This window comes from Exiguobacterium sp. s95 (assembly GCF_018618655.1).
Lineage (GTDB): Bacteria > Bacillota > Bacilli > Exiguobacteriales > Exiguobacteriaceae > Exiguobacterium_A > Exiguobacterium_A oxidotolerans.
The window spans coordinates 1-54422 of sequence record NZ_JACSMM010000013.1 but is presented as its reverse complement, the minus strand read 5'-3'; the positions used below and the strand labels follow the sequence as shown (position 1 = coordinate 54422).

The window sequence follows — 54422 nt, the reverse complement described above, 5'->3', positions numbered from 1 at the left end:
ACGCCGAAAGTAGTTGGGGGCTTCCCCCTGTGAGGATAGGACGTTGCCAGGCAATTGAAAAAGACCGATCTGCATCTTGCAGGTCGGTCTTTTTGTGTATGTTCATTTAGAGTTAAATTATTTGCAATTCACTTTTAAGATGATTACTATTAAATCAAACAATAGTCAAAGATGGTCAGAGAGGTGGTGCCCATGCAAAACATCACAGATATCATCGAAGCCTATTTAAAACAAATCTTAAATGATGAAACAAAAGTTGAAATCAAACGTCAAGAAATTGCCCAGCGTTTTGATTGTGTTCCTTCCCAAATCAATTATGTCATCAACACACGTTTTACAGTCGAAAAAGGCTATTTTGTCGAAAGTAAGCGTGGTGGTGGAGGGTATATCCGGATTCAGAAAATCGTTTTGCTAGATAGTCACGATCTCTTAGACGAGATGAGTGCCTGGGTCGGTGATCAATTAACCGAACAGGCTGCTGAAGATTATTTGATTCGATTAATGAATGAACAATTATTAACGCGACGTGAAGCGATTATCATCCAAGCGTTGTTACGAAAAGAAAGTCTACCGATGGATGTAGAAGATCAACACCGGATGCGAGCGCATCTGATGCAATCACTTCTCCAAACCATCAAGCGATTGTAGCATTGGAGGAATGCCATATGCGATGTCAACGTTGTTTAGAGCGCGAGGCAATCGTACGTGTCAAACTTCCACAAGAAACGGAAGGAGCAGAGCGTGTTTTATGTTCTGTATGTGTCCGAGAGCTTGCGCGCGAGTATCAAGGTACAACGTGTCCTTCTTGTGGTATGACACGACAACAGTTGTTGCATTTGAGAAAAGTTGGTTGTGCGACGTGTTACACCGTATTTAAGGATGAAGTCGATGGAATGGTCCGTCAATTCCAGCATGGCCACTCCAAACATTATGGATCACGCCCTGATGAAGAATCAGTCGAAAAGCGTTTGAAGCAACAGTTAAGCCGGTTAAAAGAACAACTCAATCGGAAGGTCTTGTCAGAAGATTACGAAGAAGCTGAACTGATTAAACAACAGATTGTTAGCGTCGAGGAGGATTTGCGCCATGTTTAAAGAATTATTGACGCATCCTTTAAGTGAAAAAATGAATCAACAAGCCCCTTATGATGACATCGTCGTCTCGACACGGATTCGTTTAGCTCGAAATGCGATGCAATATCCGTTCTCGACGATGCTGTCGGAAAAAGAGGCGAATGAACTGATTGATGAAACGGAACGCCAGTTGAGTGGACTAAAAGGATTCCGATTTGGACGGGTCGACCAGGCGGATGCGCTGACACGGACTGCTTTAGTGGAAAAACATTTAATCAGTCCCGCACTTGCATCCCATCCACGGACGGGATTGTTCATTAGTGAAGATGAACAGATTAGCGTCATGGTGAATGAAGAAGATCATTTCCGGATTCAAACATTGTTTCCGGGTCTACAACTCGAAGAAGCTTTTCGGATCGCGAAACAAGTCGATCAATTGATTAGTGAACGTTTTAAGATTGCCTTTGATGATACACTCGGTTATTTGACAACCTGTCCGAGCAATGTCGGGACGGGACTTCGCGCTTCTGTCATGCTGCATCTACCTGGACTTGTCTTGACGAATCAAATTCAAGGATACGTCAAGCACTTGAGACAGCTTGGTTTTGCGATTCGTGGCCGGTATGGTGAAGGCAGCGACGCCTCTGGGCGGATGTTTCAACTGTCGAATCAACGGACTCTTGGAGCGAGTGAAGATATGCTGATTACGGATTATCTTTTTGCTGTTGAAGCATTAATTGAGGCAGAACAGGCCGCAAGAAAAGGATTAATGGAGATGTATCAAGAAGAACTAGAAGACCGGTTATACCGGTCGTATGGCATTTTAACATCCGCCCGTTTAATTACGGCACGAGAAGCAACGGAACGTCTATCCGATGTTCGCTTAGCAGATGGGCTAGGATTAGCTGTCAATCTCGCACCGAATGTGTTTCATCATTTACTTGTATCCTTACAAACAGGTTTTCTACAAAAGCATTTCGGGAATCAATTAACAACAAGAGAACGGGACATCGAGCGAGCGAATGTGATTCGTCAGATGTTAACCGAACAGAAACACAGGGATCACACACAAGGAGGTTTTGCGTAATGATGTTTGGACGATTCACAGAACGTGCCCAACGCGTACTCGCACTTGCACAGGAAGAAGCAGTACGACTCGGACACCATAATATCGGGACAGAACATATTTTACTCGGGCTTGTACGTGAAGGAGACGGGATTGCTGCGAAAGCTTTAACAGCACTCGGACTCAGTTCAGATAAAATTCAAATGGAAGTCGAAGCATTGATCGGTCGTGGACAAGATGGTGCGACGACGATTCACTATACGCCGCGCGCAAAAAAAGTCATCGAACTTTCAATGGATGAAGCACGTAAGCTCGGTCATTCGTATGTCGGCACGGAGCACCTCTTACTCGGCTTGATTCGTGAAGGTGAAGGTGTTGCGGCACGCGTCTTAAACAACCTTGGAATCAGTCTTTCTAAAGCACGTCAGCAAGTATTGCAACTGCTTGGGAACAGCGAAACGACAGCTAACGCATCACAAGCAGGCTCAGGCGTCGCGACGCCAACGCTAGATGGCTTGGCACGCGACTTGACGCAACAAGCACGTGAGACACGTCTCGACCCAGTCATCGGACGCGCAAAAGAAATTCAACGTGTCATCGAAGTCTTGAGTCGTCGGACGAAAAACAACCCGGTTTTGATTGGGGAGCCAGGTGTTGGTAAAACAGCTGTCGTCGAAGGACTCGCCCAACAAATCATCAACAATGAAGTGCCGGAAACGTTACGGAATAAACGCGTCATGGTTCTCGACATGGGGACGCTCGTCGCCGGGACGAAATACCGTGGTGAGTTCGAAGACCGTTTGAAAAAGGTCATGGATGAAATCCGTCAAGCTGGAAACATCATTCTCTTCATCGACGAATTGCACACATTGATTGGTGCAGGTGGAGCAGAAGGCGCAATCGATGCGTCAAACATTTTAAAACCATCACTCGCGCGCGGTGAACTCCAATGTATCGGTGCGACGACACTTGACGAATACCGCAAATATATCGAAAAAGATGCAGCGCTTGAGCGTCGTTTCCAACCAATTCAAGTCGCTGAACCAACAGCGAACGAAGCAACACAAATCTTGTTTGGTCTTCGTGACCGTTATGAAGCCCACCACCGTGTCACGATCACGGATGAAGCGATTCAAGAAGCGGTGACGCTTTCTGACCGTTACATCTCAGACCGTTTCCTACCGGATAAAGCAATCGACTTGATTGACGAAGCGGCTTCAAAAGTTCGTCTTCGTTCATATACAGCACCACCGAACTTAAAAGAAGTCGAAGCAAAACTTGAAGGCATCCGAAAAGATAAAGACGAAGCCGTCCAAAGCCAAGAATTCGAAAAAGCAGCAAGCTTACGCGACACAGAGCAAAAACTTCGCGATGAGCTCGAGCGCTTAAAAGAAGAATGGCAGAACAAACAAGGCAATGAGAAGCTTGAAGTCACAAAAGATGATATCGCGCAGGTCGTCGCGAGCTGGACGGGCGTACCCGTAACGAAAATCGCTGAAGAAGAAACCGATCGTTTGCTCCGTCTCGAAGAAATTCTTCATAGTCGGGTCATCGGTCAAAATGAAGCGGTCAAATCAATCTCAAAAGCAATCCGTCGCGCACGTGCCGGACTCAAAGATCCTAAACGTCCAATCGGTTCATTCATCTTCCTCGGTCCAACGGGTGTCGGTAAAACAGAGCTTGCCCGTGCCGTCGCAGAATCGATGTTTGGTGACGAGGATGCCATCATCCGAATCGACATGTCAGAATACATGGAGAAACATGCAACAAGCCGACTCGTCGGTTCACCTCCTGGATATGTCGGATATGAAGAAGGCGGTCAATTGACTGAAAAAGTACGCCGTAAACCGTACTCCGTCATCTTGCTTGATGAAATTGAAAAAGCTCACCCTGAAGTCTTCAACATCTTGCTTCAAGTGCTCGATGATGGACGTCTTACGGATTCAAAAGGCCGGACAGTCGATTTCCGTAATACGATCATCGTCATGACGTCGAACGTCGGTGCAAGTGCCCTCAAACGGAATAAATACGTCGGGTTCACAGTGTCGGACGATACGGACCGCGAATACAAAGACATGAAGGGGAAAGTGATGGACGAACTGAAGAAAGCCTTCCGTCCTGAGTTCTTGAACCGGATTGACGAAACGATCGTCTTCCACTCACTTGAGAAAAAACACATCGAAGAGATCGTCAAACTCATGGCGAAGACTCTCGAAAAACGCCTTGCGGAACAACAGGTTCACTTTGAATTGACACCTGCCGCGCTTTCGAAGATTGCCGACATCGGATACGACCCAGAATACGGAGCTCGCCCAATCCGTCGTGCACTTCAACGAGAAGCTGAGGATCGTTTGTCGGAAGCATTGCTTGCGGGAGACATTCAAAAAGGAGAACGTGTTGCACTTGATGTAGAAAACGATGAATTCATCGTCCGCCGCCACCAAGTGGAACCGGCAACGACAGAATAAGTGATCAACAGGGTCCAGCTTTCGCAAGTACGAAGCGAAAGCTGGGCTTTTTCTTGGATAGAGAAAGGATGAACAGAGTGGCTAAAATGAAGACGAAATTTGTTTGCCAAAGCTGTGGGACGGAGTCACCGAAATGGATGGGACGCTGCTCCGGCTGTGGGGAATGGAATACGATGGTCGAAGAAGTCGTCGAGGAGAAGAAAGCACGACGCGGTTCCGCTTTTGTCCATACGACGACGAAACAATTGAAACCGGAACGTCTCGCAAATATCGTCTCACAAGAAGAAAGTCGTGTCTTCACGGGGAGTAGTGAATTTGACCGTGTGCTCGGCGGCGGGATTGTGCCCGGATCGATGGTCCTCGTCGGAGGTGACCCGGGGATTGGGAAATCGACGATTCTGTTACAGACAAGTGCTCGCCTTGCACAACGCGGCGAAAAAGTCCTCTATATCTCAGGTGAGGAATCGCTCAAACAGACAAAACTCCGCGCTGAACGGCTCGGTTTACCGACTCAAGACTTATTCGTGCTCAGTGAAACGGACATGAATATGATTGAGCGGGTCGTCGACGAAGAAAAACCAGGCTTTTTAATCATCGACTCGATTCAAACGGTCTATATCGATGAAATTCAGTCTGCCCCTGGTAGCGTCACGCAAGTACGTGAATGTACGGCGATGCTGATGAAAATCGCGAAGAGTCGCGGCATTGCCATCTTTATCGTCGGTCACGTCACGAAACAAGGTTCGATTGCCGGACCCCGTTTGCTCGAACACATGGTCGATGCCGTCCTGTACTTCGAAGGGGAACGTCACCATACGTTCCGGATTCTCCGTGCCGTCAAAAACCGGTTTGGTTCGACGAACGAGATTGGAATCTTTGAAATGCGGGAGTCTGGTTTAGAAGAAGTCTTGAATCCATCGGAGATCTTCCTCGAGGAGCGGACGTCCGGTGTATCGGGTTCGACAATCGTTGCTTCGATGGAGGGGACACGGACTGTTCTCGTTGAGTTACAAGCCCTGATTTCACCGACATCATTCGGTAATCCACGCCGTATGGCAACAGGGATTGACCAAAATAAAGTGGCCTTGCTGATGGCAGTGCTTGAGAAACGATCTGGTTTACTGCTCCAGACACAAGATGCCTATTTGAAAGCAGCTGGTGGCGTCAAGCTCGATGAACCGGCGATTGACCTCGCCGTCTGTGTCGCGATTGCCTCGAGTTTTCGCGACAAGCCGACACGTCCGACAGATGTCGTCATTGGTGAAGTAGGTTTGACGGGAGAAGTCCGGCGCGTCTCACGGATTGAGCAACGCGTCGCAGAAGCTGCGAAGCTCGGATTCACACGAGCCATCATTCCGAAAAACAATCTCGGGGGATGGACCTATCCGGACGGCATCACGGTCATCGGTGTCGAAAGTGTTGACGAAGCGTTACGCGAAACCATCCCGTTTTAAACGCCTGAAATGTAGGAAAAGATGGGGAGGCTGTAATGGATATGTAAACAGTTTCCCCACCTTAAGGCGTAGGTGATTCAAATAAATACATGTTACAATGAACTTAAAATAATAGAAGGAGGTGGGAAGATTGAAAATCATCATTCGAATCTTTTTCGCGTTACTCGGTCTTGCGCTTGGTGTCTTGTTATTGCCCCAGTTATTTCAATTAATTGAAGCGGCGACAGGGATGACTTTCCCGGAATGGTTGATGACGACATACGTAACCGGAACGATTGGTGCACTCATATTTTTATTAATTGGATTATTCATTACGGATGCGGTTATTCGACTTCTCCGATTTTTAGAAGAAAAACTAGTAAAGGCGCCCGCTGCAGATTTATTCTTTGGAACATTTGGTCTCTTGCTAGGTCTCGTGATGGCATTTCTCGTCAGCATGTTGATTGAACTTGTCGGGATTCCGCTGCTTAGTAATGTCTTAACCATTTTCGCGACTGCCTTATTCGGATACCTCGGCTTTACGGTCGGATATCGCAAACGGCATGAGTTGACGAAAATCTTTTTACGGTCAAACAGTAGTAACTCGGATAAAAAGTCGACACCGGAACCCGTTGTTGTCGCAAAATCAAACAGTAAAGTACTCGATACGAGTGTTATCATCGATGGACGGATCACAGATATCGCGAAGACCGGATTTGTTGAAGGGAAACTGATCGTTCCGCAGTTCGTGATTGGGGAACTTCAATACATTGCCGATTCATCGGATACATTAAAACGAAATCGTGGACGCCGGGGGCTTGACGTCTTAAAAGAACTCCAATCAATCCCTGGAATGGAAGTCGAAATTTATGATGGTGACTTCGAGGATGTACCAGAAGTCGACATCAAACTGATTAAGCTGGCAGAGTTGATGAAAGGAATTGTCGTTACGAACGATTACAACTTGAATAAAGTGTGTGAAGTCCGGAACGTACCCGTCTTGAACATCAATGATTTAGCAAATGCCGTCAAGCAAGTTGTGATTCCGGGTGAAGAGATGATGGTGCTTGTCATCAAAGAAGGAAAAGAGCAAAAGCAAGGGATTGCCTACCTCGAAGATGGCACGATGGTCGTCGTCGAAGGTGGTAAACACTTGATTTCGAAAACGATTGGTGTTGTCGTGACGAGTGTCCTTCAGACGTCTGCTGGACGGATGATTTTTGCGAAGCCACAAGAAAAATAAGGGACTGCCACAACTGTGGCAGTCTTTACTTATGAGAAAAGAGGGAATGCAGTGATAGAACAGACATACCGCGTCGTCATTCCGGCAGCTGGTGCCGGAAAAAGAATGGGCGCAGATCGTAATAAACTGATGCTGCTGTTACGGGACCGTTCAATCATTGAGTGGACACTCGATGTGTTTGAAGCCGATCCCTTATGTGAAGAAATCATTCTTGCCATCAATCCGGCGGAACAAGTCTGGTTTGAGCAAGTGACGGACCGATACGCAACGCCTGTACGCCTTGTTGCCGGAGGACGGGAACGGCAACAAAGTGTCTTACGCGGACTGGAAGTCATCGAAGCACCCGGTATCGTGTTGATTCATGACGGCGCCCGGCCATTCATCGAACAGACAGCGATTCATGCCGTCGTCGCGGCGGCAGTCGAGCACAAAGCAGCGATTCTCGCCGTCCCGGTCAAAGATACGGTCAAACGGATCATCGGAGAGACGATCGTCGAAACGGTTCCGCGTGACGAACTGATGGCAGCTCAAACACCGCAAGCCTTCGATCTCGACACGATCCGAACCGTCCATCAAAAAGCAGCAGAACACTATTTAGGTACAGATGATGCAAGTTTGATAGAATGGGACGGAGGAAAGGTGACGCTCGTCACCGGTCAGTATGAAAATATTAAAGTGACGACACCGGATGATTTATGGTTTGGTGAAGCGATCTTAATGAAACGAGGGAAATAACGATGATTCGAATTGGACAAGGTTTTGATGTACATGCATTCGCAGAAGATCGGAAACTCATTTTAGGTGGGATTGAAATCCCACATACGAAAGGATTACTCGGTCACTCGGATGCAGACGTCTTGCTCCATACGATTGCGGATGCAGCACTCGGAGCGATTGCAGAAGGGGATATCGGCAAACATTTTCCGGACACCGATCCTGAGTTCAAAGATGCGGACTCTGCTAAACTGCTCGAACATGTCTATGCACTCGTCAAGCGTAAAGGATATGAATTGAGTAACTTAGACGCGACCGTCATCGCGCAAGCGCCTAAATTACGCCCGTACATCGATACGATGCGTGCGCGGATTGCGGAACTGCTTGAAGCGGACATCGAGCAGATCAATGTCAAAGCGACGACAACGGAATGGCTCGGGTTTACAGGGCGTGAAGAAGGAATTGCGTGCCAAGCTGTGATTCTGCTGAAACGAATCGAAGAATAAGGTATACTAATTAAGCGAATTTGAGACTAAAGGAGTGATCGGCAATGGCAGAAGTACGTGTACGTTATGCACCAAGTCCGACCGGGCACCTTCATATTGGGAATGCACGGACGGCTTTATTCAACTATTTGTTCGCACGTCATGCGGGCGGGAAAATGATTTTACGGATTGAGGATACGGACCAAAAACGAAACATTGATGGTGGCGTTGAAAGTCAGATGAAGTACCTCGAATGGCTCGGAATCGATTGGGATGAAGGTCCAGGCCGCGGTGGCGATTACGGCCCTTACTTCCAAATGGAACGGCTTGATCTTTATCAAAAATACACAGACGAGTTACTTGAAAAAGGACTCGCTTACCGTTGCTACATGACCTCGGAAGAACTTGAGGCGGAACGTGAAGCACAAATCGCACGTGGTGAAGCACCGCGTTATTCAGGTGCACACCGAGATTTATCGCAAGAACAAGAAGACGCATTTGTCGCAGAAGGACGGACACCATCGATTCGGATTCGTGTACCGGAAAGCGTGACATATACGTGGAACGATATCGTCAAAGAAGACGTATCGTTTGAATCAAAAGACTTCGGGGACTGGGTCATCGTCAAAAAAGACGGGATTCCGACGTATAACTTCGCCGTTGTCGTCGACGATCACTTGATGGCAATCAGCCATGTCTTACGTGGAGACGACCACATCTCGAACACGCCGAAACAGATGATGATTTATGATGCGTTCGGTTGGGAGTATCCAACATTTGGTCACATGACGCTCATCGTCAACGAAGAGCATAAAAAACTGTCGAAACGTGATCAATCAATCATTCAGTACATCGAGCAGTATAAAGACCTCGGGTATCTCCCGGAAGCGTTACTTAACTTCGTGACGTTGCTTGGTTGGTCGCCGGTCGGAGAACAAGAAATCTTTACGAAAGAAGAATTCATCGAAATCTTTGATGCGTCCCGCCTGTCGAAGAGTCCAGCTGTTTTCGATCAACAAAAACTCGCTTGGATCAATGGGCAGTACATGAAACATCAATCGTTCGAAGAAGTATTCGAAGCGAGTCTTCCATTCCTTCAAGCAGCAGGACGCGTCTCAAACGAGCCGTCAGCAGAAGAACTCGACTGGGCGAAGAACCTCGTCGGACTTTACCGTGAGCAGATGACACACGGAGCGGAAGTCGTTGAGCTTTCAGAGATGTTTTTTGAAGATGAAGTGGTGTATGATGAAGAAGCAAACACTGTCTTGAGTGGCGAAACGGTTCCGACCGTCTTAGCTGAATTCGCGAACCAATTGCGGACACTTGAAGAGTGGACGCCGGAAGCGATCAAAGCATCGATTAAGGCAACACAAAAAGCAACCGGTCAAAAAGGAAAAAATCTGTTCATGCCAATCCGCGTCGCAACGACGGGGCAAACACATGGTCCAGAACTTCCGAATACGATTCAACTATTAGGAAAAGACCGCGTACTTGCGCGACTAGACGTATAAATAAAGCGTAGATGAGGAAAGTAGTGTCAATGTTTCTTCTCCAGAGACAAGCTTGTGTGGTGCGAGAGCTTGAAGAAAATTGCCATGAAATGCCCCTCTGAGTGCTACCCGAAATCAGTGAGAGTAGGCGTAGACGTATCTCCGGCGTTAACGGACACGGAGAGGGACGATTGATTCGTCCAAACAGAGTGGGACCGCGCTAATTAGCGTCTCTGTGCAGCGATGCACGGAGGCGCTTTTTCTTATGGAGAGGAGATTGAACATGACACGTATACGAGAAGACATTCGCAATGTATTCAACCAAGACCCGTCTGCACGCAGTAGCATTGAAGTCATCTTGACGTACCCCGGCTTACATGCGATTTGGATGCACCGTGTAGCCCATCGGTTATGGAAGTTGAACTTAAAGTTACTGGGGCGAAGCATTTCACAGTTCAGCCGCTTCTTGACAGGGATCGAAATTCATCCGGGTGCGACGATTGGTCGTCGCTTCTTCATCGACCATGGGATGGGTGTCGTCATCGGAGAAACAGCCATCATCGGCGACGATGTGACGATTTTTCAAGGCGTGACGCTCGGCGGGACGGGCAAAGAGACGGGCAAACGTCATCCGACGCTCGGTAATGGCGTGCTCGTTTCAGCCGGAGCACGTGTACTCGGTGATATTTCGGTCGGGGATGCATCAAAAATCGGGGCAAGCTCAGTCGTCCTAAAAGACGTCCCTGCTAACGCAACCGTCGTCGGGATTCCGGGACGTGTCGTCATCCAGGACGGAATGAAAGTCGAGGCCCCTCTCGATCACCGTCTACCGGATCCCGTTAGTGAGTGCCAGGAACGGATTGAAATTGAAATCGATGAACTAAAACGGGAAATTGAACGAATCAAAGGAGGACTTCGGAATGATACAACTCTACAACAGCATGACCGGAAAAAAGGAACCATTTAAACCGTTAGAAGAAGGTAAGGTCAAGATGTACGTCTGTGGACCGACCGTCTATAACTATATCCACATTGGTAATGCCCGCCCGGCAATTGTCTTCGATACAGTCCGCCGCTACTTTACGTACCGCGGTTATGAGGTTCAGTACGTCTCGAACTTTACGGATGTCGATGATAAAATCATTCGGACGGCAAATGAACTCGGTGAAGATTATCATGACTTAACGAAACGTTTCATTGCCGCGTATCATGCAGATACTGGAGCTTTGAACGTGCAACAAGCGGACGTCCATCCGCTCGTTACGGAGACGATGGATGATATCATCGACTTCATCAAAGTTCTCGTTGAAAAAGGGAATGCCTATGCTTCAGGTGGAGATGTCTACTTCCGGACACGGAGTTTTGAGACGTATGGTCAGTTGAGTCAGCAATCGATTGATGAATTACAATCGGGCGCGCGGATTGAAGTCGGCGAGAAAAAAGAAGATCCACTCGATTTCGTTCTTTGGAAAGCCGTTAAGCCGGACGAACCGTCTTGGACAAGTCCATGGGGTGAAGGACGTCCGGGCTGGCACATCGAGTGCTCGGCGATGGCAAAGAAATACCTTGGCGATACGATTGATATCCATGCCGGTGGACAAGACTTGAAATTCCCGCACCATGAAAATGAAATTGCCCAGTCGGAAGCATGCAATTCTCAAAAATTCGCGAACTACTGGATGCACAATGGATTCGTCAACATCGAAAACGAGAAGATGTCGAAATCACTCGGAAACTTTTTGACGGTCCATGAAGCGATTCAAGTCGTCGATCCAATGGTCTTACGCTTCTTCATGCTGTCTGTTCAGTATCGCCATCCGATCAACTACAGCCGTGAGCTGATTGATCAAGCGGTCAACGGTCTCGCGCGAATTCGGGAGTCGGTCGCAAACGTCGAGCATCGTCTCGCGATGACGGCAGATCTCGGAACGGCAAACGAAAAATGGTTGAAGCGGATTGAAGACATCAAGCAACATTTCATCACGTCGATGGATGATGACTTCAATACAGCGAATGCTGTAACGGATTTGTTCGATTTATCGAAAGAAGCAAATCTTTATCTTGCAGAAGCACAAGTGTCAAAAGAAGTTCTTGAGCGCTTCCTGACCGTTTTCAATGAATTGTCGGGCGTATTAGGTGTAACGTTGACGGTCGACCGCGGACTGCTCGACGAAGAAGTCGAACAGTTGATCACAGAACGAAACGAAGCACGGAAAAATCGTGATTTCGGACGGGCAGATGAAATCCGCGATCAGTTACGCGACCAGGGCATCTTGCTTGAAGATACAGCACAAGGGATGCGGTGGAAGCGCGGATGAAGAACTATAAACAATTGAACGCGCTCGCGCTCGCCTATATGGGAGACGTCGTCTATGAGATGCATGTAAGAGAGCGACTACTTGACCGTGGTTTCGTCAAACCAGGCGAGTTGCATCAAGCAGCGGTCCAGTATGTCCGGGCGCAAGCACAGGCGACCGTCGTTACACATTGGCTCAATCAGGGAACACTGACAGAAGAGGAACAAGCCGTCGTCCGGCGTGGGAAAAATGCGAAGTCCGGTTCTGTACCAAAAAGTACGGATGTCCATACGTACCGCTACGCGACGGCGTTCGAAGCATTGTTAGGCTACATTTATCTTTCAGAAGGAGGGGATCGTCTTGAAGAACTCATCGGGCAAGCGTTCGAATTACTCGAAGCCGAAACGACAGACGGAAAATAACCCAGTCGATCAAGGACAGCGCCCTAAGACTGGCGAAAAACGAAAACGTGTTGAAAAGAAACAAGAGGACCCGGTCGTCATCGAACCACTCGCGGAAGGGCAGGATTTCCTTTACGGACGAAATCCTGTTCTCGAAGCGTTACGAAGTGGACGCGAAATGAATAAACTCTTTATCCAGGAAGGTCAACAAAAAGGTCCACTCGCCGTCATCCACGCGATGGCGCAAGAAGCGAATGTCCAAATTCAAATCGTCCCCCGTTCAAAACTGCATGGTCTGACAGGGAGCGACAACCACCAAGGTGTCGTTGCGGCAGTTGCCGCCTATGAATACGCGGAACTCGACGATATCTTTGCCCTAGCAGAGAAGAAGGATGAGACACCACTCATCGTCTTACTCGACGAGCTGGAAGACCCGCATAACCTCGGTTCGATTCTTCGGACGGCAGACGCTGTCGGTGCGCACGGGGTCATCATTCCGAAACGCCGCTCGGTCGGATTGACACAAGTCGTCGCAAAAGCATCGACGGGTGCAATCGAGCATATTCCGGTCGTTCGCGTGACGAACTTAACGCGGACGATGGAAGACCTTAAGAAAAAAGGACTTTGGTTCGTCGGGACGGATGCGCGTGAAAGTGATGATTACCGGACGCTTGACGGAACGATGCCGCTTGGAATCGTCATTGGTAGTGAAGGAAAAGGGATGAGTCGCCTCGTCCGAGAGAAATGTGATTTCCTTGTCCACCTTCCGATGGCGGGCCATGTCACGTCACTCAATGCTTCCGTTGCCGCGTCACTCTTATTGTATGAAGTGTACCGGACGAGAAAGCCGTACGCGCGATGAAATATGACCGTCTGATCGTTGATGGCTACAATATCATTGGCGCATGGCCGGAATTCCGGACATTGCGGGAGCAAGATTTTGAATTAGCACGGGAACGATTGGTCGATGCAATGGCGGAATATCAGGCAGTGACAGGAATTAGTGTCACCATCGTCTTTGATGCCTATCTTCAGCCGGGGCGCGAGTCACGCTTAAAAAAGAGTGGACTCGAGGTCATTTATACACGCGAGAATGAAACTGCTGACGAATGGATAGAAAAAACGGCAGCCGAGTGGTTACAAGACATCCGTGTCAAGCTGACGGTCGCGACGAACGACTTCACGGAACAATGGGTGATCTTTACGCTCGGCGCACTCCGCATCTCGGCACAAGAGTTGAGACGGGACTGGAAAGCAGCGGTCGCCGTCATTCAGGGACAGACGACGATGTCGAAGACGAGCAAGAAACCGCGGTCGACAATCGATTTGCCGGCAGATGTCATCGAACGGCTTGAACAAATCCGAAGAAGAAAAAATTCAGATCAGTAAGGGGGTCTCCCCTTAAAAATAAACCGTTTTCTTGACGTACCTGTCGAGAAGGCGGTTTTTTTAAGGGCGAAACACAGATAAAAAGAGGTCATGCCAATTTTCACTGTCGCAGGATAGGAAATTATTGTATAATTGTAGGCAATTGATTAGTTCGTCATAGAAGCTTGGAGGGATGAAGGATGAGTTTGGTTTCGTTCGACCAGTTTGAGTGCATGTCTGATGAGGCGCTTGTGGAACAAGCGAAGGTATTCGATAATAGCGATGCCCTTGAATTTTTGATCGAGCGCTATCGTAACTTCGTACGTGCGAAGGCCCGGTCATATTTTTTGATTGGTGCGGACCGCGAAGATATCATTCAAGAAGGTATGATTGGCCTATACAAAGCAGTACGTGACTACCGGACTGATAAGTTGGCTTCTTTTAAAGGATTTGCCGAACTCTGCATCACACGGCAAATGATCACGGCAATCAAGACGGCGACCCGTCAAAAACATATTCCTCTCAATTCGTACATCTCGCTCGATAAACCAATTTATGATGATGAATCTTCTGAACGGACGTTGCTTGATATCATCACTTCGACGGCACCATCGGATCCGCAAATCTTGATTGTCAACCGAGAAGAGTATGCAGACATCGAAACGAAGATGGATGAAATTCTTAGTGACTTAGAACGAAAAGTGTTGGCACTTTATCTCGACGGAAGAACGTACCAAGAGATTTCGGATGATCTCGATCGCCACGTCAAATCAATTGATAACGCGTTACAGCGTGTCAAACGGAAACTGGAGCGATACCTCGAGGCACGTGAGTTGATTGTCTAACCGCGAGGTGGATTGACCAATCCGACTACCGTATGCTACTGTATAAATAGCGCCTTACTAGCGAGACGCCGCTCATAGGCGTTTTTTTTTACGCTCTTTTTTGGAGGAATCTCCTCCGTTCGAGAGAGAGAGCGGCAAAGAAGGAGGTCTTTTGAGATGGCGAAGAAAGTAGGCCTTGCTTGTGATATTTGCGGTGCCCGCGATTATACGACGATGAAAAAAGAGGATGTCACAGTCCGCTTGGAATTGAAAAAATTCTGTCGGCGTTGTAACGCGCATACGATTCATAAAGAAGCGAAATAAGGCTTCATCTATCCCGATTTAATACATCCTGGAGGGAAAGTACGATGAAATTTTTGCGTGACGTATGGAATGAACTGAAAAAGACGAGCTGGCCAAAACGAAAAGAATTGACGAAGTACACATTGACGGTAATCGGTATGGTTATCTTCATGGGCGTCTTCATCTTTGGTATCGATTCTGGTCTCAGCGCACTCATGAGTTGGTTGATTAAGTAAAAGAAGAGGTGGCGTACCATGGATAAACAGTGGTTTGTCGTCCAAACGTACTCTGGATTCGAAAACAACGTCAAGGCTAACCTTGAACGTCGGATCGAGTCTATGAACATGGACGAGAAAATCTTCCGTGTACTCGTTCCGATTGAAACGGTACAGGAAGAAGTAACGAATAAAAAAGGCGAAACAAAAATCAAAGAGCGTGAAGTTAAGATTTTCCCGGGGTATGTCCTCGTTGAAATGGTCATGACGGATGATTCTTGGTATGTTGTTCGTAACACACCGAACGTAACCGGATTCCTCGGTTCAGTGGGTGGTGGATCGAAACCGACGCCGCTTCTTCCTGAAGAAGCTGAAAACATCCTTGGTTCAATGGGACTTGTCGACATGAAGAGTCGTTATGACTACTCACTCGGTCAAATCGTCCGAATCAAAGAGGGTGCCTTCGAGAACCTTGAAGGAACGGTTGAAGAGCTTGATACAGAAACAGAAAAAATGAAAGTTTCTGTAGATATGTTCGGTCGCGAAACGAAAGTAGAACTCGATTTTTCACAAGTTGAAAAAATCGATTAAGTTTCCTATTGCGAATGTTTTGTTTTAATGGTACAATTTTTCCTGTTTGATGTTGTGCTTATTTCGATAAATAACTCGTCGAATAGAATGAGTGGGAGGACGCGCAACGTCCAATTAAACCACATTAAAGAATTAAGGAGGTGTGTCTCGTGGCGAAGAAGGTTATGAAACTAGTTAAACTTCAAATTCCTGCGGGCAAAGCAAACCCAGCTCCACCAGTTGGACCGGCACTCGGTCAAGCAGGTGTGAACATCATGGGCTTCTGTAAAGAGTTCAACGCTCGTACACAAGACCAAGCCGGCTTGATTATCCCTGTAGTCATCACGGTTTTTGAAGATCGTTCATTTACGTTTATTACTAAAACTCCACCAGCAGCAGTTCTCTTGAAGAAAGCAGCTGGAATCGAGAGCGGTTCAGGCGAGCCTAACCGTAAGAAAGTAGCGACTGTCAAACGTGACAAAGTTCGCGAAATCGCTGAAACGAAAATGCCAGACCTCAACGCAGCATCTGTTGAAACAGCGATGTTGATGGTTGAAGGTACTGCACGTTCTATGGGTATCGTAATCGAAGACTAAGTCTTTCGAATTACAATGAACAACGATGAGGGTCGCAGGCGGATAGTTAATTGAAGCCTTGCTACCCTTTCATTATGTGGGAGGATTTTCCGCACAACCACAAAGGAGGAACCTAAAATGGGTAAGAAGTACAAAGAAGCTGCTAAACTTATCGATCGTACGGTTTCATACGAACTCGCTGAAGCTGTAGACTTAACTAAAAAGTCTGCAACAGCGAAATTCGATGAAACGATCGAACTTGCTGTTCGTCTCGGAGTCGATCCGAAGAAAGCAGATCAACAAATCCGTGGAGCAGTCGTATTGCCACACGGTACTGGTAAAACACAACGCGTTCTCGTCTTCGCGAAAGGTGAGAAATTGAAAGAAGCGGAAGCTGCTGGAGCAGATTACGCTGGTGATTCTGAGTATATCGCTAAAATCCAAAAAGGATGGTTCGACTTCGATGTTATCGTTGCGACACCTGACATGATGGGTGAAGTTGGTAAACTCGGTCGTGTTCTCGGACCTAAAGGCCTCATGCCTAACCCGAAAACAGGAACTGTTACATTTGACGTCACAAAAGCAATCAACGATATCAAAGCTGGTAAAGTTGAGTACCGTGTCGACAAATCAGGTAACATCCACGTTCCTGTCGGTAAAAAATCATTCGATAACGAGAAGTTGGTTGAAAACATCACTACCGTTATGGAAACTCTCGTAAAAGTTAAGCCTGCTACTGCTAAAGGTGTTTACCTTAAAAACATCGCGATCGCTTCTACAATGGGTCCTGGTGTTAAAGTATCTTCAGCTGACTTCGCGAAATAATTTCGTCTAAAACGAACTTGACAACGTTCTAAGAACGCTGTTACAGTATAAAACGTTGATATATTCGACATACCGTAGACAGAAGGTGCTCATCGATTGAGCTTAAACCCTTCCGAGGTGTTCTTGCTCAGAGAGCCTGTTTGTTCAGGTATCCTTTTTGACGATTACGCCTCCTCTGCCCTGCAGAAGGAGGCTTTTTATTTGAAATCGAGCAGCCCCTCGCGCCGGTACAATTTATTTACCAGGAGGTGCAACAGAAATGGCAAACGAAAAAGTTATCGCTGTCAAAGCGGATCTCGTATCTGAGATCGCTGAGAAAATGCAAGCGAGCGCTGGAACAATCGTCGTCGACTACCGTGGTCTCACAGTAGACGAAGTCACTGAACTTCGTAAACAACTCCGCGAAGCGGGTGTTGAATTCAAAGTTTACAAAAACGGTCTCCTTCGCCGCGCAGCAGTTCAAAGCAACCTTGAAGGTCTTGACGAAGTATTCACTGGTCCTAGTGCGATCGCATTCAGCAATGAAGACGTTATCGCGCCAGCTAAGATCTTGAACAACTTCTCTAAAGAACACAAGGCTCTCGAACTTAAAGGTGGTATCATCGAAGGCAAAGTCACTTCAGTAGAAGATGTCAAAGCCCTTGCAGAACTTCCATCACGCGAAGGTCTCCTTTCAATGCTCCTCAGCGTGCTTCAAGCGCCAATCCGCGGTCTCGCGGTGGCAACGAACGCAATCGCAGAGCAAAAAGAAGAACAATCTGCTTAATGTCCGCTTAGCGGGATAGGCAAACACACAATTTTTCAAACCCCAACGTGGGCTAAATCAAAGGAGGAAAACCATAATGGCTTTCAACAAAGAGCAATTTATCGAAGACCTCAAGGGCATGACTGTTCTTGAACTTAACGAACTCGTAAAAACAATCGAAGAAGAATTCGGCGTATCAGCAGCAGCTCCAGTAGCAGCAGCAGGTGCAGGCGCAGCAGCAGCTGAAGAGCAAACTGAATTCGACGTAATCCTTACTAACGCAGGTTCTGGTAAAATCAACGTCATCAAAGCAGTTCGCGAATTGACAGGCCTCGGTCTTAAAGAAGCGAAAGCACTCGTTGACGGAACTCCGGCTCCAGTTAAAGAAGGCGTTTCGAAAGAAGACGCTGACGCAATCAAAGCTAAGCTTGAAGAAGCTGGCGCAAGCGTAGAAGTTAAGTAATTTTCTTCTTCCGCAGACAAAAGAAGCTCGCTTTGCGGGCTTCTTTTGTTTTCATCTTTAATCAAGAGAGGGGAAGGAAACATGGCAGACCATTATTACACGAATGATCCCTCCTCAAAACGAGATCCGAAATCATGGGAGTTCGTCTTACGCGGCGAAACATTCCGCTTCACATCGGACCACGGTGTGTTCTCAAAAGGTGGCGTCGACTTTGGTTCGCGTCTATTGATTGAGGCATTCGTTGAGCCGGATGTACCGGGTGCGATTCTAGATGTCGGTTGCGGATATGGACCGATGGGGATTTCACTGGCAAAAGCGACCGGGCGTGACGCGAAACTCGTTGATGTTAACGAACGGGCACTTGAACTAGCGGCTGAAAATGCACGTGCGAATGGTGTTTCCGTGACGACCGGTGTAAGTGACGGGTATGTTGGCGTAGGTGATGAGACATTTGCAGCGATCGTGACGAATCCACCGATTCGGGCAGGAAAAGCAGTTGTTCATCGGATTTTACGTGAAGCTTATGATCACCTCGTAGTAGGGGGCGCCCTCTGGGTCGTCATTCAGAAAAAACAAGGGGGACCATCAGCGAAGAAACTGATGGAAGAAGTCTTCGGTTCTTGCGAGACAGTAACCCGCGATAAAGGGTATTCAATATTTAAATCAATTCGGTCTTGACAAATCGGGTGATTTGTCGTTGACCTTGTGTTGTGTCTATGATAGTATTATAAAATGCCATTGGAGTGATTTTTGGATAAGCAGGTTGAAAGTAGCTGGCGTTCTCGACTACAGATGATTGAGTAGACAAGACGTCGCTTTTTTGCGCTTATCGGTCAAAAAATGGCTTCAATGTTCGATATTACACCCGTCCTTCTCTAGAAGAAGAAGTGGGTCTGAGAGGTGAATCAGTTGACTGGTCAACTTGTTCAGTACGGTCGTCACCGTCAGAGAAGAAGCTATGCACGTATCAGCGAAGTATTAGAACTTCCAAATCTAATTGAGATTCAAACGAATTCATACGAATGGTTCCTACGGGAAGGTCTTCGTGAGATGTTTCATGACATTTCGCCGATTTCCGACTTCACAGGAAATCTCGTATTAGAATTCATCGATTACTCGCTCGGTGAGCCGAAGTATTCGATTGATGAATCGAAAGAACGCGACGTGACCTATTCGGCACCACTGCGCGTTAAAGTCCGTCTTCAAAACAAAGAGACGGGTGAATTGAAGGAACAAGAAGTCTTCATGGGTGACTTCCCGCTTATGACGGAGTCGGGAACATTCATTATTAATGGTGCGGAACGAGTTATCGTTTCTCAGCTTGTTCGTTCGCCAAGTGTGTATTACAACAATAAGTTAGATAAGAACGGTAAACGTGGATTCTCGGCAACGGTCATCCCGAACCGTGGAGCATGGCTCGAACTTGAGACAGATGCGAAAGATATCGTATATGTCCGAATCGACCGCACGCGTAAGATTCCTGTAACGGTTCTTTTACGTGCTCTTGGTTTCGGTACGGATCAGGAAATCATCGATCTCCTTGGAGATGATGAGTACCTCCGGAATTCGCTTGAAAAAGATAATACAGAATCAACGGAAAAAGCCCTCATCGAAATCTATGAGCGTCTACGCCCGGGTGAGCCACCGACAGTTGAAAATGCGAAAGCACTTCTCGTGTCACGGTTCTTCGACCCGAAACGTTACGACTTGGCAAACGTTGGTCGCTATAAAATCAATAAGAAGCTTCATCTGAAGAATCGTCTGTTCGGACAAAAGCTTGCGGAAACGCTCGTTGACCCTGAAACAGGTGAAGTAATCGCAGAAGCTGGAACGGTTCTTGACCGTCGTATGCTCGACAAAGTCTTGCCATTCCTTGAAGGATCTGTCGGTTACATCGAAGCGACGCCAACTGGCGGCGTAACACAAGGCGAAGCCTTCAACTTACAGTCGATCAAGGTGTTCGCACCGGACGATGCTGAAGGTGAACGCATCATCAATATCATCGGTAACGGTAACATCGATCGTGACATCAAGCACATTACGCCTGCTGACATGATTGCTGCAATCAACTACTTCTTCAACTTGTTGCATGAAGTAGGAACAACAGACGATATCGACCACCTCGGTAACCGTCGTCTCCGTTCTGTCGGTGAATTGCTCCAAAACCAGTTCCGTATTGGTCTTTCACGTATGGAACGTGTCGTTAAGGAACGTATGTCGATTCAAGATCAGAATGCGATCACGCCACAGGCATTGATCAACATTCGTCCTGTTATCGCGTCAATTAAAGAGTTCTTCGGTAGCTCACAGTTATCACAGTTCATGGACCAAACAAACCCGCTCGCTGAGTTGACGCACAAACGTCGTCTATCTGCTCTCGGACCCGGTGGTTTGACACGTGAGCGTGCTGGCTTTGAAGTTCGAGATGTTCACTACTCGCATTATTCCCGTATGTGTCCAATCGAAACGCCAGAGGGACCAAACATCGGTTTGATCAACTCACTGTCTTCGTTCGCGAAAGTCAATGAGTATGGTTTCATCGAAGCACCATACCGCCGTGTCAATCCGGAAACGGGTGTTGTCACGGATGAAATTCACTACATGACGGCAGACGAAGAAGATCTCTACGTCGTTGCGCAGGCAAACATGTTGTTGACGGAAGAGAAGACGTTCCAAGATACACACGTCCTCTCACGTTTCCGTGGACAAAACTTGTCTGTTGAGCCATCACGTGTCGATTACATGGATGTTTCTCCGAAACAGGTTGTTTCGGCAGCGACAGCATGTATTCCGTTCCTTGAGAACGATGACTCGAACCGTGCCCTCATGGGAGCAAACATGCAACGTCAGGCCGTACCACTTCTCGATCCAGAATCTCCGATTGTTGGAACTGGGATGGAGTACGTGTCTGCGAAAGACTCAGGAGCTGCCGTTGTTGCAAAACACTCTGGTATCGCTGAGCGCGTAACGGCTCGTGAAATCCTTGTCCGTCGTACGACGGAAGTCGATGGCAACATCGTTCAAGGTGAACTTGATCGTTATAAAATCCAAAAATTCATTCGTTCTAACCAAGGAACGTGCTATAACCAAAAACCAATCATCAAAGCAGGCGATCCTGTCGATAAAGGCGAGATTCTTGCAGATGGTCCATCAATGGACGGTGGGGAACTTGCGCTCGGTCGTAACGTACTCGTCGGTTTCATGACATGGGATGGTTACAACTACGAGGATGCCGTCATCATGAGCGAACGTCTTGTGAAAGATGATGTCTACACGTCGATCCACATTGAGGAATACGAATGTGAATCACGCGATACAAAACTCGGACCGGAAGAAATCACTCGTGATATTCCGAACGTCGGTGACGACGCCCTGAAAAACCTCGACGACCGCGGAATCATTCGTGTCGGTGCTGAAGTAAAAGATGGGGATATCTTAGTCGGTAAAGTTACACCTAAGGGCGTAACGGAATTGACAGCTGAAGAACGTCTGTTACATGCGATCTTCGGTGAAAAAGCACGTGAAGTGCGTGATACATCACTCCGTGTACCACACGGCGGCGACGGTATCATCCTTGACGTCAAAATCTTCGATCGTGATAACGGCGACGAACTATCTCCTGGTGTCAACCAGTTGATCCGTGCGTACATCGTTCAAAAACGTAAGATTCACGAAGGAGATAAAATGGCAGGTCGTCACGGTAACAAAGGTGTTATCTCACGTATCTTGCCAGAAGAAGACATGCCGTACATGCCAGACGGCACACCAATCGACATCATGTTGAACCCACTTGGTGTACCATCACGGATGAACATCGGGCAGTTGCTCGAGCTTCACCTTGGTATGGCTGCACGCCAACTCGGAATCAAAGTCGCATCACCGGTATTTGATGGTGCACGTGAGGAAGATGTTTGGGCAACGATTGAAGAAGCCGGTATGGATCGCGACGCGAAGACTGTTCTTTATGACGGTCGTTCGGGTGAAGCGTTTGATAACCGCATCTCGGTCGGTGTCATGTATATGATTAAACTCGCCCACATGGTCGATGATAAGCTTCACGCACGTTCGACGGGTCCTTACTCACTCGTTACGCAACAGCCGCTCGGTGGTAAAGCCCAGTTCGGTGGACAGCGTTTCGGAGAGATGGAAGTTTGGGCACTTGAAGCATATGGTGCCGCGTATACACTCCAAGAGATCTTAACGATCAAATCGGATGATACGATCGGTCGTGTTAAAGCGTATGAAGCGATCGTTAAAGGCGAAAATGTACCGCAACCGGGCGTACCGGAATCGTTCCGAGTTCTCATTAAAGAACTTCAATCACTTGGTATGGACGTTAAGATGATGTCTGCTGAGGACGAAGAGATCGAAATGAAGGACGACGACGAGGACAACATCCCGAACGCGACTCCAGCACTCGAAGAAGTTCAAGCGCCTGTCGCACCAGTTGTTACTGAAGAGGAATAAGCGAAAGGGAGGTCCACCCCTTGGTAGATGTTAATAGATTTGAATATATGAAAATCGGCCTCGCTTCCCCCGAAAAGATCCGTTCGTGGTCTTTCGGGGAAGTGAAAAAGCCGGAGACGATCAACTATCGTACGCTCAAGCCAGAGAAAGACGGCTTGTTCTGTGAACGGATTTTTGGTCCAACGAAAGACTGGGAATGTTACTGTGGGAAATACAAACGAATCCGTTATAAAGGAATCATTTGTGACCGCTGTGGCGTTGAAGTCACGAAGTCGAAAGTCCGTCGTGAGCGCATGGGTCACATCGAGCTCGCAGCACCGGTTTCGCACATTTGGTACTTCAAAGGAATCCCAAGTCGTATGGGTCTTGTCTTAGATATGTCACCACGTGCGCTCGAAGAGATCATTTACTTCGCATCGTACGTCGTTACAGATCCGGGCGAATCGACACTCGAGAAAAAACAACTCCTTTCAGAAAAAGAATACCGTGCATACCGTGAGAAATTCGGTAGCTCATTCACAGCTGAAATGGGTGCGGAAGCAGTTCGTAAATTGCTCCGCGACGTTGAACTCGAAAAAGAAGTAGCTGGTTTACGTGAAGACCTTCGAATGATTCAAGGACAACGTCGTACACGTGCGATCAAACGTCTTGAAGTCTTAGATGCTTTCCGCAACTCAGGCAACAACCCGGAATGGATGGTTCTCGAAGTATTGCCAGTCATCCCGCCGGAACTTCGTCCGATGGTCCAGCTTGATGGTGGACGTTTCGCGACATCAGATTTAAACGATTTATATCGTCGTGTTATCAACCGTAACAACCGTCTCAAGCGTCTTCTTGACCTTGGCGCTCCGAACATCATCGTTCAGAATGAAAAACGGATGTTACAAGAAGCGGTTGATGCCTTGATCGATAATGGTCGTCGTGGCCGTCCGGTCACTGGACCAGGTAACCGTCCATTAAAATCTCTTTCACATATGTTGAAAGGGAAACAAGGACGTTTCCGTCAAAACTTACTCGGTAAACGTGTCGACTACTCTGGTCGTTCGGTTATCGTCGTTGGTCCAAACTTGAAGATGTATCAATGTGGTCTTCCAAAAGAAATGGCCCTTGAGCTCTTCAAACCGTTTGTCATGAAAGAACTCGTCTCACGTGGTATCGCACCAAACATTAAGAGTGCGAAACGTAAAATCGAACGAGTTCAACCTGAAATCTGGGATGTACTTGAAGAAGTCATCCGCGAGCATCCGGTTCTCTTGAACCGTGCACCGACACTTCACCGTCTCGGTATTCAGGCGTTCGAACCAACACTTGTCGAGGGTCGCGCGATTCGTCTTCACCCGCTCGTATGTACGGCTTACAACGCCGATTTTGATGGTGACCAAATGGCGGTCCACGTACCACTTTCTGCAGAAGCACAAGCAGAAGCACGTCTTCTCATGCTCGCTGCACAAAACATCTTGAACCCGAAAGACGGTAAGCCTGTTGTTACACCATCGCAGGATATGGTCCTCGGTAACTACTACCTCACACTCGAACGCGAAAACGCGATCGGTGAAGGTAAAATCTTCTCGACTGTGAATGAAGCACTCATCGCCTACCAAAACGGGTATGTTCACTTCCATTCACGTGTTGCGATTCCTGCCGGCGTTCTTAAGAACCCGACGTTTACAGAGTCACAAAACGAGAAATTATTGGTTACGACTGTCGGTAAGTTGATCTTCAACGAGATCCTCCCAACGACTTTCCCATACTTGAATGAGCCAACAATGAGCAACTTACAGGAAGCAACGCCTGAGAAGTACTTCCTTGAAAATGGAACGGATGTTGCTGCTGAAATCAAGAACCGTCCAATCATTGAGCCATTCAAAAAAGGATTCCTTGGAAATGTCATCGCGGAAGTCTTCAAACGTTTCGAAACGACGGAGACGAGCCGTATGCTCGACCGCATGAAAAACCTTGGTTTCAAACACTCGACACGTGCCGGTATCACGGTTGGTATCTCGGATATCATCGTACTTCCGGATAAACAGGAAATCCTGGTCGAAGCACAAGATAACGTGGATCGCGTTATGAAATCGTACCGCCGTGGTCTCATCACGGAAGACGAGCGCTATGAGCGTGTCGTCAAGTCGTGGAACGACGCGAAGGATGAAATTCAGTCTCGTCTGATGAAATCCCTCAACCGTCTAAACCCGATCTTCATGATGAGTGACTCTGGTGCCCGTGGTAACGCGTCAAACTTTACGCAGCTTGCAGGGATGCGTGGACTCATGGCCGCTCCAAGTGGACGGATCATCGAGCTCCCGATCAAATCTTCGTTCCGTGAGGGTCTGACGGTTCAGGAATACTTCATCTCGACGCACGGTGCGCGTAAAGGTCTTGCCGATACAGCCTTGAAAACTGCCGATTCAGGTTACCTGACTCGTCGTCTCGTTGATGTAGCGCAAGATGTTATCATTCGTGAAGATGATTGTGGAACGGATCGTGGTATCCGTGTCATGGCTCTTCGCGAAGGAACGGAAGAAATCGAAAGTCTTTACGACCGACTCGTCGGACGTACGGCATTCGAAAAAGTCGTTCACCCGGAAACGGGAGAAGTTCTTGTTTCTGTTAACGAACTCATCGACGAAGATATCGCGCGTACAATTACGGACGCTGGTATCGACAACGTTGAAATTCGTACTGCCTTCACTTGTAACACGAGTCATGGTGTCTGTAAGAAATGTTACGGACGTAACCTTGCAACGGGTAACGATGTTGAAGTCGGTGAAGCAGTCGGAATCATTGCGGCACAATCAATCGGTGAGCCAGGAACGCAGCTTACAATGCGTACCTTCCACACAGGTGGGGTTGCCGGAGATGATATCACGCAAGGTCTTCCACGTATCCAAGAGTTGTTCGAGGCCCGTAACCCGAAAGGTCAAGCGGTCATCTCGGAAATCGACGGACAAGTCATCGACTTTACAGAGTCGCGTGACAAACGTGAATTGACGATTCAAGGTCTGAGCGAAACACGCACATACACGATTCCATTCGGATCGCGTCTACGTGTTCAACTCGGTGAAGAAGTCATTGCCGGTCAAGTGTTCACAGAAGGATCGATTGATCCGAAAGAACTCTTAAACGTTAAAGGTGTATCTGGTGTTCAGAACTACCTTCTTCAGGAAGTTCAAAAAGTATACCGGATGCAAGGAGTTGAAATCGGTGACAAGCACGTCGAGGTCATGGTTCGTCAAATGATCCGCCGCGTTCGCGTCATCGAGTCAGGTGAGACAACACTTCTCCCTGGTTCACTCGTTGATATCAGTACCTTTAAAGAAGCATGTAAAGAAGCGCTCCGTGCAGGAAAAGCACTCGCTTCCGCTAAACCAGTTCTCCTTGGTATTACAAAAGCATCGCTTGAGACAGACTCGTTCCTATCAGCTGCTTCGTTCCAGGAAACTACTCGTGTCCTTACGGATGCAGCAATCAAAGGGAAGAGCGACTACCTTCGCGGCTTGAAAGAGAACGTTATTATCGGTAAACTAGTTCCAGCTGGTACAGGAATGACACGTTACCGTCAAATCGGACTCGAAGTAGCTGGTGAAGCACCTGTAGAAGCAGATTCTCCTGTAGAATAAAACGCCTTGACACGTCGGTATGGCGGTGCTACTATGATATAGTGTTGCCAACCGGCCGTGTTATTTTGGAGGATATCTTCATGTCTTACAAAAAAGTAGTCGGCGCAGATTTGAAGTTTGTCGGTCAAAAGCAAACGCTCAAAGCATTGCGATCTGGCAAGGCGTCGGAAGTGATCATCGCGGATGACGCAGATGAACACGTAAAACAAGCATTGCTCGATGCGGCGAAACAAGCTAACGTTCCGGTTGTGAACGTGCCTTCTAAGCTTGAGCTTGGTAAGGTTTGTGGAATCGATGTCGCGGCAACTGCTGTTGCCATTAAGAAAGTTTGATAATACGTTTTGTGTGGCGATGGAATGCCTGAGCCACGCAAAACGTTTCATTATGACTTTCGATGAACCACCCGGCTCGGTGGTTTTGAAACTTGTCATGAATTCAGGAAGGGAGGATCTCAAAGATGCCTACTATCAATCAATTGGTCCGTAAAGGACGTCAATCAAAAGTTGTGAAATCAGATTCGCCAGCGCTGAACAAAGGGTACAACAGCTTCATTAAAGCTCGTACTGACATCAGCTCACCACAAAAACGTGGTGTTTGTACTCGTGTAGGTACAATGACTCCGAAGAAACCGAACTCGGCTCTTCGTAAGTACGCACGTGTACGCTTGACGAACACAATGGAAGTAACAGCTTACATCCCAGGTATCGGCCACAACTTACAAGAACACAGTGTTGTTCTTATTCGCGGAGGCCGCGTAAAAGACTTACCAGGGGTACGTTACCACATCGTTCGTGGTGCACTTGATACAGCTGGAGTTGACGGCCGTATGCAAGGTCGCTCGAAATATGGTACTAAACGTCCAAAAGCAGCAAAAAAATAATCTAGATATCTGAAGATATCACCTCACTATATGAAAGGAGGGACTCGGAATGCCACGTAAAGGTCAAGCAGAACGTCGTGATGTAATGGCTGATCCGATCTACAACTCTAAACTCGTTACCCGCCTTATCAACCGTCTTATGTTAGATGGTAAAAAAGGTACTGCTCAACAAATCTTATACAAAGCTTTCGAAACTATCGCTGAACGTTCAGGTCGCGATGCAATGGAAGTTTTTGAAGAGGCGATGAACAACATCATGCCAGTTCTTGAAGTAAAAGCACGCCGTGTAGGTGGAGCTAACTATCAAGTTCCTGTCGAAGTCCGCCCTGAGCGCCGTACGACACTCGCACTTCGTTACCTCGTGAACTACTCACGTCTCCGTAACGAGAAAACTATGGATGCTCGTCTTGCTAATGAAATCATGGACGCTGCAAACAACACTGGTGCTTCTGTTAAGAAGCGCGAAGATATGCACAAAATGGCGGAAGCGAACAAAGCGTTTGCTCACTACCGCTGGTAAATCCGGAATTAACCACCTCATCTATGCCATTTTGTATGGAAATATGAGGTGGCTTTCGGGTATAGTCATGACGTGTGGCAACGCACGTACACTAAATTAAAATGCGAAAGGAGAATGTTTAAAGATGGCAAGAGAATTCTCCCTTAAGAACACCCGTAATATCGGGATCATGGCCCACATCGATGCTGGTAAAACAACAACGACTGAGCGTATCCTCTATTACACGGGTCGTATCCACAAAATTGGTGAAACGCACGAAGGTGCTTCACAAATGGACTGGATGGAGCAAGAGCAAGAACGTGGAATCACGATTACATCGGCAGCAACAACTGCACAATGGAAAGGTAACCGCGTAAACATCATCGATACTCCTGGACACGTAGACTTCACTGTTGAAGTTGAACGTTCACTCCGTGTACTTGATGGTGCGGTTGCAGTACTTGATGCTCAGTCTGGTGTTGAGCCACAAACTGAGACAGTATGGCGCCAAGCTACAACTTACGGCGTACCACGTATCGTTTTCGTAAACAAAATGGATAAAATCGGTGCAGACTTCCTGTACTCGGTCGGAACGCTCCGCGATCGCCTTCAAGCGAACGCACACGCAATCCAAATTCCAATCGGCGCTGAAGATGAATTCAAAGGAATCATCGACCTCGTTGAAAAGAAAACATACATGTACGGTAACGACATCGGTACTGATATCGAAGTAACGGATGGTTTCCCTGCAGAATTCGCAGACGAAGCTGAAGAACTTCGTGCATCATTAATCGAAGCTGTTGCGGATTACGAAGAAGAAATGATGATGAAATACCTCGAGGGCGAGGAAATTTCAATCGAAGAGTTAAAAGCGGGTATCCGTAAAGCGACTCTTACAGTTGATTTCTACCCTGTACTCGTTGGTTCGGCATTCAAGAACAAAGGTGTCCAGCTTATGCTTGACGCAGTCCTTGACTACCTCCCATCACCAGTCGACGTAAAAGCAATCACAGGAATTAACATGGATACAGATGAAGAGATCGTTCGTGAGTCTACTGACGAAGCGCCATTCTCTGCACTTGCATTCAAAGTTATGACTGACCCGTATGTTGGTAAATTAACGTTCTTCCGTGTGTACTCTGGTACAGCTTCGGCAGGATCATACGTTAAGAACTCAACAAAAGGTAAACGTGAGCGTCTTGGACGTATCCTTCAAATGCACGCGAACAGCCGTGAGGAGATCCCAATGGTCTTCGCTGGTGACATCGCTGCAGCTGTAGGTCTTAAAGATACGACTACTGGTGATACGCTTTGTTCTGAGAAAGACAACGTCGTTCTCGAATCAATGACATTCCCAGAACCAGTTATCTCGGTCGCAATCGAACCAAAAACGAAAGCCGACCAAGATAAAATGGGTCAAGCACTTGCTAAGCTTGCTGAAGAGGATCCAACGTTCCGCACTGAAACAAACCCAGAGACTGGTCAAACGATCATCTCAGGTATGGGTGAGCTTCACCTCGACATCATCGTTGACCGTATGCGTCGCGAGTTCAAAGTCGAAGCTAACGTTGGTGCTCCACAAGTAGCTTACCGTGAAACGATTCGCCAAGCAGCGAAAATCGATTCTAAGTTCGCTCGTCAATCAGGTGGTCGTGGTCAGTATGGTCACGTCGTCGTAGAATTCGAGCCGAACGAAGAAGGTGCTGGCTTCGAGTTCAACAACAAAATCGTCGGTGGTGTTGTTCCGCGTGAATACATCCCAGCGGTTGAAAACGGAATCGAAGAAGCACTTCAAAACGGTATCCTTGCTGGTTATCCAGTAGTTGACGTTAAAGCAGCACTCGTTTTCGGTTCATACCACGATGTCGACTCAAACGAGATGGCATTTAAAATCGCGGCTTCAATGGCAGTCAAACAACTTAAAGATAAGAGCGGCGCTGTTATCCTTGAGCCAATGATGAAAGTTGAAATCGTCATCCCAGACGAATACATGGGAGACATCATGGGTGACGTTACGTCACGCCGTGGACGCGTTGAAGGTATGGAAGCTCGTGGGAACGCACAAGTCGTTCGCTCGATGATTCCACTTTCGGAAATGTTCGGATATGCAACAGGACTTCGTTCGCGCACACAAGGTCGCGGTACGTACTCAATGCACTTCGATCACTACGAAGAAGTACCGAAATCAGTTGCTGAAGAAATCATCAAAAAATCAAACGGCTAATCCTTCACAGGTTGTCACGATTATTTGATTAGTGTAAGCTAAGGAAGGTGTACGTTATTCGACGATTCACCTTCCTAGTTATAAAAAATTATTAGACACATAGAGGAGGAATTCAGAATGGGTAAAGAAAAATTCGACCGTTCTAAACCGCACGTTAACGTTGGTACAATTGGCCACGTCGACCACGGTAAAACAACTTTAACAGCAGCTATCTCAGCTGTACTTGCAAAATCACAAGGTAAAGCTGCAACTAAGTTTGACCAAATCGATGGTGCTCCAGAAGAGCGCGAGCGCGGTATCACTATCGCAACAGCTCACATCGAGTACGAAACAGAAAAACGCCACTATGCACACGTTGACTGCCCAGGTCACGCTGACTATGTTAAAAACATGATCACTGGTGCTGCACAAATGGACGGCGCGATCCTCGTTGTTTCTGCAACTGATGGTCCAATGCCACAAACACGTGAGCACATCTTGCTTTCACGTCAAGTAGGTGTTCCTTTCATCGTAGTATTCATGAACAAAGTCGACATGGTTGACGACGAAGAGCTTCTTGAACTCGTTGAAATGGAAATTCGCGAACTTCTTTCTGAGTATGACTTCCCAGGCGATGACCTCCCAGTTATCCAAGGATCTGCTCTCGGCGCGCTTAACGGCGAAGCTAAATGGGAAGAAAAAATCATGGAACTCATGACAGCTGTTGATGAGTACATCCCTGAGCCAACTCGCGACACTGAAAAAGACTTCATGATGCCAGTTGAGGATGTTTTCTCAATCACTGGTCGTGGTACAGTAGCTACTGGCCGCGTTGAGCGTGGAGTTCTTAAAGTCAACGACGAGATCGAAATCGTTGGTCTTCACGAAGAAACTAAAAAATCAGTATGTACTGGTGTAGAGATGTTCCGTAAGCTTCTTGACTATGCTGAAGCTGGCGACAACATCGGAGCTCTTCTTCGTGGTGTATCACGTGACGACATCGAGCGTGGACAAGTTCTCGCGAAACCAAACACAATCACACCGCACAAAACTTTCAAAGCGCAAGTTTACATCCTTTCAAAAGAAGAGGGTGGCCGTCACACGCCATTCTTCGGTAACTACCGTCCACAGTTCTACTTCCGTACAACTGACGTAACTGGTATGTGCCAACTTCCTGAAGGTACTGAAATGGTTATGCCTGGGGACAACATCGAATTGACTGTTGAACTCATCGCACCAATCGCTCTTGAAAAAGAAACTCGTTTCTCAATCCGTGAAGGTGGCCGTACAGTAGGCGCTGGATCAGTTACAGAAATCGTTGAGTAATTTTTAAGCAAAAAGGTCTTCCGTCTCCCGTGACGGAAGACCTTTTTTTGTTTTCTGAAAAACAGTCTTGCAACATGGTCAGACATCTTATATACTGAGGAAAGTGTTTGTGCGAGTGGTGAGAGACTTGAAAACAAGTTCTAATTTATTTTGCTTGCATTCTTGCTTGGAATTAAGTAAACTAGAATATGTTGGTCACAAACACAACGCGATGAAGCGGGAGGTTATGACACACCAGGCGGCATTGCCATGGCTAGTGTGGAAATTTCCGCGGAGAATGTCTATTTACGAAATAGGCGAAAAGGAGGGAAACAACATGGCAAATGAAAAAATTCGGATCCGTTTGAAAGCATACGATCACCGCGTGCTTGATCAATCGGCTGAGAAGATTGTCGACACAGCAAAACGTTCTGGTGCTACTGTATCTGGACCGATCCCACTCCCAACGGAGAAAGCGATCTACACAGTACTTCGTGCCGTTCACAAGTACAAAGATGCTCGTGAGCAGTTCGAAATGCGTACACACAAACGTTTGATCGACATCGTTAACCCAACACCGAAAACAGTTGATGCGCTTATGCGTCTTGAACTTCCGTCGGGCGTTGACATTGAAATCAAACTTTAATTTTTCTTCTATAAATAGTTGATACTAGCCAGAAGATCAAAATCATTCAATATTAGGAGGTGTATCTCATGGCTAAAGGAATCTTAGGAACTAAACTCGGTATGACACAAATCTTCAACGAGTCAGGCGAAGTAGTACCAGTTACTGTCGTTTCAGTAGAAGGTAACGTTGTTCTTCAATTGAAGACAATGGAAGTGGACGGTTACGAAGCAGTCCAACTCGGCTTTGGTGATATCAAAGAAGGTCGTCAAAACAAACCGCAAAAAGGTCACGCTGCGAAAGCAAGTGCGACACCTAAGCGCTTCATTAAAGAAATCCGTACATCTGTAACAGATTTCGAAATCGGTCAAGAGATTAAAGCAGATACTTTCGCTGCAGGCGAAATGGTTGATGTAACAGGTACGTCGAAAGGTAAAGGTTTCGCTGGAGCAATCAAGCGTCACAACCAATCACGTGGTCCAATGGCTCACGGTTCGCGTTACCACCGTCGCCCAGGTTCAATGGGTCCTGTCGCTCCAAACCGTGTATTCAAAGGGAAATTGCTCCCAGGACGCATGGGTGGAGAACAAATCACTGTTCAAAACCTTGAAATCGTAAAAGTTGATGTAGAACGTGGCTTACTCCTCGTCAAGGGTGCTATCCCAGGCGCACGTAAGAGCCAAGTTGTCGTCAAAACTGCGGTTAAAGGCAACTAATCCGTTTGCAAGGAAAGGAGGAATAACGAATGCCTAAAGTAGCTTTGCTTAACCAAACAGGTACACAAGTTGGAGATATTGAGCTCGCAGATGCCGTTTTCGGAATCGAGCCAAACGAAGCAGTCGTATACGATGCAATCGTCATGCAACAAGCTTCACGTCGCCAAGGTACACATGATACAAAAGGTCGCTCGGAAGTTCGCGGTGGCGGCCGTAAACCATGGAAACAAAAAGGTACTGGTCGTGCACGCCAAGGTTCGATCCGTTCGCCACAATGGGTTGGCGGTGGAACAGTCTTCGGTCCAACACCACGTTCGTACGCTTATAAACTTCCTAAAAAGGTTCGTCGTCTCGCATTACGTTCAGCACTTTCTTCGAAAGTCGCTAACAACGAGTTCATCGTTCTTGAAGGTTTGACAATCGATGCTCCGAAAACAAAAGATATGATTTCGGTCTTCGCTGCTCTTTCAATCGAACGTAAAGTTCTTGTCGTTACTGCTGATTACAACGAGACAGTCGTTCTTTCAACACGCAACATTCCTGGTGTCACAGTCGTTGACGCTGCTGGAGTAAACGTCCTTGATCTTGTCGGACACGACAAAGTCATCTTCACGAAGGATGCAGTTGCGAGAGTAGAGGAGGTGCTTGCATAATGGCACATACACACGACATTATCAAACGTCCTGTAATTACTGAACGCTCAGTGAACCAAATGGCTGAGAAAAAGTACACGTTCGAAGTAGACGTGAAGGCATCTAAGACTCAAATCAAAGATGCTGTTGAAGCGATCTTCGGCGTTAAAGTTGAAAAAATCAACACACTTATCTCAAAACCAAAAGCAAAACGCGTAGGTCGTCACGCTGGTTACACAGCACGCCGCAAAAAAGCGGTCGTCACGCTTACTGCAGATAGCAAAGAACTCGATTACCTCGGTTAATCGGTACTCTGTAGAAAAGGAGGGAACTCTCGATGGGAATTAAAAAGTTTAAACCGACCACTAACGGTCGTCGTAACATGACTGCACTCGACTTTGCTGAAATTACGGCTTCACGTCCTGAAAAATCGTTAACTGAAAAGCTTTCGAAAAAGGGCGGACGTAACAACCAAGGTCGCTTGACAGTACGTCACCAAGGTGGCGGACACAAACGTAAATACCGTATCATCGATTTCAAACGTAACAAGGATGGCATCGCTGGCCGTATCGCTACAATCGAGTACGATCCGAACCGCTCTGCAAACATCGCTCTTGTACACTACATCGATGGTGAAAAACGCTACATCCTCGCACCTAAAGGATTGAAAGTTGACATGCAAATCATGTCAGGAGCAGAAGCTGACATTAAAGTCGGTAACGCTCTTCCACTTGTAAACATCCCAGTTGGTACGTTGATCCACAACATCGAACTTAAGCCTGGTAAAGGTGGTCAGCTCGTTCGTTCAGCTGGTACTTCTGCTCAGCTTCTCGGTAAAGATGGTAAATACGCGATTGTTCGTCTTCAATCAGGCGAAACACGTATGATCCTTGCTACTTGCCGTGCTACAATCGGCGCTGTCGGTAATGAAGAGCATGAGCTCGTCAATATCGGTAAAGCTGGTCGTTCACGCTGGCTCGGAAAACGTCCTACAGTTCGTGGTTCTGTAATGAACCCAGTTGATCACCCACACGGTGGTGGTGAAGGACGTGCTCCAATCGGTCGTTCGGGCCCACTTACTCCTTGGGGTAAACCGGCACTCGGATACAAAACTCGTAAGAAAAACAAAGCGAGCGATAAATACATCGTCCGCCGTTCTAAAAAATAATTACGTGATTTCTGAACGGTTCGTAGGAACCGTTCCTGAATCATGCCAAAGGGAGGTACAACTATGGGTCGCAGCTTGAAAAAAGGTCCATTTGCAGATCACCATTTGCTCGCTAAGGTTGATAAAGCCAACGAAGCTGGTGACAAGCATGTTATCAAAACTTGGTCACGCCGCTCGACAATCTTCCCAGAGTTCATCGGTCACACGATCGCTGTCTACGATGGTCGTAAACACGTACCGGTTTACGTGACAGAAGATATGGTCGGTCACAAACTTGGTGAATTCGCGCCAACTCGTTCTTATAAAGGACATGCTGGTAACGATAAGAAGACGAAACGTTAATCTGAGGGGAGGTACTCATTATGCAATCAAAAGCATCGGCTAATATGGTTCGCATTGCTCCTCGTAAGGCACGTCTCGTAGTAGACTTAATCCGCGGGAAGCAAATCGGCGAAGCTCTTTCGATTCTTGCTTACACGAACAAGGCAGCAACGCCAATCGTTGAAAAAGCATTGAAATCGGCAATCGCGAACGCTGAGCACAACTTCGACATGAACATCGAAAACCTCGTAGTAACAGAGGCTTACGTCAACGAAGGTCCAACGCTCAAACGTTTCCGCCCACGTGCAATGGGTCGCGCAAGCCGTATCAACAAACGTACGAGCCACGTTCACATCGTGGTATCTGAAAAATAAGGAGGGATTACCGTGGGTCAGAAGATTAACCCAACTGGTCTTCGCGTAGGTATCATCAAAGACTGGGAATCACGTTGGTTCGCAGATAAAGACTATGCTGATCTCCTTCATGAAGACTACGTAGTTCGTGAATATATCGAAAAACGTCTTAAAGACGCTAGTGTTTCTAAAATTGAAATCGAGCGCGCTGCAAACCGCTTGAACATTTCACTTCACACTGCTAAACCTGGTATGGTTATCGGTAAAGGCGGTTCTGAAATCGAAACACTTCGTACAGACATCACTAACCTTGCAAAAGGCAAACGCGTTCACGTTAACGTCGTTGAAGTGAAAAACCCGGATGCAGTTGCTAAACTTGTCGCTGAAAACATCGCTCGCCAACTTGAAGGCCGCGTATCTTTCCGTCGTGCAATGAAGCAATCAATCCAACGTTCTATGCGTTCAGGTATCAAAGGAATCAAGACTGAAGTTTCTGGTCGTCTTGGTGGCGCTGATATCGCTCGTTCAGAGAAGTATTCAGAAGGAACAGTTCCACTTCATACACTCCGTGCAGACATCGATTACGGTACTGCTGAAGCTGATACAACTTACGGCAAAATTGGCGTAAAAGTATGGCTCCACCACGGTGAAGTGCTTCCTACTAAAAAAGCAGCATCTAACGAACAATAATCCACATCCGTCTAGGGAAGGAGGCAACACAACATGTTGTTACCAAAACGTGTAAAATATCGTCGTGTTCACCGCGGCAACATGCGTGGTAAAGCGAAACGTGGTACTACAGTACACTTCGGCGAGTTCGGTATCCAAGCTCAAGAAGCTAGCTGGATCACTAGCCGTCAAATCGAATCAGCGCGTATCGCGATGACTCGTTATATGAAACGTGGTGGTAAAGTGTGGATCAAGATTTTCCCACATAAACCATACACTAAAAAACCTCTTGAAGTCCGAATGGGTTCAGGTAAAGGTGCTCCGGAGGGCTGGGTTGCAGTCGTTAAACCGGGGAAAGTAATGTTCGAAATCGCAGGAGTATCGGAAGAGATCGCACGCGAAGCTCTCCGTCTTGCATCACACAAACTTCCAGTAAAATGTAAGTTCGTAAAACGTGAAGAAAATGGTGGTGATACGAATGAAAGCAACTGATCTCCGTCAGCAAACTACAGAAGAGCTCAACGGTAAAGTCGGTTCGTGGAAAGAAGAGTTGTTCAACCTTCGTTTCCAACTCGCGACTGGTCAGCTTGAGAACCCTGCTCGTATCCGTGAAGTGCGCAAGTCGATTGCACGCGCGAAAACCGTTCTTCGTGAACGCGAACTCGGCATCAACAACGCATAATTCACTCGGATTCTGAGAGGAGGAACACTCAATGGAACGCACTAACAACCGCAAAGTATTAACTGGACGCGTCGTATCTGACAAAATGGATAAAACGATCGTTGTTTCAGTTGAGACTAAAGTAAAGCACAAGCTCTACGGCAAACGCGTAAACTACTCTAAGAAGTATAAAACGCATGATGAAAGCAACACAGCTAAAATCGGTGATGTTGTACGCATTCAAGAAACACGTCCACTTTCTAAGGACAAACGTTTCCGTCTCGTAGAAGTCGTCGAAAAAGCAGTAATCATCTAAACTCTAATTAGTTCGGATGAATAAACATCCGGAGGGAGGTACAATCGTATGATTCAACAAGAATCTCGCTTGAAAGTAGCAGACAACTCAGGAGCTCGTGAAGTCTTGACGATCAAAGTCCTCGGTGGATCTGGTCGCAAAACTGCTAACATCGGTGACGTAATTGTTTGCACAGTTAAACAAGCAACACCAGGTGGCGTTGTCAAAAAAGGTGAAGTTGTACGCGCAGTAGTCGTTCGTACTAAACGTGGCGTTCGTCGTAAAGACGGTTCGTACATCCGTTTTGACGAAAATGCAGCAGTCATCATCAAAGATGATAAAAGCCCACGTGGCACACGTATCTTCGGACCAGTCGCACGCGAACTTCGTGAAAAAGACTTCATGAAGATCGTCTCGTTGGCACCGGAAGTACTTTAATTCCAAAGAATTCCTACAAGGAGGTGCTCTAACGATGCATGTCAAAAAAGGTGATAAAGTTCAGGTTATGACTGGTAAAGATAAAGGCAAACAAGGCGTTATTCTTACTGCTATGCCTAAAAAAGATCGCGTTATCGTCGAAGGCGTTAACATGATCAAAAAACACACAAAACCTTCTCAACTTAACCCGCAAGGCGGAATTGTCGAGAAAGAAGCACCGATTCACGTATCGAACGTTATGCTCATCGACCCTAAGACAGGAACTCCAACACGCGTTGGTTTCACTGTGGTTGACGGCAAGAAAGTACGTATCGCTAAAAAATCGGGCGAAGCTTTAGATAAATAAGAAGATTTAAAGAAAGGAGGTCCACTTTCTGATGAACCGTTTAAAAGCTAAATACCAAGACGAAATCGTCAAAGTAATGATGGAGAAATTCAACTATACTTCTGTAATGCAAGCGCCGAAAGTCGATAAGATCGTAATCAACATGGGTGTTGGTGACGCTGTTACGAACACGAAAGCACTTGACATGGCAGTAGAAGAGCTTCAGCTCCTCACTGGTCAGAAGCCACTCATCACGAAAGCTAAGAAATCAATCGCTGGTTTCAAACTTCGTGAAGGTATGCCAATCGGTGCGAAGGTTACACTTCGCGGAGAGCGCATGTTCGAATTCCTCGACAAGTTGATCAACGTGTCACTTCCACGTGTACGTGACTTCCGTGGTGTATCGAAGAAATCATTCGATGGCCGTGGTAACTACACGCTAGGCGTGAAGGAACAATTGATCTTCCCAGAGATCGACTACGATCGCGTATCTAAAGTCCGTGGTATGGACATCGTTATCGTAACTACTGCTAATACGGATGAAGAGTCTCGTGAGCTTCTCACAGCACTCGGCATGCCATTCCAAAAATAAGGGAGGCCGCACACATGGCTAAGAAATCAATGATCGCACGTGAAGTAAAACGCCAAGCACTCGTAGAGCGCTACGCTGAACAACGCGCAGAATTGAAAGCACAAGGCGACTACATCGGCTTGAGCAAACTCCCACGTAACTCTTCAGCGGTTCGTTTACACAACCGTTGCAGTATCACTGGCCGTCCACACGGTTACATTGGTAAATTCGGTATCAGCCGTATTAAGTTCCGTGATCTTGCTCATAAAGGTCAAATCCCTGGTGTTAAAAAAGCAAGCTGGTAATTCATTAAAGTTGTGAAAGGAGGTACATCGCATGGTTATGACAGATCCGATTGCAGATATGCTTACACGCATTCGTAATGCAAACATGGTTCGCCATGAGAAGTTGGAAATGCCAGCTTCTACAATCAAACGTGAAGTCGCTGAAATCCTCAAACGTGAAGGTTTCATCCGCGATGTTGAATATCTCGAGGACAGCAAACAAGGTACGCTCCGCGTATTCCTTAAGTATGGCGCAAGCAACGAACGCGTTATCACTGGACTCAAACGTATCTCGAAACCAGGTCTTCGCGTTTACGCGAAAGCTGATGAAATCCCGAAAGTACTCGGTGGTCTCGGAATCGCTATCGTTTCAACATCTAAAGGTGTTATGACAGACAAAGAAGCTCGCCAACAAAAAGTCGGCGGCGAAGTGATCGCATACATCTGGTAATTCACGCATAAAAAGAACGGAGGTGTCTTAAATGTCACGTATTGGTAAAAAGCCGGTCGTTATCCCAGCAGGCGTTACAGTAACAGTTGAAAACAGCACAGTTACAGTAAAAGGTCCTAAAGGTGAACTCACACGTGAGTTCAACCCGACTATGGCTATCAACGTAGAAGGTAATGAATTGACTGTCGTTCGTCCAAACGACGAAAAGGCTAACCGTACAATTCACGGAACGACTCGTGCGCTTATCGCGAACATGGTCGAAGGTGTAAACAACGGTTTTGCTAAGACACTTGATATCCAAGGTGTTGGTTACCGTGCTCAAAAGCAAGGTAACAAAATCGTACTCAACCTCGGTTACTCACACCCAATCGAGTACACTCCGGAACAAGGCATTGAAGTCGAAGTTCCTACGAATACGCAAATCATCATCCGCGGAATCAACAAAGAGCGTGTTGGACACGTTGCTGCATTGATTCGTTCGTACCGTCAACCTGAGCCGTACAAAGGTAAAGGAATTCGTTACAGTGATGAAGTCGTTCGTCGTAAAGAAGGTAAAACAGGTAAGTAATTCGTTGATACGAATTGACCGGAAAGGAGTGGCATAAATGATCTCAAAGGCAGACAAAAACGCTACGCGTAAAAAGCGTCATGGTCGTGTACGTCGTACAATCATCGGGACTGCAACACGTCCACGCATGAACGTATTCCGTTCGAACAAGAACATTTACGTACAAGTCATTGACGATGCAACACATGCAACACTCGCATCTGCATCATCACTCGATCTTGAAAAAGGCAACACAGCTGACGCTGCAACAGCAGTCGGTAAGCTCGCAGCTGAACGCGCTCTTGAAAAAGGTATTGAAACAGTCGTTTTCGACCGTGGAGGATATCTCTATCATGGACGTATCAAAGCTGTAGCTGAAGCAGCTCGTGAAGCTGGTCTCAAATTCTAATAGAAAAGGAGGGAACCTCTACATGCGCCAGTTAGAAATTAACATGGATCAACTCGAAGAACGCGTTGTTACTGTAAACCGCGTCGCGAAAGTAGTAAAAGGTGGCCGTCGCTTCCGTTTTGCTGCACTCGTCGTCGTAGGTGACAAGAATGGTCACGTAGGTTTCGGTACGGGTAAAGCTCAGGAAGTGCCTGAAGCGATCCGTAAAGCAATCGAAGATGCAAAGAAAAACATGGTTAACGTTCCAATCGTTAACACTACAATTCCACACGAAATCAACGGAATTTTCGGTGCAGGTCACGTCTTCTTGAAACCTGCTTCTGAAGGTACTGGAGTCATCGCTGGTGGCCCAGTTCGTGCGGTTCTCGAATTAGCGGGAATCAACGACATTCTTTCGAAATCACTTGGATCAAGCACTCCAATCAACATGGTTCGTGCGACTGTTAAAGGTCTCACTTCACTTAAACGTGCTGAAGACGTTGCGAAACTCCGCGGTAAAACCGTCGAAGAACTTCGCGGTTAAGAAAGGGAGGGAATACAGATGGCGAAACTCGCAGTTACCCTCACACGCAGCATGATCGGTCGTCCGGAGAACCAACGCGTTACTACTCGTACGCTTGGTCTCCGTAAGATGCACCAAACGGTTGTCGTACCTGACAACGCTGCTATGCGTGGGATGATTAACCACGTGTCACACTTATTGACAGTTAAAGAAATTCAAGAGTAATAGAACGATATAATTTTATGAGGAGGTGCCCCACTATGAAACTCCATGAATTGAAACCAGCTGCTGGTTCACGTTCAGAACGCAACCGTGTAGGTCGCGGTATGTCTTCTGGTAACGGTAAGACTTCTGGCCGTGGTCACAAAGGTCAAAAAGCTCGTTCAGGCGGTGGTGTTCGTCCAGGTTTCGAAGGTGGACAAAACCCACTTTTCCGTCGTTTACCAAAACGCGGCTTCAACAACCCAACTCGTAAAGAGTTCGCGGTTATCAACCTTGACACACTTAACCGTTTTGAAGAAGGAACTGAAGTAACTCCTGAACTTCTTATCGAGACTCGCGCAGTCAAAGGTATGAAAGACGGCGTTAAGATCCTTTCAAACGGCAAGATTGAAAAGAAACTGACAGTAAAAGCTCACAAGTTCTCCGAAGCTGCGAAGCAAGCGATCGAAGCTGCCGGCGGTACGGTTGAGGTGATCTAATGTTTCAAGCGATCTCCAATATGTGGCGCGTAGCCGACATCCGTCGGCGCATTCTCTTTACCTTGGCCCTGATTATCGTGTTCCGGATCGGAGCGCATATCCCAGTGCCGATGGTAAACACTGAAGTATTCAAGATTGACGAGAATGGTATTCTCGGATTCTTGAACTCCTTCGGCGGGAATGCTTTGCAGAATTTCTCACTCTTTGCGATGGGAATCATGCCGTATATTACGGCCTCGATCGTTGTCCAACTCTTACAGATGGACGTTGTTCCAAAGTTTGCCGAATGGGCAAAACAAGGAGAGGCGGGCCGTAAGAAGTTAGCAACGGTAACGCGCTATGGAACGATCGTACTCGGCTTAGTCCAAGCGTTTGGAATCGCGCTTGGATTTAACCGTATCTATCCAGGTCTTGTCAATGAAGATTTTGGCACCTGGACGTACGTTATGATTGCACTTGTTTTGACGGCTGGTACAGCGTTCTTGATGTTCCTCGGTGAACTCATTACGGAGAAGGGCATTGGTAACGGGATATCAATGATCATCTTCGCTGGGATTGTCGCAGGCTTCCCGAACGCGTTCCGCCAGATTTACGAAACAAAGCTCCAAAATGCAGGGGATGCTTTGTTCGTCAATGTGCTTTATATCGTACTGTTGCTTTTAATCATCATTGCGGTCATCGTCGGTGTCATCTATGTGCAGCAAGCTGCACGTAAGATTCCGATTCAGTACGCTAAGCGTACGGTGAACCGTGCGCCAGTAGGCGGCCAATCGACACACTTGCCGATGAAGCTGAATGCTGCTGGTGTTATCCCAGTTATCTTCGCGGTATCGTTCATGGTGACTCCACCAACGATTGCAAGTTTCTTTGCGAGTCCGGAAAACGCGACGAAAATTCGTGACATCTTCGACTATACGAGTCCAATCGGAATGTCGATTTATGTTGCATTGATCATCGCCTTCTCGTACTTCTACACATTCGTTCAGGTCAACCCGGAACAAATGGCAGAGAACCTTCAAAAACAAGGCGGGTACATTCCTGGTATCCGTCCTGGTAAGCAAACGGAACAATACATCACGAAGATCCTCTATCGTCTGACATTCTTCGGTTCGCTCTTCCTTGCTGTCATCGCGGTAACGCCAACGTTCTTTATTAAGTTCGCTGGTTTACCGAACTCGGTGCAAATTGGTGGAACAAGCTTGCTGATTGTCATCGGTGTAGGTCTTGAGACGATGAAACAGATTGAAAGTCAACTGGTTAAACGACACTACAAAGGCTTTATCCGATAAGGCGGGAGGAAGGGGACCATCCCTTTCCTTTCTGTTGTGTCTATAGAGTCTATAGAAGTGGAGGCTACCGACATGAATCTTGTATTGATGGGCTTGCCGGGTGCTGGAAAAGGGACGCAGGCTGCGAAAATTATCGAAGACTACGCCATTCCACACATCTCGACAGGCGACATGTTCCGCGCGGCGATCAAAGATCAAACACCGCTCGGGCAGGAAGCGAAATCGTACATGGATAAAGGGGAACTCGTTCCGGATGAAGTCACAATCGGCATCGTACGTGAACGTCTCGCCAAAGAAGACTGTGCAAATGGTTTTCTTCTTGACGGTTTCCCACGCACAGTGAAACAAGCAGATGCTCTTGAAGCATTACTTGCGGATCTTAACAAACAAATCGATCACGTCATTCACATCGGTGTCAACCCGGAGAAACTTGTCCCTCGTTTGACAGGCCGCCGGATTTGCCCGACATGTGGAGCAACGTATCACGTCATCTATAACCCACCAAAAGTGGAAGGTGTCTGTGATATCGACGGATCAGCACTTGTTCAACGTGAAGATGATCAAGAAGAAACGGTTCGCCGTCGTCTTGAAGTCAACGTCGCGCAAGCGCAACCTTTGATTGACTTTTACGCTGAAAAAGGGTATCTTCGTAATTTGGACGGTGATCGTCCGATTAATGAAGTTTACTCCGATGTTCAAGCACTTCTTGGTGGTCAGTAATGATCATTACGAAAGCGCCGCGTGAAATCGACATTATGCGTAAGGCAGGACAAATCGTCGCTCGGACGCATAAGGAGCTTAAAGCTCACATTCGTCCAGGCATCACGACGGGGCAACTCGACGCGATCGCTGAACGTTATATTCGAAGTCAAGGGGCAACACCATCGTTTAAAGGTTATAATGGGTTTACTGGTAGCATCTGCGCATCAGTAAATGAAGAACTTGTCCATGGTATTCCGGGTGACCGCGTACTCCACGATGGAGACATCATCTCGATTGATATCGGGGCGGAGTATAATGGATATCACGGAGATTCAGCCTGGACATATCCGGTCGGTACAATCTCTGAAGAGACAAAGCAGTTACTTGACGTAACTGAAGAATCTCTGTATAAAGGATTGGAGCGCGCCAAAGCTGGTGTGCACCTGACAGATATTTCGCATGCGATTCAGTCACATGTCGAAGCAGCGAATTTTTCTGTAGTCCGCGAATATGTGGGCCACGGCGTGGGACAAAATTTGCATGAAGATCCGCAAATCCCACATTATGGACCACCGGGGAAAGGGCCGCGCCTGAAAACCGGCATGACACTGGCGATTGAGCCAATGGTCAACGTCGGGAAACGCTATGTTCGCACACTATCCGACAATTGGACGGTAGTGACAGTGGACGGTAGCATGTGCGCCCACTTTGAGCACACCATCGCCATCACAGACGACGGCTACGAGATCTTAACGGTCGATGCAGAGTGAGCTGTGCGCGTTATTGGTGTCACCTTTCTATAAGCCGCTATCCACTCGTGTTTGTGACCGATGATCTCTCAACGGCTACTGTAGAAAGCCCCTAAGCGCTACAAATCGTCTGGGCTCCCAATCAACTTTATAGAGAAAGGGGTATAATTGATGGCGAAACAAGATGTAATCGAAGTGGAAGGTACGGTTATCGAACCACTTCCAAATGCGATGTTTAAGGTGGAGTTAGAAAACGGCCACACGGTCCTCGCGCACGTCTCAGGAAAAATTCGGATGCACTTCATTCGGATCTTACCAGGAGATAAAGTAACAGTTGAGTTGTCACCATACGACTTAACTCGCGGACGGATCACATACCGTTTCAAATAAAAACTCCGATTTTTTCAGGAGGAGGTATTCACAATGAAAGTAAGACCTTCGGTTAAACCGATCTGTGAAAAGTGTAAAGTTATCCGCCGTAAAGGCAAAGTAATGGTTATTTGCGAAAACCCTAAGCATAAACAAAAACAAGGGTAATTAAACAAGGAGGTGCACACATGGCACGTATTGCTGGTGTAGATATTCCACGTGAGAAACGCATCGTTATCTCACTCACTTACATCTATGGTGTTGGTAAAACGACTGCTCAGAAAGTCTTGAAAGAAGCTGGTATCTCTGAAGATACTCGTACTCGTGAATTGACTGAAGAACAACTCAACCAACTTCGTGATGGTTTAGATAAAGTAAAAGTTGAGGGTGACCTTCGTCGTGAAATCTCACTCAACATCAAACGTTTGATCGAAATCGGTTGCTACCGTGGTGTTCGTCACCGTCGTGGTCTTCCAGTTCGTGGTCAAAACACTAAAAACAACTCGCGTACTCGTAAAGGCCCACGCCGTACAGTAGCGAACAAGAAGAAGTAAGGGAGGGTAAACTAATATGGCAAAACGTAAACAGAACGTTCGTAGTAAACGTAAAGTCAAAAAGAATATTGAGTCTGGTATCGTGCATATCCGTTCAACATTCAACAACACAATCGTTACGATCACTGATGTGCAAGGGAATGCAATCTCTTGGGCAACTGCAGGTAACATGGGCTTCAAAGGCTCACGTAAATCGACTCCATTCGCAGCACAACTTGCTTCTGAAACAGCTGCAAAAACTGCAATGGACAACGGTATGCGTACTGTAGAAGTCAACGTTAAAGGTCCTGGTGCAGGTCGTGAAGCTGCTATCCGTGCGCTTCAAGCAATCGGTCTCGAAGTTACAGCGATCCGTGACGTAACTCCAGTTCCACACAACGGTTGCCGCCCTCCAAAACGTCGTCGCGTGTAACCCGTCTTGTACTGCAAAGCGGGAAATCGAGTAGACTTTTGTTGATCGTTTGACCAAATCAAGCAGTAGACACGTACACGAGACGGTTGGCGATTGAACGCGATGGCCAACAGGACGATATTCAAGGAGGGGTTCAGATGATCGAAATCGAAAAACCGAAGATTGAAACGGTCGAATTAAGCGAAAACGCTACGTTTGGTAAATTCGTAGTAGAACCGCTTGAGCGTGGATTCGGTACAACGCTTGGTAACTCATTGCGTCGTATCCTATTATCTTCACTTCCGGGTGCTGCAGTCACTGCAGTCCAAATCGATGGCGTTCTTCATGAGTTCTCGACGATTGATGGCGTTGTAGAAGACGTTACCCAAATCATCTTGAACCTTAAGAAACTCGCCCTCAAAGTTTACTCGGAAGAAGAGAAAACACTTGAGATCGATATTCAAGGCGCTGGCGTTGTTACTGCGGCAAACATTACGCATGACAGCGACGTCGAAATCCTCAACCCAGAACTTCACATTGCAACACTTGCAGAAGGTGCATCACTTCATATGCGTCTGACAGCTCGTCGCGGTCGTGGGTATGTTCAGGCTGAAGATAACAAACGGGACGATATGCCAATCGGTGTGATCCCAATTGATTCGATTTACACGCCAATTCAACGTGTAAACTATCAAGTTGAAAAAACACGTGTCGGTCAAGATGCGAGCTTCGATAAATTGACGCTTGATGTTTGGACGGACGGTTCAATCCGCCCTGAAGAAGCAGTGTCACTCGGTGCGAAAATCATGACAGAACACTTAAACATCTTTGTTGGTCTTACGGACGAAGCGCTCCATGCCGAAATCATGGTCGAAAAGGAAGAAGATCAAAAAGAAAAAGTACTTGAAATGACGATCGAAGAACTCGATCTTTCAGTTCGTTCGTACAACTGTTTGAAACGCGCTGGTATCAATACGGTTCAAGAACTCGCGAATAAGAGCGAAGACGAGATGATGAAAGTTCGTAACCTCGGACGTAAATCACTCGAAGAAGTTCAAGCGAAGCTCGACGAACTCGGACTTGGTTTGCGTAAAGAAGACTAAAAACTATTAATTGCACGAAGGAGGGAATCCATCCATGGCATACTCGAAATTAGGCCGTACAAGCTCACAACGTAAGGCACTTTTGCGTGACCTTGCGACTGATCTCATCATCAATGAGCGTATCCAAACTACAGAACAAAAAGCGAAGGAACTTCGTCCAGTCGTTGAGAAACTCATCACTTTAGGTAAACGCGGTGATCTCCACGCTCGTCGTCAAGTTGCATCGTTCGTTCGCCGTGAAGCTGCTGGTCAAAACGCAGAGGGCAAAGCACAAGACGCGATCCAAAAATTATTCGCTGATGTTGCTCCACGTTTTGCTGAGCGTCAAGGTGGTTACACACGCATCATGAAAATGGGACCACGTCGTGGTGACGGCGCAGAAATGGTCATCATCGAACTCGTTTAATTTTTAAATGATTCGTTATAAAAGGGCAGTGCGTAACTCGCTTCTGCCCTTTTGTTACAAATGGAATTAATTGATTTGATGAAGGAGGAGTAGACATGACGAAGCTAATTGAACTGGATCACGTTACGTATCGGTATCCGGAACAGGAACAAGCTGCGTTACAAGATGTCTCTCTGACGATTCATTCTGGTGAATGGGTCGCCATCGTTGGACACAACGGCTCTGGAAAATCAACGCTGACTAAATTGTTTAATGGCTTGTTGCTTCCTGAATCAGGAACGGTGACCGTAGGCGAGACATTCTCGAGTGCGAATCCGGAGCAACTATGGGAGATGCGTCGGGCAATCGGCATCGTCTTTCAAAATCCAGATAATCAATTTGTTGGCACGACCGTGCGCGACGACGTGGCATTTGCCCTTGAAAATTGGGGTGTGCCACGCGAGGAAATGGTTCGTCGTATTGACGACAGTCTAGCGCGCGTTGGCCTTACGGATTTTGTTGATCGGGAACCCCATCAACTATCCGGCGGACAGAAGCAGCGTGTCGCAATTGCTTCGGCACTTGCGATGCGCCCTGATGTTCTCGTGCTTGATGAAGCAACATCGATGCTTGATCCACTCGCACGTGAAGAGGTTATGTCGACCGTTCAAGAATTATATGAACGACATCCGATGGCGGTAGTCGCCATTACACATGAATTAGACGAGGTCTTACAGGCCAGTCGTGTCATCGTGATGGATGCCGGGAAAATCGTATTAGAAGGTACACCTCAAGAAGTCTTTGCGAAATCGGCGTTTCTCCAAGAAATCGGTCTCGATGTTCCTTTCATCGTTCGAGTTCAGGAGCAATTGCGGGCGCGAGGTCTCTCGTATGGGGACACGATACTAGATGAAAGTGAATTGGTGAACCGCTTATGCCAATCCTAATCCAGGAATTGAACTATACGTACCAACTTAATAGTCCGTTCGAACGAGTCGCGCTGCGTGATGTGAATCTTGAGATTCCGTCAGGGGCGCTTGTTGCGTTTGTAGGGCACACTGGGTCTGGGAAGTCGACGCTCGTCCAGCACATCAATGGATTGCTGAAACCGACGAGAGGAAAAGTCCAAGTCGATGACATCATCATTGAACCAAAACGAAAACAAGATTTAAAGGCACTACGAAAACGTGTCGGTCTCGTCTTTCAGTATCCTGAGTACCAGCTGTTTGAAGAAACAGTCTTAAAGGATGTCATGTTCGGTCCAATGAACTTCGGGCATGAGCAGGAAGAGGCGGAACGGCTCGCAAAAGAGGCATTACGCACAGTAGGGCTAGACGAAGTCTTCTGGTCCCGATCGCCGTTTGACTTGTCTGGTGGGCAAATGAGGCGTGTTGCGATCGCAGGCGTACTCGCTAGTCAACCAGACGTGTTGATCGTCGACGAACCGACCGCTGGACTCGATCCGCAAGGACGTAAGCAAATGCTGAGTCTTTTCGCCCGGCTTCATGCGGAAACGGGTTTGACATTACTCTTGATCACGCATGATATGGATCAAGTGCTCGAATATACGAATCGTGTCGTCGTCATGGAGCATGGACAAGTCGCGTATGATGGAGAGCCGATTGGATTATTCCAACAGGCGGAGCTGCTGAAGCAGTTCCATCTTGATCTTCCGCACGTCTTAGCACTTGCCTGGCCGGTGGCAGACCGACTCGGACTTTCGCGTCCGAACTTACGAACGGAACCGGAAGTCGTGGATTGGATTCTACAGGTACAGGGGGGACGTATATGATCGTCGGACAACATATTCCGGGTACGTCCTATCTTCATCGTTCTTCTGCGCTTGCAAAAATTATTTTTGCATTTTGTTTCATCCCGCTCGTGTTCCTCGCGAACAATGCAGCGACGAACATTTTTTTACTCATCTTTACGTTTTTAGCGTTAGCGAGTAGTAAATTGCCACTCCGCTACGTCTTGAAGGGCTTACGTCCGATTCTTTTCCTAATCGTCTTCACCTTCATCGTTCAACTGTTCTTTACGCGAGAAGGAACCGTCTTGTTCGAATTTGGATGGTTTAAAATTTATTCGGAAGGTCTGCGTCTCGCCATCATCGTCTCGCTCCGCTTCTTCTATTTGGTCTCGATCACGACACTCGTCACCTTGACGACGTCACCGATCGAGCTGACAGATGCAATTGAGTTGCTTTTGAAGCCATTCAAGGTCGTCCGCGTTCCGACGCATGAGATTGCCTTGATGCTCTCGATTTCGCTGCGGTTCTTACCGACATTGGCAGAAGAGACGGAGAAGATCATGAAAGCACAGCAGGCACGTGGTGTTGATTTAGCGGCAGGACCGATTAAAGAGCGTCTGCGGGCAATCATCCCACTTTTGATTCCATTGTTCATCTCGGCCTTTAAGCGGGCAGAGGACCTCGCGATTGCGATGGAAGCACGCGGCTACCGTGGGGGAGAAGGACGGACGCGTCTTCGGGAATCGAAATGGACGGCACGTGATACCGGTTTGATGGGTCTCCTCGTCGTCGTCGCGCTCCTGCTTGTTTACTTACGGGGAGGTTTCTGATGCGACGTTTTAAATGTACGATTCAATATGACGGGACGGGTTACTCTGGTTACCAAGTCCAACCGAATGGTGTAACGATCCAGGAGGTCGTCGAGAAGACGCTTGCGCGGATGCACAAGCACCCGGTCAAGGTGATTGGATCAGGGCGTACAGACGCTCGTGTGCACGCACAGGGGCAAGTCATCCATTTCGATACGGAACTTGCGATTGCGCCGGACAGCATGGTCAAGGCCTTAAATACGTTATTACCGGATGATATTCGTGTCCGGGACTGTAAAGAGGTCGCTTCTGACTTCGAAGCAAGGTATGATGTAGTGGGGAAAGAGTACCGGTACTTCGTACGCCGGACCGAAGATGCGTTTCGACGTCATCAATCGGTATTGATTCCGTACGCGCTTGATCTCGACGTGATGCGTCAAGCGATGACGTATTTAGTCGGCACCCATGATTTCAGTTCGTTTTGTGTCGCGAAGACGGAAACGGATAATCGAATCCGGACGATTTATGAAGCGGAGTTGATTGAGTACGGGGAAGAGCTAATCTTTCGGTTTAAAGGAAGCGGTTTTCTCTATAATCAGATTCGTATCATGGTCGGGACTTTGTTTGATGTCGGACGCGGACGTTTTGCCGCTACGGACATCAAGAAGATGCTTGCCGCGAAGGATCGAAACGTCGCTGGTGTGACGGCACCACCGCACGGGTTGTACCTTTGGGAAGTTTTCTACCCAGAGTCTAAAAAAGGCATTTGACATTAGCCGCTAAAAAACATACAATGTTTATTGGCATTTCATTTATTATGAAACCACAATCTTAGCCCCGTACACCTAAGATTCTGATAGATTCACACAGTGAATAAATGAAAAATCAAAAAAGAAACTTTTAAATTCCTTAGGAGGTATTTTACATGCGCACAACTTTCATGGCGAAAGCTACTGATGTAGAACGCAAATGGCTCCTTATCGACGCAGAAGGCAAAACACTCGGTCGTCTTTCGAGCGAAGTGGCTTCACTTCTCCGCGGTAAGCACAAACCTACGTTCACACCACACGTTGACTGTGGGGATCACGTTATCCTCATCAACGTTGAGAAAATCGTATTAACTGGTAACAAACTCGACAAAAAGGTCTACTACCGTCACTCTGGTCATCCAGGCGGCTTGAAGCAGACTGTCGCACGCGACTTACTCGCTAACAAACCTGAGCGTATGCTTGAACTCGCGATCAAAGGGATGCTTCCAAAAGGTAGCCTCGGTCGTCAAATGTTCAACAAACTCCACGTTTACGCTGGAGATACTCATAAGCAAGAAGCACAACAACCAGAAGTTTACGAACTTCGCGGTTAATACGAATTTAGGAGGAACTACACGATGGCAGATGTACGTTACTACGGCACTGGTCGCCGTAAACACGCGGCAGCTCGCGTTTTCCTCGTTGCTGGAGACGGTAAAGTCACAGTTAACGGGCGCGATATCAGCGAATACTTCGGTTATGAAACTTTAATCATGACTGCAAAAGAACCACTTGTACTCACAGAAACAGAAGGTAAATACGATATCATGGTAACGGTCAAAGGCGGCGGCTTCACTGGTCAAGCAGGCGCTATCCGTCACGGTATCTCACGTGCACTTCTTCAAGCGGATCCAGATTTCCGTGGAACACTTAAAGCTAAAGGCTTCTTAACACGCGATGCTCGTATGAAAGAACGTAAAAAATACGGTCTTAAAGCAGCACGTCGTGCGCCTCAGTTCTCAAAACGTTAATCGTTTTATCTCTCATCCTTACGGGTGGGAGATTTTTTTATGCCAAAAGACCGCTCTCTAATTAAAAAAGCGGTCAAGCAACTGTCTGCCGTTCAAAACGTACGTCGTCGTATTGTTCGGATGAGGAATAAGAGTGCTGTGAGAGCAACAAACGTCAGCGGGATACTCCAGAGGAACAGATGCTGTAAAAATGCAAGAGGATCATTCGCCGTCTGTGAACCGACTGTACCGGTAAAAGACGTCTCCTGACTTAACACCGTGCTGTTTTCAGGGAGAGCGGGTTGATAAGCTACATTTGCTTCATGCCTTGCATAAAAGTAAATCGCATAGCCGATATGTAAGAAGACTGTGATGACGCTTGCGAAGACTAACATTTTTTTCATCAAAAAACTCCTTTTTCCGAATGCTTGGTGAGGATAAGTCCATCGTTAAGTATACCGGATTCTGTTTTCGGGAACAGAGGAGAAAGGAGTGTGGTGAAAGATGACACTATCAGTCAATTGGTTGCTCGAACGAGCCAATCGAAAACTGAATGTTCCCGGACTCTCGCCGGAAGTCGCCCGAAAGACACGCCAAGTCATCCGGGAACTCCATGTCAAAGGAATTTATGTCGGAGTGGCCCAAGGCTTCCGTTCCTATGCCGAGCAGGAGAAACTCTATGCGCAAGGACGAACGACGCCGGGAGCGATTGTCACGCATGCCCGTGACGGACAATCGAATCATAACCGCGGGATTGCCGTCGATCTCTTTCGTTATACGGATGACGGGACGCGGGCGATTTTTGACATCGACGACCCGTTCAAGCAGATTGTCACGGCAATGAAAGAGCAAGGCTTTTCTTGGGGCGGTGATTGGGTGACGTTTCAAGATTACCCTCACTTTGAACTACTCAAAGCAACGACCGACGTCCTTGTTCCGTATCCAAGTCGTCCACTGTACCGGGGGGCGATCGGGATGAATGCACGTGACATCGAGCGAATCCAGCGCGCTGTGAAGGCACCTGTTACAAAAAGGTTTGACGAGACGACGGCACGGCAGGTGAGAGCCTATCAAGTACGGCAAGGGCTTGCGGTTGACGGTGTCGTCGGACCAGCGACCTGGAATCGAATGTTTTAATGAAATGACTACTGTTTTTTCTGCGGGTACGCTGAAGGAGAGTAGTCTTTTTCGATCATAAAGCGAGTCGTCTTTCGCTGAGTACGAAAACTTCAGGAAATATTCTCCTTTCCGAGTCGAAATGTGCAAGCGCTATCTTATTTTTGTTATACTGAAATGGAATAAATCGAACGTTCTCAGGGGGAAGGCACTATGTTGAATGAACAAGAAATTCGCGAGGTAGTCGGACAGTTAATTGATCCGACGATCGAACGCTCGCTTGCAGATACGAACGGGATTCGTGATGTCCGAATCAAAGGAGACTACGTCAGCCTGAAAATCGCACTTGCGCAAGCAGGTTCAGGTGAACAGTTGACGTTACAACAAGAAATCGTTAAAGAGTTAAAAGAAAAAGGCTTCAAGACGGTCGGACTTCGTTTCGAGGCACTCGGCGATCACGGGATTCAGGCAGCGACGACACCATCGATTCTTAAACCGGAGTCAGGGACGACGTTCATCGCGATCGCTTCTGGTAAAGGGGGCGTCGGAAAATCGACGGTTTCCGTCAACCTCGCAGTTGCCCTTGCACGGGCAGGTAAAAAAGTCGGTTTGATCGACGCGGATATCTATGGTTTTAGTGTTCCGGATATGATGGGAATTGAAACACGACCGACCGTCGTCAATGACCGGATCATTCCGCCAGAGCGGTTTGGCGTAAAAGTCATCTCGATGGGCTTCTTCGTCGAAGACAATGCACCAGTCATCTGGCGTGGACCGATGCTCGGGAAGATGCTCAATAACTTCTTCTCGGATGTTGAGTGGGGCGATCTTGATTACCTCTTGCTCGATTTGCCGCCAGGAACGGGTGACGTCGCACTTGATATTCACTCGATGCTCCCAAGCTGTCAGGAATTGATTGTCACGACACCACATGCGACAGCGGCATTCGTTGCAGCTCGTGCCGGTGCGATGGCGATTAAGACGAACCACCGTTTGCTCGGTATTATCGAAAATATGGCGTACTTCGAAAGCAAGGTAACTGGTGAAAAAGAGTATGTCTTCGGATCTGGTGGCGGAGAGAAGTTGTCAGAAGCGCTAAAAACAGATATTCTAGCTAAGATTCCACTTGGACAACCATATGCGAATGAATCGGACTTTGCACCATCGATTTATCGCGATGACCATCCATTTGAAACACACTATAATGAACTCGCAGCGCGTGTCATCGAAAAAGTAGAGGGATAATACATGAAGATTAAAGGATTTTTGAAGCTGTTCTGGATGACGCTCCTAATTGGGACGCTAGCCGGCTTCGTGTTTAACCTTGTCGCTGAACCAGGGTACGTCCGCAATCAATCGATTAGCGGATACATTACGGCCTTGGCATACAGTAGTACATGGACGGCAATCAGCCTGATGGGCTTTTTCTCTTATTTGATTTTGCACCGGGTCGGACTTGATCTGTTCCGCGGCGCAAAGTTATGGAATCGGGTTCAGGTCGTTTTGATTGCCTTCGCCTTGTTTGACGGTGTCTACTTGCGTGGACTTGCGTTCGGATTCGATAAGACAAGCCTCTATATTGGTGAAATGGTTGTCTTATTGTTCGTCGCGTTTCTCGTCGCGCGTACGAAAGCCCGTGAAACAAATTTCACTGCTTTCATCCCGACGTTATTCTTAATGACGGTCATCACGTTGATTGAATGGGTACCAGCTCTTCAGGCAACGCAAGACAAGCGGATGCTTTGGGCAGCACTGGCGACACTCTTGGTTTGTAATGCGTATCAAATCCTGATGTTGCATCGCTTGCAAGAAAAGCCTGCTCCAGCGAAAGTACAGTCGCAAAAACAGGCATAAGAAAAGGACTCGAGGGGTGGTTGTTCTGACCTATTCCATCGAGTCCATCTTTTTTAAAAGTTTTTTTAGAAAAACAGTTGACGTAAAAAACAAGAGTTGATATATTAATACATGTCGCTAAGGCACACACCGAAAGCGAGCGTCATACAACGAAAAAAACTTATAAAAAGTAATTGACACCAGTTAATACTTTACTGTAAGATTTAAAAGTCGTCAAATGACATATCGGACTTTGAAAACTGAACGATGAGGCAAAAAACGTATCTTCGGATACAAACAATGAATGAAGCGCAAGCTTCGTCGACGTGACTTTTAGTCACAAAAACGAGCAAGTCAAACACTTTATGGAGAGTTTGATCCTGGCTCAGGACGAACGCTGGCGGCGTGCCTAA

The 54422-nt window shown here is 47.2% G+C and carries 70 protein-coding genes and 2 other annotated features; of the genes, 69 read left to right on the top strand and 1 reads right to left on the bottom strand.

Going from position 1 to position 54422, the window contains the following annotated elements:
* The first annotated feature begins 192 nt into the window (after positions 1-192).
* The 66 genes from KNP99_RS14545 to rpsI all read left to right on the top strand — a co-directional run bounded on the left by KNP99_RS14545 (position 193) and on the right by rpsI (position 51081).
* Positions 193-648 (top strand): CtsR family transcriptional regulator, encoded by a 456-nt coding sequence (locus tag KNP99_RS14545; protein WP_088835991.1) that lies wholly within the window; start codon positions 193-195, stop codon positions 646-648.
* 17 nt (positions 649-665) lie between these two features.
* Positions 666-1094 carry a hypothetical protein gene (locus KNP99_RS14540; protein ID WP_088835992.1) on the top strand — a complete coding sequence of 143 codons (429 nt, stop codon included), beginning with the start codon at positions 666-668 and terminating at the stop codon, positions 1092-1094.
* The gene (locus tag KNP99_RS14535) at positions 1087-2160 is read left to right on the top strand and encodes a protein arginine kinase (protein ID WP_214771737.1); all 1074 of its coding nucleotides are present in this window, start codon (positions 1087-1089) and stop codon (positions 2158-2160) included. Before KNP99_RS14540 ends, KNP99_RS14535 begins: the two co-directional genes overlap by 8 nt.
* Entirely contained in the window at positions 2160-4607 is a 2448-nt protein-coding gene (gene clpC / locus KNP99_RS14530) for an ATP-dependent protease ATP-binding subunit ClpC (RefSeq protein WP_088835994.1), read from the top strand. The genes KNP99_RS14535 and clpC overlap by 1 nt, the downstream gene beginning before the upstream one ends.
* A gap of 77 nt (positions 4608-4684) precedes the next feature.
* Positions 4685-6061 carry a DNA repair protein RadA gene (gene radA / locus KNP99_RS14525; protein ID WP_029332236.1) on the top strand — a complete coding sequence of 459 codons (1377 nt, stop codon included), beginning with the start codon at positions 4685-4687 and terminating at the stop codon, positions 6059-6061.
* 130 nt (positions 6062-6191) lie between these two features.
* The gene (locus tag KNP99_RS14520) at positions 6192-7283 is read left to right on the top strand and encodes a PIN/TRAM domain-containing protein (RefSeq protein ID WP_088835995.1); all 1092 of its coding nucleotides are present in this window, start codon (positions 6192-6194) and stop codon (positions 7281-7283) included.
* 51 nt (positions 7284-7334) lie between these two features.
* Positions 7335-8018: a 2-C-methyl-D-erythritol 4-phosphate cytidylyltransferase gene (ispD, locus tag KNP99_RS14515; RefSeq protein WP_215193340.1), complete on the top strand. Its 684-nt coding sequence runs from the start codon at positions 7335-7337 to the stop codon at positions 8016-8018.
* A gap of 2 nt (positions 8019-8020) precedes the next feature.
* Entirely contained in the window at positions 8021-8503 is a 483-nt protein-coding gene (ispF, locus tag KNP99_RS14510) for a 2-C-methyl-D-erythritol 2,4-cyclodiphosphate synthase (protein WP_029332239.1), read from the top strand.
* A 44-nt stretch (positions 8504-8547) separates the two neighbouring features.
* Positions 8548-9993 carry a glutamate--tRNA ligase gene (gltX, locus tag KNP99_RS14505; protein ID WP_214767893.1) on the top strand — a complete coding sequence of 482 codons (1446 nt, stop codon included), beginning with the start codon at positions 8548-8550 and terminating at the stop codon, positions 9991-9993.
* Positions 9993-10210 (top strand) — a binding site (T-box leader). Its footprint overlaps the gene before it by 1 nt.
* A 45-nt stretch (positions 10211-10255) precedes the next feature.
* The gene (gene cysE, locus KNP99_RS14500) at positions 10256-10939 is read left to right on the top strand and encodes a serine O-acetyltransferase (RefSeq protein ID WP_214805997.1); all 684 of its coding nucleotides are present in this window, start codon (positions 10256-10258) and stop codon (positions 10937-10939) included.
* Positions 10893-12290, top strand: a complete 1398-nt coding sequence (cysS, locus tag KNP99_RS14495) for a cysteine--tRNA ligase (RefSeq protein WP_088835999.1) — start codon at positions 10893-10895, stop codon at positions 12288-12290. Before cysE ends, cysS begins: the two co-directional genes overlap by 47 nt.
* Positions 12287-12691, top strand: coding sequence for a Mini-ribonuclease 3 (locus KNP99_RS14490; RefSeq protein ID WP_088836000.1), 405 nt, complete (start codon positions 12287-12289; stop codon positions 12689-12691). The genes cysS and KNP99_RS14490 overlap by 4 nt, the downstream gene beginning before the upstream one ends.
* Before the next feature lie 79 nt (positions 12692-12770).
* Positions 12771-13532 (top strand): 23S rRNA (guanosine(2251)-2'-O)-methyltransferase RlmB, encoded by a 762-nt coding sequence (gene rlmB / locus KNP99_RS14485; RefSeq protein WP_088838388.1) that lies wholly within the window; start codon positions 12771-12773, stop codon positions 13530-13532.
* The gene (locus KNP99_RS14480; protein WP_088836001.1) at positions 13529-14059 is read left to right on the top strand and encodes an NYN domain-containing protein; all 531 of its coding nucleotides are present in this window, start codon (positions 13529-13531) and stop codon (positions 14057-14059) included. The genes rlmB and KNP99_RS14480 overlap by 4 nt, the downstream gene beginning before the upstream one ends.
* Positions 14060-14238: 179 nt before the next feature.
* The gene (sigH, locus tag KNP99_RS14475) at positions 14239-14883 is read left to right on the top strand and encodes an RNA polymerase sporulation sigma factor SigH (protein WP_088836002.1); all 645 of its coding nucleotides are present in this window, start codon (positions 14239-14241) and stop codon (positions 14881-14883) included.
* A gap of 156 nt (positions 14884-15039) precedes the next feature.
* Entirely contained in the window at positions 15040-15186 is a 147-nt protein-coding gene (gene rpmG / locus KNP99_RS14470; RefSeq protein WP_029332247.1) for a 50S ribosomal protein L33, read from the top strand.
* A 44-nt stretch (positions 15187-15230) separates the two neighbouring features.
* Complete coding sequence (gene secE / locus KNP99_RS14465) at positions 15231-15401, top strand: preprotein translocase subunit SecE (protein WP_029332248.1); 171 nt, start codon at positions 15231-15233, stop codon at positions 15399-15401.
* 18 nt (positions 15402-15419) lie between these two features.
* Positions 15420-15971, top strand: coding sequence for a transcription termination/antitermination protein NusG (gene nusG, locus KNP99_RS14460; RefSeq protein WP_088836003.1), 552 nt, complete (start codon positions 15420-15422; stop codon positions 15969-15971).
* A gap of 149 nt (positions 15972-16120) precedes the next feature.
* On the top strand, positions 16121-16546 hold the full coding sequence (gene rplK, locus KNP99_RS14455; RefSeq protein WP_012368996.1) for a 50S ribosomal protein L11: 426 nt from the start codon (positions 16121-16123) through the stop codon (positions 16544-16546).
* 117 nt (positions 16547-16663) lie between these two features.
* On the top strand, positions 16664-17350 hold the full coding sequence (gene rplA, locus KNP99_RS14450) for a 50S ribosomal protein L1 (RefSeq protein WP_029332250.1): 687 nt from the start codon (positions 16664-16666) through the stop codon (positions 17348-17350).
* Between the two features lie 54 nt (positions 17351-17404).
* Positions 17405-17559: a sequence feature (ribosomal protein L10 leader region), on the top strand.
* Between the two features lie 50 nt (positions 17560-17609).
* Positions 17610-18116 (top strand): 50S ribosomal protein L10, encoded by a 507-nt coding sequence (gene rplJ / locus KNP99_RS14445; RefSeq protein ID WP_029332251.1) that lies wholly within the window; start codon positions 17610-17612, stop codon positions 18114-18116.
* 76 nt (positions 18117-18192) lie between these two features.
* Complete coding sequence (rplL, locus tag KNP99_RS14440; protein WP_214767887.1) at positions 18193-18558, top strand: 50S ribosomal protein L7/L12; 366 nt, start codon at positions 18193-18195, stop codon at positions 18556-18558.
* Between the two features lie 81 nt (positions 18559-18639).
* Positions 18640-19236 (top strand): class I SAM-dependent methyltransferase, encoded by a 597-nt coding sequence (locus tag KNP99_RS14435; protein ID WP_088836004.1) that lies wholly within the window; start codon positions 18640-18642, stop codon positions 19234-19236.
* A gap of 231 nt (positions 19237-19467) precedes the next feature.
* On the top strand, positions 19468-23025 hold the full coding sequence (rpoB, locus tag KNP99_RS14430; protein ID WP_088838389.1) for a DNA-directed RNA polymerase subunit beta: 3558 nt from the start codon (positions 19468-19470) through the stop codon (positions 23023-23025).
* Between the two features lie 20 nt (positions 23026-23045).
* A complete protein-coding gene (rpoC, locus tag KNP99_RS14425; RefSeq protein ID WP_088836005.1) occupies positions 23046-26645 on the top strand; it encodes a DNA-directed RNA polymerase subunit beta' in 3600 nt (1199 codons plus the stop codon).
* 80 nt (positions 26646-26725) lie between these two features.
* Entirely contained in the window at positions 26726-26977 is a 252-nt protein-coding gene (locus KNP99_RS14420; protein WP_088836006.1) for a ribosomal L7Ae/L30e/S12e/Gadd45 family protein, read from the top strand.
* A gap of 125 nt (positions 26978-27102) precedes the next feature.
* On the top strand, positions 27103-27525 hold the full coding sequence (gene rpsL, locus KNP99_RS14415; RefSeq protein WP_012369004.1) for a 30S ribosomal protein S12: 423 nt from the start codon (positions 27103-27105) through the stop codon (positions 27523-27525).
* A gap of 49 nt (positions 27526-27574) precedes the next feature.
* Positions 27575-28045 carry a 30S ribosomal protein S7 gene (rpsG, locus tag KNP99_RS14410; protein WP_023466623.1) on the top strand — a complete coding sequence of 157 codons (471 nt, stop codon included), beginning with the start codon at positions 27575-27577 and terminating at the stop codon, positions 28043-28045.
* Positions 28046-28169: 124 nt separating this feature from the next.
* Positions 28170-30248 carry an elongation factor G gene (gene fusA / locus KNP99_RS14405; RefSeq protein ID WP_029332256.1) on the top strand — a complete coding sequence of 693 codons (2079 nt, stop codon included), beginning with the start codon at positions 28170-28172 and terminating at the stop codon, positions 30246-30248.
* Between the two features lie 117 nt (positions 30249-30365).
* On the top strand, positions 30366-31553 hold the full coding sequence (tuf, locus tag KNP99_RS14400; RefSeq protein ID WP_088836007.1) for an elongation factor Tu: 1188 nt from the start codon (positions 30366-30368) through the stop codon (positions 31551-31553).
* Positions 31554-31869: 316 nt separating this feature from the next.
* Positions 31870-32178: a 30S ribosomal protein S10 gene (gene rpsJ / locus KNP99_RS14395; protein WP_029332258.1), complete on the top strand. Its 309-nt coding sequence runs from the start codon at positions 31870-31872 to the stop codon at positions 32176-32178.
* Positions 32179-32246: 68 nt separating this feature from the next.
* Entirely contained in the window at positions 32247-32873 is a 627-nt protein-coding gene (gene rplC / locus KNP99_RS14390; RefSeq protein WP_029332259.1) for a 50S ribosomal protein L3, read from the top strand.
* Between the two features lie 29 nt (positions 32874-32902).
* A complete protein-coding gene (rplD, locus tag KNP99_RS14385; protein ID WP_029332260.1) occupies positions 32903-33526 on the top strand; it encodes a 50S ribosomal protein L4 in 624 nt (207 codons plus the stop codon).
* Positions 33526-33810, top strand: a complete 285-nt coding sequence (gene rplW, locus KNP99_RS14380; protein WP_029332261.1) for a 50S ribosomal protein L23 — start codon at positions 33526-33528, stop codon at positions 33808-33810. The genes rplD and rplW overlap by 1 nt, the downstream gene beginning before the upstream one ends.
* Before the next feature lie 32 nt (positions 33811-33842).
* Complete coding sequence (gene rplB / locus KNP99_RS14375) at positions 33843-34673, top strand: 50S ribosomal protein L2 (protein ID WP_029332262.1); 831 nt, start codon at positions 33843-33845, stop codon at positions 34671-34673.
* Between the two features lie 63 nt (positions 34674-34736).
* A complete protein-coding gene (gene rpsS / locus KNP99_RS14370) occupies positions 34737-35015 on the top strand; it encodes a 30S ribosomal protein S19 (protein WP_012369013.1) in 279 nt (92 codons plus the stop codon).
* A gap of 20 nt (positions 35016-35035) precedes the next feature.
* Complete coding sequence (rplV, locus tag KNP99_RS14365; RefSeq protein WP_029332264.1) at positions 35036-35368, top strand: 50S ribosomal protein L22; 333 nt, start codon at positions 35036-35038, stop codon at positions 35366-35368.
* Between the two features lie 12 nt (positions 35369-35380).
* The gene (gene rpsC / locus KNP99_RS14360) at positions 35381-36037 is read left to right on the top strand and encodes a 30S ribosomal protein S3 (RefSeq protein WP_026834299.1); all 657 of its coding nucleotides are present in this window, start codon (positions 35381-35383) and stop codon (positions 36035-36037) included.
* A 33-nt stretch (positions 36038-36070) separates the two neighbouring features.
* Positions 36071-36508, top strand: a complete 438-nt coding sequence (gene rplP / locus KNP99_RS14355) for a 50S ribosomal protein L16 (RefSeq protein ID WP_012369016.1) — start codon at positions 36071-36073, stop codon at positions 36506-36508.
* On the top strand, positions 36495-36698 hold the full coding sequence (gene rpmC, locus KNP99_RS14350) for a 50S ribosomal protein L29 (protein ID WP_012369017.1): 204 nt from the start codon (positions 36495-36497) through the stop codon (positions 36696-36698). The genes rplP and rpmC overlap by 14 nt, the downstream gene beginning before the upstream one ends.
* A gap of 31 nt (positions 36699-36729) precedes the next feature.
* A complete protein-coding gene (gene rpsQ, locus KNP99_RS14345) occupies positions 36730-36993 on the top strand; it encodes a 30S ribosomal protein S17 (RefSeq protein WP_014969155.1) in 264 nt (87 codons plus the stop codon).
* Positions 36994-37041: 48 nt separating this feature from the next.
* A complete protein-coding gene (gene rplN, locus KNP99_RS14340) occupies positions 37042-37410 on the top strand; it encodes a 50S ribosomal protein L14 (protein WP_012369019.1) in 369 nt (122 codons plus the stop codon).
* 34 nt (positions 37411-37444) lie between these two features.
* Positions 37445-37756 carry a 50S ribosomal protein L24 gene (rplX, locus tag KNP99_RS14335; RefSeq protein ID WP_029332265.1) on the top strand — a complete coding sequence of 104 codons (312 nt, stop codon included), beginning with the start codon at positions 37445-37447 and terminating at the stop codon, positions 37754-37756.
* Between the two features lie 31 nt (positions 37757-37787).
* The gene (rplE, locus tag KNP99_RS14330; protein ID WP_029332266.1) at positions 37788-38327 is read left to right on the top strand and encodes a 50S ribosomal protein L5; all 540 of its coding nucleotides are present in this window, start codon (positions 37788-37790) and stop codon (positions 38325-38327) included.
* A 14-nt stretch (positions 38328-38341) separates the two neighbouring features.
* Positions 38342-38611 (top strand): 30S ribosomal protein S14, encoded by a 270-nt coding sequence (gene rpsN / locus KNP99_RS14325; RefSeq protein ID WP_012369022.1) that lies wholly within the window; start codon positions 38342-38344, stop codon positions 38609-38611.
* Between the two features lie 31 nt (positions 38612-38642).
* On the top strand, positions 38643-39041 hold the full coding sequence (rpsH, locus tag KNP99_RS14320; RefSeq protein WP_012369023.1) for a 30S ribosomal protein S8: 399 nt from the start codon (positions 38643-38645) through the stop codon (positions 39039-39041).
* 31 nt (positions 39042-39072) lie between these two features.
* On the top strand, positions 39073-39609 hold the full coding sequence (gene rplF / locus KNP99_RS14315) for a 50S ribosomal protein L6 (protein ID WP_029332267.1): 537 nt from the start codon (positions 39073-39075) through the stop codon (positions 39607-39609).
* 37 nt (positions 39610-39646) lie between these two features.
* Positions 39647-39997 (top strand): 50S ribosomal protein L18, encoded by a 351-nt coding sequence (gene rplR, locus KNP99_RS14310; protein WP_029332268.1) that lies wholly within the window; start codon positions 39647-39649, stop codon positions 39995-39997.
* Between the two features lie 22 nt (positions 39998-40019).
* Positions 40020-40520 carry a 30S ribosomal protein S5 gene (gene rpsE, locus KNP99_RS14305; RefSeq protein ID WP_012369026.1) on the top strand — a complete coding sequence of 167 codons (501 nt, stop codon included), beginning with the start codon at positions 40020-40022 and terminating at the stop codon, positions 40518-40520.
* 18 nt (positions 40521-40538) lie between these two features.
* A complete protein-coding gene (rpmD, locus tag KNP99_RS14300) occupies positions 40539-40724 on the top strand; it encodes a 50S ribosomal protein L30 (protein ID WP_012369027.1) in 186 nt (61 codons plus the stop codon).
* Positions 40725-40759: 35 nt separating this feature from the next.
* Entirely contained in the window at positions 40760-41200 is a 441-nt protein-coding gene (rplO, locus tag KNP99_RS14295; RefSeq protein WP_029332269.1) for a 50S ribosomal protein L15, read from the top strand.
* A complete protein-coding gene (gene secY / locus KNP99_RS14290) occupies positions 41200-42489 on the top strand; it encodes a preprotein translocase subunit SecY (protein WP_088836008.1) in 1290 nt (429 codons plus the stop codon). Before rplO ends, secY begins: the two co-directional genes overlap by 1 nt.
* Positions 42490-42561: 72 nt before the next feature.
* Positions 42562-43209, top strand: coding sequence for an adenylate kinase (locus KNP99_RS14285; protein WP_026834297.1), 648 nt, complete (start codon positions 42562-42564; stop codon positions 43207-43209).
* Complete coding sequence (gene map / locus KNP99_RS14280; RefSeq protein WP_029332271.1) at positions 43209-43961, top strand: type I methionyl aminopeptidase; 753 nt, start codon at positions 43209-43211, stop codon at positions 43959-43961. Before KNP99_RS14285 ends, map begins: the two co-directional genes overlap by 1 nt.
* Before the next feature lie 150 nt (positions 43962-44111).
* Positions 44112-44330: a translation initiation factor IF-1 gene (gene infA / locus KNP99_RS14275; protein ID WP_012369032.1), complete on the top strand. Its 219-nt coding sequence runs from the start codon at positions 44112-44114 to the stop codon at positions 44328-44330.
* 33 nt (positions 44331-44363) lie between these two features.
* Positions 44364-44477, top strand: coding sequence for a 50S ribosomal protein L36 (gene rpmJ, locus KNP99_RS14270; RefSeq protein ID WP_003156543.1), 114 nt, complete (start codon positions 44364-44366; stop codon positions 44475-44477).
* Positions 44478-44497: 20 nt separating this feature from the next.
* Entirely contained in the window at positions 44498-44863 is a 366-nt protein-coding gene (gene rpsM / locus KNP99_RS14265) for a 30S ribosomal protein S13 (RefSeq protein ID WP_012369033.1), read from the top strand.
* A 16-nt stretch (positions 44864-44879) separates the two neighbouring features.
* A complete protein-coding gene (gene rpsK / locus KNP99_RS14260) occupies positions 44880-45275 on the top strand; it encodes a 30S ribosomal protein S11 (RefSeq protein ID WP_029332272.1) in 396 nt (131 codons plus the stop codon).
* 137 nt (positions 45276-45412) lie between these two features.
* On the top strand, positions 45413-46357 hold the full coding sequence (locus KNP99_RS14255) for a DNA-directed RNA polymerase subunit alpha (RefSeq protein WP_029332273.1): 945 nt from the start codon (positions 45413-45415) through the stop codon (positions 46355-46357).
* Positions 46358-46391: 34 nt separating this feature from the next.
* Complete coding sequence (gene rplQ, locus KNP99_RS14250; protein ID WP_023466649.1) at positions 46392-46763, top strand: 50S ribosomal protein L17; 372 nt, start codon at positions 46392-46394, stop codon at positions 46761-46763.
* Positions 46764-46858: 95 nt separating this feature from the next.
* Positions 46859-47689 carry an energy-coupling factor ABC transporter ATP-binding protein gene (locus tag KNP99_RS14245; RefSeq protein WP_029332274.1) on the top strand — a complete coding sequence of 277 codons (831 nt, stop codon included), beginning with the start codon at positions 46859-46861 and terminating at the stop codon, positions 47687-47689.
* The gene (locus KNP99_RS14240; RefSeq protein ID WP_029332275.1) at positions 47677-48534 is read left to right on the top strand and encodes an energy-coupling factor transporter ATPase; all 858 of its coding nucleotides are present in this window, start codon (positions 47677-47679) and stop codon (positions 48532-48534) included. Before KNP99_RS14245 ends, KNP99_RS14240 begins: the two co-directional genes overlap by 13 nt.
* Entirely contained in the window at positions 48531-49322 is a 792-nt protein-coding gene (locus tag KNP99_RS14235) for an energy-coupling factor transporter transmembrane component T family protein (protein WP_088836011.1), read from the top strand. Before KNP99_RS14240 ends, KNP99_RS14235 begins: the two co-directional genes overlap by 4 nt.
* Positions 49322-50071, top strand: coding sequence for a tRNA pseudouridine(38-40) synthase TruA (gene truA, locus KNP99_RS14230; protein ID WP_029332277.1), 750 nt, complete (start codon positions 49322-49324; stop codon positions 50069-50071). The genes KNP99_RS14235 and truA overlap by 1 nt, the downstream gene beginning before the upstream one ends.
* A 155-nt stretch (positions 50072-50226) precedes the next feature.
* Positions 50227-50664, top strand: coding sequence for a 50S ribosomal protein L13 (rplM, locus tag KNP99_RS14225; protein ID WP_012369041.1), 438 nt, complete (start codon positions 50227-50229; stop codon positions 50662-50664).
* A 24-nt stretch (positions 50665-50688) separates the two neighbouring features.
* The gene (gene rpsI / locus KNP99_RS14220) at positions 50689-51081 is read left to right on the top strand and encodes a 30S ribosomal protein S9 (protein WP_012369042.1); all 393 of its coding nucleotides are present in this window, start codon (positions 50689-50691) and stop codon (positions 51079-51081) included.
* Positions 51082-51173: 92 nt separating this feature from the next.
* Here rpsI and KNP99_RS14215 read toward each other — a convergent pair whose 3' ends face one another.
* The gene (locus KNP99_RS14215; protein ID WP_214809023.1) at positions 51174-51464 is read right to left on the bottom strand and encodes a hypothetical protein; all 291 of its coding nucleotides are present in this window, start codon (positions 51462-51464) and stop codon (positions 51174-51176) included.
* A 100-nt stretch (positions 51465-51564) separates the two neighbouring features.
* On the opposite strand from KNP99_RS14215, the gene KNP99_RS14210 reads away from it, so the two are divergent.
* The 3 genes from KNP99_RS14210 (at position 51565) to KNP99_RS14200 (ending at position 54030) form a co-directional block, all read left to right on the top strand.
* The gene (locus tag KNP99_RS14210; protein WP_215193339.1) at positions 51565-52197 is read left to right on the top strand and encodes a M15 family metallopeptidase; all 633 of its coding nucleotides are present in this window, start codon (positions 51565-51567) and stop codon (positions 52195-52197) included.
* Between the two features lie 192 nt (positions 52198-52389).
* Positions 52390-53421 (top strand): Mrp/NBP35 family ATP-binding protein, encoded by a 1032-nt coding sequence (locus KNP99_RS14205; RefSeq protein WP_029332281.1) that lies wholly within the window; start codon positions 52390-52392, stop codon positions 53419-53421.
* 3 nt (positions 53422-53424) lie between these two features.
* The gene (locus tag KNP99_RS14200; RefSeq protein ID WP_214803533.1) at positions 53425-54030 is read left to right on the top strand and encodes a KinB-signaling pathway activation protein; all 606 of its coding nucleotides are present in this window, start codon (positions 53425-53427) and stop codon (positions 54028-54030) included.
* Positions 54031-54422: the final 392 nt, after the last annotated feature.

What these genes read in the sequence shown, in the direction of transcription:
- KNP99_RS14545 (WP_088835991.1), top strand. Translation starts at nt 193, where the DNA reads ATGCAAAACATCACAGATATCATCGAAGCCTATTTAAAACAAATCTTA.
- KNP99_RS14540 (WP_088835992.1), top strand. Translation starts at nt 666, where the DNA reads ATGCGATGTCAACGTTGTTTAGAGCGCGAGGCAATCGTACGTGTCAAA.
- KNP99_RS14535 (WP_214771737.1), top strand. Translation starts at nt 1,087, where the DNA reads ATGTTTAAAGAATTATTGACGCATCCTTTAAGTGAAAAAATGAATCAA.
- clpC (WP_088835994.1), top strand. Translation starts at nt 2,160, where the DNA reads ATGATGTTTGGACGATTCACAGAACGTGCCCAACGCGTACTCGCACTT.
- ispF (WP_029332239.1), top strand. Translation starts at nt 8,021, where the DNA reads ATGATTCGAATTGGACAAGGTTTTGATGTACATGCATTCGCAGAAGAT.
- gltX (WP_214767893.1), top strand. Translation starts at nt 8,548, where the DNA reads ATGGCAGAAGTACGTGTACGTTATGCACCAAGTCCGACCGGGCACCTT.
- cysE (WP_214805997.1), top strand. Translation starts at nt 10,256, where the DNA reads ATGACACGTATACGAGAAGACATTCGCAATGTATTCAACCAAGACCCG.
- cysS (WP_088835999.1), top strand. Translation starts at nt 10,893, where the DNA reads ATGATACAACTCTACAACAGCATGACCGGAAAAAAGGAACCATTTAAA.
- KNP99_RS14490 (WP_088836000.1), top strand. Translation starts at nt 12,287, where the DNA reads ATGAAGAACTATAAACAATTGAACGCGCTCGCGCTCGCCTATATGGGA.
- KNP99_RS14480 (WP_088836001.1), top strand. Translation starts at nt 13,529, where the DNA reads ATGAAATATGACCGTCTGATCGTTGATGGCTACAATATCATTGGCGCA.
- sigH (WP_088836002.1), top strand. Translation starts at nt 14,239, where the DNA reads ATGAGTTTGGTTTCGTTCGACCAGTTTGAGTGCATGTCTGATGAGGCG.
- rpmG (WP_029332247.1), top strand. Translation starts at nt 15,040, where the DNA reads ATGGCGAAGAAAGTAGGCCTTGCTTGTGATATTTGCGGTGCCCGCGAT.
- secE (WP_029332248.1), top strand. Translation starts at nt 15,231, where the DNA reads ATGAAATTTTTGCGTGACGTATGGAATGAACTGAAAAAGACGAGCTGG.
- nusG (WP_088836003.1), top strand. Translation starts at nt 15,420, where the DNA reads ATGGATAAACAGTGGTTTGTCGTCCAAACGTACTCTGGATTCGAAAAC.
- rplA (WP_029332250.1), top strand. Translation starts at nt 16,664, where the DNA reads ATGGGTAAGAAGTACAAAGAAGCTGCTAAACTTATCGATCGTACGGTT.
- rplJ (WP_029332251.1), top strand. Translation starts at nt 17,610, where the DNA reads ATGGCAAACGAAAAAGTTATCGCTGTCAAAGCGGATCTCGTATCTGAG.
- rplL (WP_214767887.1), top strand. Translation starts at nt 18,193, where the DNA reads ATGGCTTTCAACAAAGAGCAATTTATCGAAGACCTCAAGGGCATGACT.
- KNP99_RS14435 (WP_088836004.1), top strand. Translation starts at nt 18,640, where the DNA reads ATGGCAGACCATTATTACACGAATGATCCCTCCTCAAAACGAGATCCG.
- KNP99_RS14420 (WP_088836006.1), top strand. Translation starts at nt 26,726, where the DNA reads ATGTCTTACAAAAAAGTAGTCGGCGCAGATTTGAAGTTTGTCGGTCAA.
- rpsL (WP_012369004.1), top strand. Translation starts at nt 27,103, where the DNA reads ATGCCTACTATCAATCAATTGGTCCGTAAAGGACGTCAATCAAAAGTT.
- rpsG (WP_023466623.1), top strand. Translation starts at nt 27,575, where the DNA reads ATGCCACGTAAAGGTCAAGCAGAACGTCGTGATGTAATGGCTGATCCG.
- fusA (WP_029332256.1), top strand. Translation starts at nt 28,170, where the DNA reads ATGGCAAGAGAATTCTCCCTTAAGAACACCCGTAATATCGGGATCATG.
- tuf (WP_088836007.1), top strand. Translation starts at nt 30,366, where the DNA reads ATGGGTAAAGAAAAATTCGACCGTTCTAAACCGCACGTTAACGTTGGT.
- rpsJ (WP_029332258.1), top strand. Translation starts at nt 31,870, where the DNA reads ATGGCAAATGAAAAAATTCGGATCCGTTTGAAAGCATACGATCACCGC.
- rplC (WP_029332259.1), top strand. Translation starts at nt 32,247, where the DNA reads ATGGCTAAAGGAATCTTAGGAACTAAACTCGGTATGACACAAATCTTC.
- rplD (WP_029332260.1), top strand. Translation starts at nt 32,903, where the DNA reads ATGCCTAAAGTAGCTTTGCTTAACCAAACAGGTACACAAGTTGGAGAT.
- rplW (WP_029332261.1), top strand. Translation starts at nt 33,526, where the DNA reads ATGGCACATACACACGACATTATCAAACGTCCTGTAATTACTGAACGC.
- rplB (WP_029332262.1), top strand. Translation starts at nt 33,843, where the DNA reads ATGGGAATTAAAAAGTTTAAACCGACCACTAACGGTCGTCGTAACATG.
- rpsS (WP_012369013.1), top strand. Translation starts at nt 34,737, where the DNA reads ATGGGTCGCAGCTTGAAAAAAGGTCCATTTGCAGATCACCATTTGCTC.
- rplV (WP_029332264.1), top strand. Translation starts at nt 35,036, where the DNA reads ATGCAATCAAAAGCATCGGCTAATATGGTTCGCATTGCTCCTCGTAAG.
- rplP (WP_012369016.1), top strand. Translation starts at nt 36,071, where the DNA reads ATGTTGTTACCAAAACGTGTAAAATATCGTCGTGTTCACCGCGGCAAC.
- rpmC (WP_012369017.1), top strand. Translation starts at nt 36,495, where the DNA reads ATGAAAGCAACTGATCTCCGTCAGCAAACTACAGAAGAGCTCAACGGT.
- rpsQ (WP_014969155.1), top strand. Translation starts at nt 36,730, where the DNA reads ATGGAACGCACTAACAACCGCAAAGTATTAACTGGACGCGTCGTATCT.
- rplN (WP_012369019.1), top strand. Translation starts at nt 37,042, where the DNA reads ATGATTCAACAAGAATCTCGCTTGAAAGTAGCAGACAACTCAGGAGCT.
- rplX (WP_029332265.1), top strand. Translation starts at nt 37,445, where the DNA reads ATGCATGTCAAAAAAGGTGATAAAGTTCAGGTTATGACTGGTAAAGAT.
- rplE (WP_029332266.1), top strand. Translation starts at nt 37,788, where the DNA reads ATGAACCGTTTAAAAGCTAAATACCAAGACGAAATCGTCAAAGTAATG.
- rpsN (WP_012369022.1), top strand. Translation starts at nt 38,342, where the DNA reads ATGGCTAAGAAATCAATGATCGCACGTGAAGTAAAACGCCAAGCACTC.
- rpsH (WP_012369023.1), top strand. Translation starts at nt 38,643, where the DNA reads ATGGTTATGACAGATCCGATTGCAGATATGCTTACACGCATTCGTAAT.
- rplF (WP_029332267.1), top strand. Translation starts at nt 39,073, where the DNA reads ATGTCACGTATTGGTAAAAAGCCGGTCGTTATCCCAGCAGGCGTTACA.
- rplR (WP_029332268.1), top strand. Translation starts at nt 39,647, where the DNA reads ATGATCTCAAAGGCAGACAAAAACGCTACGCGTAAAAAGCGTCATGGT.
- rpsE (WP_012369026.1), top strand. Translation starts at nt 40,020, where the DNA reads ATGCGCCAGTTAGAAATTAACATGGATCAACTCGAAGAACGCGTTGTT.
- rpmD (WP_012369027.1), top strand. Translation starts at nt 40,539, where the DNA reads ATGGCGAAACTCGCAGTTACCCTCACACGCAGCATGATCGGTCGTCCG.
- rplO (WP_029332269.1), top strand. Translation starts at nt 40,760, where the DNA reads ATGAAACTCCATGAATTGAAACCAGCTGCTGGTTCACGTTCAGAACGC.
- secY (WP_088836008.1), top strand. Translation starts at nt 41,200, where the DNA reads ATGTTTCAAGCGATCTCCAATATGTGGCGCGTAGCCGACATCCGTCGG.
- KNP99_RS14285 (WP_026834297.1), top strand. Translation starts at nt 42,562, where the DNA reads ATGAATCTTGTATTGATGGGCTTGCCGGGTGCTGGAAAAGGGACGCAG.
- map (WP_029332271.1), top strand. Translation starts at nt 43,209, where the DNA reads ATGATCATTACGAAAGCGCCGCGTGAAATCGACATTATGCGTAAGGCA.
- infA (WP_012369032.1), top strand. Translation starts at nt 44,112, where the DNA reads ATGGCGAAACAAGATGTAATCGAAGTGGAAGGTACGGTTATCGAACCA.
- rpmJ (WP_003156543.1), top strand. Translation starts at nt 44,364, where the DNA reads ATGAAAGTAAGACCTTCGGTTAAACCGATCTGTGAAAAGTGTAAAGTT.
- rpsM (WP_012369033.1), top strand. Translation starts at nt 44,498, where the DNA reads ATGGCACGTATTGCTGGTGTAGATATTCCACGTGAGAAACGCATCGTT.
- rpsK (WP_029332272.1), top strand. Translation starts at nt 44,880, where the DNA reads ATGGCAAAACGTAAACAGAACGTTCGTAGTAAACGTAAAGTCAAAAAG.
- KNP99_RS14255 (WP_029332273.1), top strand. Translation starts at nt 45,413, where the DNA reads ATGATCGAAATCGAAAAACCGAAGATTGAAACGGTCGAATTAAGCGAA.
- rplQ (WP_023466649.1), top strand. Translation starts at nt 46,392, where the DNA reads ATGGCATACTCGAAATTAGGCCGTACAAGCTCACAACGTAAGGCACTT.
- KNP99_RS14245 (WP_029332274.1), top strand. Translation starts at nt 46,859, where the DNA reads ATGACGAAGCTAATTGAACTGGATCACGTTACGTATCGGTATCCGGAA.
- KNP99_RS14240 (WP_029332275.1), top strand. Translation starts at nt 47,677, where the DNA reads ATGCCAATCCTAATCCAGGAATTGAACTATACGTACCAACTTAATAGT.
- KNP99_RS14235 (WP_088836011.1), top strand. Translation starts at nt 48,531, where the DNA reads ATGATCGTCGGACAACATATTCCGGGTACGTCCTATCTTCATCGTTCT.
- truA (WP_029332277.1), top strand. Translation starts at nt 49,322, where the DNA reads ATGCGACGTTTTAAATGTACGATTCAATATGACGGGACGGGTTACTCT.
- rplM (WP_012369041.1), top strand. Translation starts at nt 50,227, where the DNA reads ATGCGCACAACTTTCATGGCGAAAGCTACTGATGTAGAACGCAAATGG.
- rpsI (WP_012369042.1), top strand. Translation starts at nt 50,689, where the DNA reads ATGGCAGATGTACGTTACTACGGCACTGGTCGCCGTAAACACGCGGCA.
- KNP99_RS14215 (WP_214809023.1), bottom strand. Translation starts at nt 51,464, where the DNA reads ATGAAAAAAATGTTAGTCTTCGCAAGCGTCATCACAGTCTTCTTACAT.
- KNP99_RS14210 (WP_215193339.1), top strand. Translation starts at nt 51,565, where the DNA reads ATGACACTATCAGTCAATTGGTTGCTCGAACGAGCCAATCGAAAACTG.
- KNP99_RS14205 (WP_029332281.1), top strand. Translation starts at nt 52,390, where the DNA reads ATGTTGAATGAACAAGAAATTCGCGAGGTAGTCGGACAGTTAATTGAT.
- KNP99_RS14200 (WP_214803533.1), top strand. Translation starts at nt 53,425, where the DNA reads ATGAAGATTAAAGGATTTTTGAAGCTGTTCTGGATGACGCTCCTAATT.